Origin of the sequence: Paenibacillus sp. AN1007, assembly GCF_040702995.1 — a bacterium.
Classification (GTDB): domain Bacteria; phylum Bacillota; class Bacilli; order Paenibacillales; family Paenibacillaceae; genus Paenibacillus.
Window position 1 is genome coordinate 1,630,247 of record NZ_CP159992.1, and the last position, 57,671, is coordinate 1,687,917.

Annotated in this window: 62 protein-coding genes (2 of these 62 running past the window's edge); 53 read left to right on the top strand and 9 right to left on the bottom strand. The window is 46.8% G+C overall.

From position 1 onward, the window contains the following. The 5 genes from metG to ABXS70_RS07380 form a co-directional block, all read left to right on the top strand. A protein-coding gene (gene metG / locus ABXS70_RS07360; RefSeq protein ID WP_366295035.1) for a methionine--tRNA ligase crosses the window boundary here: on the top strand, positions 1-557 show its 3' portion. The gene continues 1,495 nt to the left of window position 1, outside the view; 557 of the gene's 2,052 nt are visible here — the last part of the coding sequence; the start codon falls outside the window, past its left edge; its stop codon occupies positions 555-557. A 335-nt stretch (positions 558-892) separates the two neighbouring features. Further along, positions 893-1,885, top strand: coding sequence for a metal ABC transporter substrate-binding protein (locus ABXS70_RS07365; RefSeq protein ID WP_342556386.1), 993 nt, complete (start codon positions 893-895; stop codon positions 1,883-1,885). A gap of 111 nt (positions 1,886-1,996) precedes the next feature. After that, positions 1,997-2,755, top strand: coding sequence for a metal ABC transporter ATP-binding protein (locus tag ABXS70_RS07370; RefSeq protein ID WP_342551813.1), 759 nt, complete (start codon positions 1,997-1,999; stop codon positions 2,753-2,755). A gap of 50 nt (positions 2,756-2,805) precedes the next feature. Next, positions 2,806-3,609, top strand: a complete 804-nt coding sequence (locus tag ABXS70_RS07375; RefSeq protein ID WP_342551812.1) for a metal ABC transporter permease — start codon at positions 2,806-2,808, stop codon at positions 3,607-3,609. Between the two features lie 51 nt (positions 3,610-3,660). Further along, on the top strand, positions 3,661-4,374 hold the full coding sequence (locus tag ABXS70_RS07380) for a cytochrome c biogenesis protein CcdA (protein ID WP_342551811.1): 714 nt from the start codon (positions 3,661-3,663) through the stop codon (positions 4,372-4,374). A gap of 191 nt (positions 4,375-4,565) precedes the next feature. Here the strand turns inward: ABXS70_RS07380 and splB are convergent, their stop codons facing one another. Further along, complete coding sequence (gene splB / locus ABXS70_RS07385) at positions 4,566-5,636, bottom strand: spore photoproduct lyase (RefSeq protein ID WP_366295040.1); 1,071 nt, start codon at positions 5,634-5,636, stop codon at positions 4,566-4,568. A 191-nt stretch (positions 5,637-5,827) separates the two neighbouring features. On the opposite strand from splB, the gene mntR reads away from it, so the two are divergent. The 3 genes from mntR (at position 5,828) to ABXS70_RS07400 (ending at position 9,182) form a co-directional block, all read left to right on the top strand. Beyond that, the gene (mntR, locus tag ABXS70_RS07390) at positions 5,828-6,256 is read left to right on the top strand and encodes a transcriptional regulator MntR (RefSeq protein ID WP_090922556.1); all 429 of its coding nucleotides are present in this window, start codon (positions 5,828-5,830) and stop codon (positions 6,254-6,256) included. A 189-nt stretch (positions 6,257-6,445) separates the two neighbouring features. After that, positions 6,446-8,053 (top strand): family 10 glycosylhydrolase, encoded by a 1,608-nt coding sequence (locus ABXS70_RS07395; protein ID WP_366295044.1) that lies wholly within the window; start codon positions 6,446-6,448, stop codon positions 8,051-8,053. A 127-nt stretch (positions 8,054-8,180) separates the two neighbouring features. Beyond that, positions 8,181-9,182, top strand: a complete 1,002-nt coding sequence (locus tag ABXS70_RS07400; protein ID WP_342551808.1) for a patatin-like phospholipase family protein — start codon at positions 8,181-8,183, stop codon at positions 9,180-9,182. 93 nt (positions 9,183-9,275) lie between these two features. Here ABXS70_RS07400 and ABXS70_RS07405 read toward each other — a convergent pair whose 3' ends face one another. Together ABXS70_RS07405 and ABXS70_RS07410 are read right to left on the bottom strand one after the other, a co-directional pair. Beyond that, positions 9,276-9,614: a hypothetical protein gene (locus ABXS70_RS07405; RefSeq protein ID WP_342551807.1), complete on the bottom strand. Its 339-nt coding sequence runs from the start codon at positions 9,612-9,614 to the stop codon at positions 9,276-9,278. A 5-nt stretch (positions 9,615-9,619) separates the two neighbouring features. Beyond that, positions 9,620-10,612, bottom strand: coding sequence for a DUF1385 domain-containing protein (locus tag ABXS70_RS07410; RefSeq protein ID WP_342551806.1), 993 nt, complete (start codon positions 10,610-10,612; stop codon positions 9,620-9,622). Between the two features lie 327 nt (positions 10,613-10,939). Between ABXS70_RS07410 and ABXS70_RS07415 the strand changes: the two genes are divergently transcribed. From ABXS70_RS07415 to ABXS70_RS07435, 5 genes are all read left to right on the top strand, one after another. Beyond that, a complete protein-coding gene (locus tag ABXS70_RS07415; RefSeq protein ID WP_342556385.1) occupies positions 10,940-11,446 on the top strand; it encodes a YqhR family membrane protein in 507 nt (168 codons plus the stop codon). A 77-nt stretch (positions 11,447-11,523) separates the two neighbouring features. Then, positions 11,524-11,967 carry a type II 3-dehydroquinate dehydratase gene (aroQ, locus tag ABXS70_RS07420; protein WP_090922544.1) on the top strand — a complete coding sequence of 148 codons (444 nt, stop codon included), beginning with the start codon at positions 11,524-11,526 and terminating at the stop codon, positions 11,965-11,967. A 38-nt stretch (positions 11,968-12,005) separates the two neighbouring features. Then, the gene (locus ABXS70_RS07425) at positions 12,006-13,079 is read left to right on the top strand and encodes a Xaa-Pro peptidase family protein (RefSeq protein WP_342551805.1); all 1,074 of its coding nucleotides are present in this window, start codon (positions 12,006-12,008) and stop codon (positions 13,077-13,079) included. A gap of 41 nt (positions 13,080-13,120) precedes the next feature. Then, positions 13,121-13,678, top strand: coding sequence for an elongation factor P (gene efp / locus ABXS70_RS07430; protein WP_342551804.1), 558 nt, complete (start codon positions 13,121-13,123; stop codon positions 13,676-13,678). Between the two features lie 191 nt (positions 13,679-13,869). Continuing rightward, positions 13,870-15,123, top strand: coding sequence for an aspartate kinase (locus ABXS70_RS07435; RefSeq protein WP_342551803.1), 1,254 nt, complete (start codon positions 13,870-13,872; stop codon positions 15,121-15,123). A 72-nt stretch (positions 15,124-15,195) separates the two neighbouring features. On the opposite strand, the gene ABXS70_RS07440 is transcribed toward ABXS70_RS07435, so the two are convergent. Then, a complete protein-coding gene (locus ABXS70_RS07440) occupies positions 15,196-15,945 on the bottom strand; it encodes a 2-phosphosulfolactate phosphatase (protein ID WP_342551802.1) in 750 nt (249 codons plus the stop codon). A gap of 259 nt (positions 15,946-16,204) precedes the next feature. Here ABXS70_RS07440 and spoIIIAA point away from each other — a divergent pair, with 259 nt between their 5' ends. From spoIIIAA to ABXS70_RS07595, 31 genes are all read left to right on the top strand, one after another. Continuing rightward, on the top strand, positions 16,205-17,209 hold the full coding sequence (spoIIIAA, locus tag ABXS70_RS07445; protein ID WP_342551801.1) for a stage III sporulation protein AA: 1,005 nt from the start codon (positions 16,205-16,207) through the stop codon (positions 17,207-17,209). After that, positions 17,202-17,720 carry a stage III sporulation protein SpoIIIAB gene (gene spoIIIAB / locus ABXS70_RS07450; RefSeq protein ID WP_342551800.1) on the top strand — a complete coding sequence of 173 codons (519 nt, stop codon included), beginning with the start codon at positions 17,202-17,204 and terminating at the stop codon, positions 17,718-17,720. The genes spoIIIAA and spoIIIAB overlap by 8 nt, the downstream gene beginning before the upstream one ends. A gap of 29 nt (positions 17,721-17,749) precedes the next feature. After that, positions 17,750-17,953, top strand: coding sequence for a stage III sporulation protein AC (spoIIIAC, locus tag ABXS70_RS07455; protein WP_017687585.1), 204 nt, complete (start codon positions 17,750-17,752; stop codon positions 17,951-17,953). A gap of 31 nt (positions 17,954-17,984) precedes the next feature. Beyond that, complete coding sequence (gene spoIIIAD / locus ABXS70_RS07460) at positions 17,985-18,374, top strand: stage III sporulation protein AD (RefSeq protein WP_123062262.1); 390 nt, start codon at positions 17,985-17,987, stop codon at positions 18,372-18,374. Positions 18,375-18,394: 20 nt separating this feature from the next. Next, positions 18,395-19,585 carry a stage III sporulation protein AE gene (spoIIIAE, locus tag ABXS70_RS07465; RefSeq protein ID WP_342551799.1) on the top strand — a complete coding sequence of 397 codons (1,191 nt, stop codon included), beginning with the start codon at positions 18,395-18,397 and terminating at the stop codon, positions 19,583-19,585. 34 nt (positions 19,586-19,619) lie between these two features. After that, entirely contained in the window at positions 19,620-20,462 is an 843-nt protein-coding gene (gene spoIIIAF, locus ABXS70_RS07470; RefSeq protein WP_366295055.1) for a stage III sporulation protein AF, read from the top strand. Between the two features lie 15 nt (positions 20,463-20,477). Next, positions 20,478-21,116: a stage III sporulation protein AG gene (spoIIIAG, locus tag ABXS70_RS07475; RefSeq protein WP_342551797.1), complete on the top strand. Its 639-nt coding sequence runs from the start codon at positions 20,478-20,480 to the stop codon at positions 21,114-21,116. A gap of 37 nt (positions 21,117-21,153) precedes the next feature. Continuing rightward, positions 21,154-21,996 (top strand): SpoIIIAH-like family protein, encoded by an 843-nt coding sequence (locus ABXS70_RS07480; RefSeq protein ID WP_366295058.1) that lies wholly within the window; start codon positions 21,154-21,156, stop codon positions 21,994-21,996. A gap of 139 nt (positions 21,997-22,135) precedes the next feature. Next, positions 22,136-22,603 (top strand): acetyl-CoA carboxylase biotin carboxyl carrier protein, encoded by a 468-nt coding sequence (gene accB, locus ABXS70_RS07485; protein ID WP_342556384.1) that lies wholly within the window; start codon positions 22,136-22,138, stop codon positions 22,601-22,603. A gap of 55 nt (positions 22,604-22,658) precedes the next feature. Continuing rightward, positions 22,659-24,002, top strand: coding sequence for an acetyl-CoA carboxylase biotin carboxylase subunit (gene accC / locus ABXS70_RS07490; protein ID WP_366295061.1), 1,344 nt, complete (start codon positions 22,659-22,661; stop codon positions 24,000-24,002). Between the two features lie 215 nt (positions 24,003-24,217). Further along, positions 24,218-24,628, top strand: a complete 411-nt coding sequence (locus tag ABXS70_RS07495; RefSeq protein WP_090922519.1) for an Asp23/Gls24 family envelope stress response protein — start codon at positions 24,218-24,220, stop codon at positions 24,626-24,628. A gap of 148 nt (positions 24,629-24,776) precedes the next feature. After that, positions 24,777-25,316 carry an alkaline shock response membrane anchor protein AmaP gene (gene amaP / locus ABXS70_RS07500; protein ID WP_366295064.1) on the top strand — a complete coding sequence of 180 codons (540 nt, stop codon included), beginning with the start codon at positions 24,777-24,779 and terminating at the stop codon, positions 25,314-25,316. Positions 25,317-25,330: 14 nt separating this feature from the next. Further along, positions 25,331-25,564 carry a DUF2273 domain-containing protein gene (locus ABXS70_RS07505; protein ID WP_342551793.1) on the top strand — a complete coding sequence of 78 codons (234 nt, stop codon included), beginning with the start codon at positions 25,331-25,333 and terminating at the stop codon, positions 25,562-25,564. Positions 25,565-25,778: 214 nt separating this feature from the next. Continuing rightward, complete coding sequence (gene nusB / locus ABXS70_RS07510) at positions 25,779-26,231, top strand: transcription antitermination factor NusB (RefSeq protein ID WP_342551792.1); 453 nt, start codon at positions 25,779-25,781, stop codon at positions 26,229-26,231. A gap of 97 nt (positions 26,232-26,328) precedes the next feature. Next, positions 26,329-27,186, top strand: a complete 858-nt coding sequence (gene folD, locus ABXS70_RS07515; protein ID WP_366295068.1) for a bifunctional methylenetetrahydrofolate dehydrogenase/methenyltetrahydrofolate cyclohydrolase FolD — start codon at positions 26,329-26,331, stop codon at positions 27,184-27,186. 10 nt (positions 27,187-27,196) lie between these two features. Further along, positions 27,197-28,561, top strand: a complete 1,365-nt coding sequence (xseA, locus tag ABXS70_RS07520; RefSeq protein ID WP_366295071.1) for an exodeoxyribonuclease VII large subunit — start codon at positions 27,197-27,199, stop codon at positions 28,559-28,561. Beyond that, positions 28,551-28,808, top strand: a complete 258-nt coding sequence (gene xseB, locus ABXS70_RS07525; RefSeq protein ID WP_342551789.1) for an exodeoxyribonuclease VII small subunit — start codon at positions 28,551-28,553, stop codon at positions 28,806-28,808. The genes xseA and xseB overlap by 11 nt, the downstream gene beginning before the upstream one ends. Continuing rightward, on the top strand, positions 28,801-29,706 hold the full coding sequence (locus ABXS70_RS07530; protein ID WP_342556383.1) for a polyprenyl synthetase family protein: 906 nt from the start codon (positions 28,801-28,803) through the stop codon (positions 29,704-29,706). Before xseB ends, ABXS70_RS07530 begins: the two co-directional genes overlap by 8 nt. Positions 29,707-29,983: 277 nt before the next feature. After that, a complete protein-coding gene (gene dxs / locus ABXS70_RS07535) occupies positions 29,984-31,891 on the top strand; it encodes a 1-deoxy-D-xylulose-5-phosphate synthase (protein ID WP_342551788.1) in 1,908 nt (635 codons plus the stop codon). Between the two features lie 44 nt (positions 31,892-31,935). After that, positions 31,936-32,781: a TlyA family RNA methyltransferase gene (locus ABXS70_RS07540; RefSeq protein WP_342551787.1), complete on the top strand. Its 846-nt coding sequence runs from the start codon at positions 31,936-31,938 to the stop codon at positions 32,779-32,781. 88 nt (positions 32,782-32,869) lie between these two features. Then, a complete protein-coding gene (locus ABXS70_RS07545) occupies positions 32,870-33,355 on the top strand; it encodes a hypothetical protein (RefSeq protein WP_342551786.1) in 486 nt (161 codons plus the stop codon). Between the two features lie 84 nt (positions 33,356-33,439). Beyond that, complete coding sequence (argR, locus tag ABXS70_RS07550; RefSeq protein ID WP_110895260.1) at positions 33,440-33,889, top strand: transcriptional regulator ArgR; 450 nt, start codon at positions 33,440-33,442, stop codon at positions 33,887-33,889. Between the two features lie 23 nt (positions 33,890-33,912). Beyond that, a complete protein-coding gene (gene recN, locus ABXS70_RS07555; RefSeq protein ID WP_342551785.1) occupies positions 33,913-35,631 on the top strand; it encodes a DNA repair protein RecN in 1,719 nt (572 codons plus the stop codon). Between the two features lie 120 nt (positions 35,632-35,751). After that, positions 35,752-37,080: a SpoIVB peptidase gene (gene spoIVB, locus ABXS70_RS07560; protein WP_342551784.1), complete on the top strand. Its 1,329-nt coding sequence runs from the start codon at positions 35,752-35,754 to the stop codon at positions 37,078-37,080. A 203-nt stretch (positions 37,081-37,283) separates the two neighbouring features. Continuing rightward, complete coding sequence (gene spo0A / locus ABXS70_RS07565) at positions 37,284-38,102, top strand: sporulation transcription factor Spo0A (protein ID WP_342551783.1); 819 nt, start codon at positions 37,284-37,286, stop codon at positions 38,100-38,102. 305 nt (positions 38,103-38,407) lie between these two features. Further along, positions 38,408-39,373 carry a GGDEF domain-containing protein gene (locus ABXS70_RS07570; protein ID WP_342556382.1) on the top strand — a complete coding sequence of 322 codons (966 nt, stop codon included), beginning with the start codon at positions 38,408-38,410 and terminating at the stop codon, positions 39,371-39,373. Positions 39,374-39,712: 339 nt separating this feature from the next. Next, positions 39,713-41,665: an AraC family transcriptional regulator gene (locus tag ABXS70_RS07575; protein ID WP_342551782.1), complete on the top strand. Its 1,953-nt coding sequence runs from the start codon at positions 39,713-39,715 to the stop codon at positions 41,663-41,665. 310 nt (positions 41,666-41,975) lie between these two features. Continuing rightward, entirely contained in the window at positions 41,976-43,949 is a 1,974-nt protein-coding gene (locus tag ABXS70_RS07580; protein WP_366295079.1) for an AraC family transcriptional regulator, read from the top strand. 150 nt (positions 43,950-44,099) lie between these two features. Then, positions 44,100-45,137 carry an NAD(P)/FAD-dependent oxidoreductase gene (locus tag ABXS70_RS07585; protein WP_342551780.1) on the top strand — a complete coding sequence of 346 codons (1,038 nt, stop codon included), beginning with the start codon at positions 44,100-44,102 and terminating at the stop codon, positions 45,135-45,137. Positions 45,138-45,380: 243 nt separating this feature from the next. Beyond that, positions 45,381-46,034, top strand: a complete 654-nt coding sequence (locus ABXS70_RS07590; protein WP_366295082.1) for a hypothetical protein — start codon at positions 45,381-45,383, stop codon at positions 46,032-46,034. A 538-nt stretch (positions 46,035-46,572) separates the two neighbouring features. Beyond that, positions 46,573-47,049, top strand: coding sequence for a hypothetical protein (locus ABXS70_RS07595; RefSeq protein ID WP_095290460.1), 477 nt, complete (start codon positions 46,573-46,575; stop codon positions 47,047-47,049). Between the two features lie 152 nt (positions 47,050-47,201). On the opposite strand, the gene ABXS70_RS07600 is transcribed toward ABXS70_RS07595, so the two are convergent. Continuing rightward, positions 47,202-47,801 (bottom strand): thymidine kinase, encoded by a 600-nt coding sequence (locus ABXS70_RS07600; protein ID WP_090922476.1) that lies wholly within the window; start codon positions 47,799-47,801, stop codon positions 47,202-47,204. A 176-nt stretch (positions 47,802-47,977) separates the two neighbouring features. Here ABXS70_RS07600 and ABXS70_RS07605 point away from each other — a divergent pair, with 176 nt between their 5' ends. Beyond that, positions 47,978-48,190 carry a hypothetical protein gene (locus ABXS70_RS07605; RefSeq protein WP_342551778.1) on the top strand — a complete coding sequence of 71 codons (213 nt, stop codon included), beginning with the start codon at positions 47,978-47,980 and terminating at the stop codon, positions 48,188-48,190. A gap of 21 nt (positions 48,191-48,211) precedes the next feature. Here the strand turns inward: ABXS70_RS07605 and ABXS70_RS07610 are convergent, their stop codons facing one another. Further along, positions 48,212-48,559 carry a potassium channel family protein gene (locus tag ABXS70_RS07610; protein WP_342551777.1) on the bottom strand — a complete coding sequence of 116 codons (348 nt, stop codon included), beginning with the start codon at positions 48,557-48,559 and terminating at the stop codon, positions 48,212-48,214. 48 nt (positions 48,560-48,607) lie between these two features. Beyond that, on the bottom strand, positions 48,608-48,919 hold the full coding sequence (locus ABXS70_RS07615) for a DUF2627 domain-containing protein (RefSeq protein ID WP_366295089.1): 312 nt from the start codon (positions 48,917-48,919) through the stop codon (positions 48,608-48,610). Positions 48,920-49,230: 311 nt separating this feature from the next. On the opposite strand from ABXS70_RS07615, the gene lpdA reads away from it, so the two are divergent. The 5 genes from lpdA (at position 49,231) to lipB (ending at position 55,146) form a co-directional block, all read left to right on the top strand. Further along, complete coding sequence (gene lpdA, locus ABXS70_RS07620; protein WP_366295092.1) at positions 49,231-50,655, top strand: dihydrolipoyl dehydrogenase; 1,425 nt, start codon at positions 49,231-49,233, stop codon at positions 50,653-50,655. 140 nt (positions 50,656-50,795) lie between these two features. Beyond that, entirely contained in the window at positions 50,796-51,824 is a 1,029-nt protein-coding gene (locus tag ABXS70_RS07625) for a thiamine pyrophosphate-dependent dehydrogenase E1 component subunit alpha (protein WP_342551774.1), read from the top strand. 2 nt (positions 51,825-51,826) lie between these two features. Continuing rightward, on the top strand, positions 51,827-52,813 hold the full coding sequence (locus ABXS70_RS07630) for an alpha-ketoacid dehydrogenase subunit beta (protein ID WP_342551773.1): 987 nt from the start codon (positions 51,827-51,829) through the stop codon (positions 52,811-52,813). A gap of 37 nt (positions 52,814-52,850) precedes the next feature. Continuing rightward, positions 52,851-54,323, top strand: a complete 1,473-nt coding sequence (locus ABXS70_RS07635; RefSeq protein WP_342551772.1) for a dihydrolipoamide acetyltransferase family protein — start codon at positions 52,851-52,853, stop codon at positions 54,321-54,323. A 115-nt stretch (positions 54,324-54,438) separates the two neighbouring features. Next, positions 54,439-55,146, top strand: coding sequence for a lipoyl(octanoyl) transferase LipB (gene lipB / locus ABXS70_RS07640; protein ID WP_342551771.1), 708 nt, complete (start codon positions 54,439-54,441; stop codon positions 55,144-55,146). 31 nt (positions 55,147-55,177) lie between these two features. Here the strand turns inward: lipB and prli42 are convergent, their stop codons facing one another. After that, a complete protein-coding gene (gene prli42 / locus ABXS70_RS07645) occupies positions 55,178-55,279 on the bottom strand; it encodes a stressosome-associated protein Prli42 (protein WP_342551770.1) in 102 nt (33 codons plus the stop codon). A gap of 81 nt (positions 55,280-55,360) precedes the next feature. On the opposite strand from prli42, the gene ABXS70_RS07650 reads away from it, so the two are divergent. Further along, positions 55,361-56,491 carry a tripeptidase T gene (locus ABXS70_RS07650; RefSeq protein ID WP_342551769.1) on the top strand — a complete coding sequence of 377 codons (1,131 nt, stop codon included), beginning with the start codon at positions 55,361-55,363 and terminating at the stop codon, positions 56,489-56,491. A 115-nt stretch (positions 56,492-56,606) separates the two neighbouring features. Here the strand turns inward: ABXS70_RS07650 and mciZ are convergent, their stop codons facing one another. Beyond that, positions 56,607-56,744: a Z-ring formation inhibitor MciZ gene (mciZ, locus tag ABXS70_RS07655; protein ID WP_342551768.1), complete on the bottom strand. Its 138-nt coding sequence runs from the start codon at positions 56,742-56,744 to the stop codon at positions 56,607-56,609. Positions 56,745-56,890: 146 nt separating this feature from the next. On the opposite strand from mciZ, the gene ABXS70_RS07660 reads away from it, so the two are divergent. Together ABXS70_RS07660 and ABXS70_RS07665 are read left to right on the top strand one after the other, a co-directional pair. Continuing rightward, the gene (locus tag ABXS70_RS07660) at positions 56,891-57,484 is read left to right on the top strand and encodes an NUDIX hydrolase (RefSeq protein WP_342551767.1); all 594 of its coding nucleotides are present in this window, start codon (positions 56,891-56,893) and stop codon (positions 57,482-57,484) included. Positions 57,485-57,486: 2 nt separating this feature from the next. Further along, on the top strand, positions 57,487-57,671 hold the beginning of the coding sequence (locus ABXS70_RS07665; RefSeq protein ID WP_366295099.1) for an endonuclease Q family protein. The gene runs 1,024 nt beyond the window's last position; 185 of the gene's 1,209 nt are visible here — the first part of the coding sequence; its start codon is at positions 57,487-57,489; its stop codon lies off the right edge, out of view.

Genomic DNA, 57,671 nt, shown 5'->3' on the forward strand with positions numbered 1-57,671 from the left:
AAGGGGAACTTACGGCTTGGGATGCAGCGAAGCAGTGGGGAATGATTCCTGAGGGAAATGCGCTGCATAAAGGCGATCCGATCTTCCCGCGTCTCGATGTGGAGCAGGAAATCGCTTATATCTCTGAAGCGATGACAGGTGGGCAAAAGGCGGCACAGTCTGATGCGGGCCAGACAGAAGCAGTGTCCGCAGCTCCTGCAGCAGCTGAACCTGTAAGTGCACCTGAAGGCACAGAAGAGATCGGTATTGACGATTTTGCCAAAGTTGAACTGCGCGTTGCTCAAGTCATCGCTTGTGAGCCGGTGAAAAAGGCAGATAAGCTGCTCAAGCTGCAGCTGGATCTTGGTTATGAGCAGCGTCAGGTGGTATCAGGGATCGCGAAGTTTTATACGCCAGAAGAGATGGTTGGACGTAAAGTCATCTGTGTGACAAATCTCAAGCCCGTGAAGCTGCGCGGTGAACTGTCCCAAGGTATGATTTTGGCCGCCTCTCACGGAGATCAGCTTACACTTGCATCTGTACCGGACGGCATGCCGAACGGCGCACAGGTGAAATAAACAATGTAATGCACAAGAAGACAAATGAACAAAGGTGATCAATCGTACGGAGATTGTCACAAATTCGATACAAGGGTGGTCCGAAGTGATTCGGACTGCTTTTTTATGCTCCAAAACAGGATTGCTGTCAAGAGAACAAGCATATACTGTTATGAACTCCAGTCATCAGGAAAGAATAGTAGAGTGTGAGTCTTGACAAGTCAGAACATGTTACCTATAATTCTTTCAGTAATGATTACGATTAAGTGATGTGGAGTGAATTATATATGACATTCATTAAAAAGGAAAGACAGGTCCGATTGGATCGATCCGGCCAACCTGGCAAACGAAATACAATGAAGCTGCTTTGGAGCAGTCTGCTTATACTTAGTTTGCTGGTATTATCCGCATGTGGACAGAACAGCGACAATGCAGCCAAAATTGTGGAAGGCAAAGTTAATGTGGTAACGACATTTTACCCGGTATACGCATTCACTGCGGCGATTGGCGGAGAAGATGCCAATGTTATCAATCTACTGCCTACAGGAGTAGAACCGCATGACTGGACGCCGAAGAGTCAAGACATTGTGAATACATCCAAGGCACAGCTTTTCCTGTACAATGGGGCAGGTCTGGAAGGATGGGTACCGAACTTTCTGAAGTCGCTGAACAGTGATTCAAAGGTGAAATCAGTGGCAGTCAGTGAGGGCGTCAAGCTGCTCACAGCAGAAGGGGACGATGGCCATGGGCATGGAGAAGAGCATGCGGATGAACATGCCGACGATCATGCAGACGAGAGCGGCAGTGATGCGCAGGCAGCTGACCATCATATTGATCCTCATACATGGGTTAGCCCCAAATCAGCGATGATTATGGCGGAGAATATAAAGAAGAGCCTGGTGGAAGTTGACCCTGCACACAAAGCAGGTTATGAGCAGCGTTACGAAGAGCTTCGCACCAAGCTCGAGGCACTTGATCAGCGTTTCACGAGTGAATTGGCATCCGTACCCAACAAAGAAATTGTGGTGTCACACCAAGCGTTCGGGTACCTTGCACGTGACTATGGTTTGAAGCAGCATTCCATCATGGGGCTTTCCCCAGATGCAGAACCGACAGGGCAGGACATTGTTAAACTGTCTAAACTGGTAAAAGATGAAGGCATCAAGTACATTTTCTTCGAAGAGCTTGTGTCGGATAAATTAGCCAAGACCCTTGCCAGTGAAGCAGGAGTTGAAACGATGGTGTTAAACCCGGTGGAGGGTTTGACACAGGAACAGGTGAACAATAAAGATGATTATTTCACCCTGATGCAGAAAAATTTGCAAAATCTGCTGATCGCATTAAAATAAGAAGAATGAAGGTTAACCTCCAGAAGTCTTTGCTGTTCCGTCAGCGAAGACTTTTGGAATGTTAAGCAGGATGTTTACGTATTTTTATTTATTATGAAGGGCGGCTTTGCCATGCAGCAAATCATGCCATTATGTCATGATCCGATTATCGAGATCGAGAATTTGTCTTTTTCCTACGGGGACCAGCGGGTGATTGAAAATCTCAATTTTATGGTTCAGCAGCGGGATTTTGTAGGTATTATCGGTTCAAACGGAGCGGGAAAAACTACACTGCTTCGTATGCTGGTAGGACTGCTGCCTCCTGCACAGGGAGACATCAAGCTGTTTGGACAGTCGATTCGCAAATTCAAGGATTGGAACCGGATCGGGTACGTACCGCAAAAAAACGCATTTAACCCGCTGTTTCCAGCGACCGTTCGTGAAGTTGTCATGTCCGGATTATATAACAACAAAAATATGTTTCGCCGGATTTCACGTCAAGGGCAGCAGCAGTGCATCGATGCGATGCAGGTGATGCGGATTGAGGATATTGCGAACAAACGCATTGGACAACTGTCCGGTGGCCAGCAGCAGCGTGTTTTTTTGGCTCGTGCCCTGATTAATCACCCGGATCTATTGATTCTTGATGAACCCACCGTTGGAATTGACGCGGAGTCACAAGCCAGTTTTTTTGAACTGATCACCCACATGCATGAACATCATCGCATGACATTCCTGATGGTGTCTCATGATATGGATCGTATGGAGAGTTATTTGGGCGCTGAAGCTGCCCTCACGAATGGCAAGATTCATTTCCATGTGCGTCATTCACATGAGATAGAGGATTGTGCAGAGACTAACCTGCAGCATACTACCGCGCAGGTACGCTAGTTATGTTTGTGGGCCATTAGATTAACCAGGCCGAAGGAGTCGTGTTTGTTTTGGAAATATTATGGAGTGATTTTTTTCAGCGTGCACTTGCAGGTGGGCTGCTCATCGGCATTACCGCTCCGCTGATCGGACTTTTTCTTGTGCTGCGGAGATTGTCGATGATCGGAGATACCTTGTCCCATGTAACAATCGCAGGAGTAGCGCTTGGTTTTCTGATTGAAGTGTACCCGATCGGTGTAGGTTTGATTTTTGCGGTACTCGCGTCTTTTGCCATTGAAAAGCTTCGTAAGGCATATAAAAGCTATGCGGAATTGTCCATTGCTATTATTATGTCCGGTGGTGTAGCGCTAGCTTCCCTGTTTTTTACGTTGGGGAAAGGATATAACGCGGATGTTATGAGTTATTTGTTCGGCAGCATCTACACGCTGGACGCAGCGGATCTGAAACTGGTCGGAATCGTGACATTAATTGTTGTGATTGTAGTTGCCTTTTTACATAAGGAGTTTTTCCTGCTCAGTTTTGAGGAAGATGCAGCTGCGGTGACCGGACTGCCTGTCAAAATGCTGAACATGTTAATCACGGTGATGACAGCACTGGTAATCAGTACGGCAATCAAGATCGTGGGTGCTCTGCTCGTATCCGCATTACTAACCATTCCTGTAGCTGTCAGCCTGCTTATGGCTCGAAGCTTCAAATCGGCCATTATCCTGTCCGTCGTGATTGGAGAGATTGCCGTCGTGCTTGGATTGGTTACAGCAGGAATTTGGAATTTGGCGCCGGGAGCGACGATTGTACTGCTGCTGATCACGATGCTGATTCTAACGATGATTGCCAAAAAAGGGTTCCGAGCCTGATGTTCTAACGATTAACGAGCAAGTGAGCACAAGGAAGGGAGACATTGCTTCATGCCTGATGTTAATGTATGGCTGGCTTTCGCTGCCGGCCTCGCTTCTTTTATATCACCATGCTGTCTTCCGCTGTATCCTTCATACCTTTCATATATCACGGGAATGACCGTGCAGCAGTTGAAGGATGATCGTAATCAGCGCGAAGTACGCTTCAAGACGTTAACGCATACACTGGCGTTTATTCTCGGCTTCTCTGCTGTATTCTATTCGCTTGGTCTCGGTGCCGGGTTATTCGGACAGTTTTTCAATGATAATCGTGATTTGATACGTCAGTTATCGGCGATTTTGATTATGCTTATGGGCTTGTTTTTGCTTGGTATTTTCAAACCGCAGTTTTTGATGAGAGAGCGAAAGCTGGACATGAAATGGAAACCAGCCGGGTATCTAGGTTCTTTTATATTTGGAATTGGCTTCTCGGCAGGCTGGTCGCCTTGTATCGGACCTATTCTGACTGCCATTATTGCAATGGCGGCCAGCGAGCCCGCAGCATGGCTGACATTGATCACGGGTTACACGGTAGGATTTGCTTTGCCTTTCTTCGTGCTGGCCTTCTTCATTGGTTCCACACGCTGGATTTTGCGATATTCTAATATCATGATGAAGATTGGTGGAGCCTTAATGCTGCTAATGGGCATCCTGCTGTTCACCGATCAGATGACCAAAATCACCATTTGGCTGCAGCAAATTACACCGCAGTGGATGATCATCTAACGTATATCATGCCTTTATAACTATCAGTTTTCCACGATGAATGACCAATCAAATGAAAAGCAGGCTGCATAAACCAGAATAATTCTGGAATATGCGACCTGCTTTTTAATCTGGACGTGCAGCGAGTCAAGTATGGAGACAATCATAACTTTGGGTTACTTTTTAAACAATGGCTGAAGCGCTTATGGATTTTAAGTGAAATAATCAATATTGGCTAATGGGAAATGCTCAAAAATACGTTCTGTAATAAATTCGCGCAGGGCGTCCTGCTGATCGTCTTTGTATACATATTTGTATTGACCCCAACGGCCCCATTTCATCTTTCGTTTTTCAATATCCATCTCCAGCTTTGTTTTGGGATATCGCTTCTCAATGGTGGCTTTCGCCGTTTTGGTGAAACGGTGCTGGATCATTTCAAATGTCAGGTCTTTAACTGCTTCTTCAGGGAGTGTATCCGCGAGTTTTTGCAGCAGTTCTGCATAGCCTTCCTGCCAGCCATCGTACCAGATAATCGGGGCGATAATGAAACCAAGCGGGTAGCCAGCATGGGCGATTTTGCCTGCAGCCTCGATTCGCTCCTCAAAGCGGGAAGTCGCAGGTTCGAAGTTTTTGATAACATAATCCGCGTTTACACTAAATCTGATGCGGGTATGACCGTTATGCTTCAGCTTCAGCAGTGGGTCAACATGATGATATTTGGTCACGAAGCGAAGACGTCCATACTCTTCATCAGCCATGAATCGGATGAGGTCGCTGAGATTTTCAGTGATATGCTCCAGACCGACAGGATCAGACGTACAAGCTGCTTCAAAACGGGTGATTTCAGGTTTGCGTTCTTCAATGTATCCTTTCGCAGCCTCGATGATCTCTTCCGTATTTACGTATACCCTAACATAAGGCTTGGCGCCCAGTGTTGTTTGAAGATAGCAATAATGGCAGTGGCCCATACATCCGGTCGAGATTGGAATGGCGTATTCGGCGGAAGGTTTGGACTGGTCAAATTTAAGTGTTTTGCGCACGCCGACAACCAAGGTTCGCTTGGCCATTCGATATTTCTCCTGCTCCGTCTCCCCGGGCAGGTTCGTAATCCGATTGTGAGAAGTGGTCATCTGATAAGGAATGTTTTGAGAAGTCACCCATTCCATAATTCGTTTGCCTTTTTCATACTCCAATGCACCGGGTTCAAAATAGACCAAATCGGGAATAAAGGGTTTAGTACCCTTTGCCTTTCGAACAGGGGGCTGGGCCACGCTTGTGCTCACAGAATCACTCCTTTCAATACGAAACTAAAGCTTAGTTTGCCTCGGCGGAAGCAAAGTCACGCCTGCCAATTACTTGCGGAATGACTCCGCCTGTGAGTGGGTAGGACTTGCCAATGCGTATTGATAACATGTATCATTAGAAGATAGGGACCAGGTGCGCAGCACCGGTCAGAGAGAAGAGAGGGAAGCAGATGCCAACGCCCAGTATGGAAGACTATTTGGAGCGTATATACAAATTGATTGATGAAAAGGGCTATGCTCGTGTGTCTGATATAGCTGAAGGACTGGAAGTACATCCTTCATCCGTGACGAAGATGATCCAAAAGCTGGACAAGGACGAGTACCTGATTTATGAAAAGTACCGCGGGCTGGTACTTACACCTAAAGGCAAAAAGATGGGTAAGCGGTTGATGGAGCGCCATCATCTGCTCGAACAGTTTCTGACTACCATCGGTGTGCAGGAAGAAAATATTTACAATGATGTGGAAGGGATCGAACATCATTTAAGCTGGGATTCCATCACTTGCATTGAATCCTTGGTGGAATATTTCCGTCAGGATGAAAGTCGTCTGCAGGATCTCAAAAACATTCAGGAAATCATGAGTAACACGGACTCTTGAGCGTTGAATTTATAAGGTTTCATAAGGTTAACAATAGAGAGATGCTTCTTGCCGATGGATGGCGAGAGGCATTTTTGTTTTGAATTCACTCAACATTTTGGCCATTTTCGCAACTAAACGGGCTCAATGCGCGTCTATTAAACTAGTAGAATTTACCGCTAATTTTAAAGATGCTGGAGGGCTGTATTGATGAAGTTTCGTAAAGGATTATTGTTTCTGCTCATTTTTGTACTTGCTTTTCAAGCAGCGGGTTTGACTGCACAGGCAGCCGCTAAGAAAGAAATTGCTATTTTTCTGGATGGTCAGCGTCTGGAATCCGATGTATCACCTTACATCCTGCCGAAGGTGAACGTAACGATGGTACCGCTGCGAGTTATCAGTGAAGGGCTGGGGGCTTCTGTGTTATGGTCTCAGGCAGACCGAACGGTGACGATTCAGAAATCAGACTCGGTTATTACAATGACGAGTGGACGCCAGCAAGCGTCGGTGGATAACAACTTGGTTAATCTGGACGCATCTGTACAATTAAAGCAGGGCCGTGTAATGGTCCCGATTCGTTTCGTAAGTGAAAACTTAGGGCTTCAAGTAAACTGGAACCAGGCCGCCCAGACCATTGATCTGTATACTGGGAATGAAACAACGCCAACACCAGAACCAGCACCAGCGACTCCTGCAGAACCAGGAGGGTCTGCAAAGCCTGCAGCGGATGAGATGCGCGGAGCATGGATATCAACCGTTAACGGTGACTGGCCATCTTCTGGAGCGAAAGGCAATGTCGAAAGACAGAAGCAGGAGTATACGAGCCAACTGGATCAATTAAAAGACATGGGCATCAATGCAGTTTTTGTGCAGGTCAGAGCAAATGCAGATGCAATCTATCCTTCAGGTCTCGTTCCGTGGAACAGTGTTCTGACAGGAACGCAGGGCAGAGACCCGGGATACGATCCGCTTGCTTTTATGATTGAGGAAGCACATAAGCGTGGGCTTGAATTTCATGCCTGGTTTAATCCGTTCCGCGGAACAAACTCGGCAGCAGCATCCAATCTGGCTGCAAACCATGTTTCCAAGCTTCATCCTGACTGGATGGTCAATGCATCGGGCAAATTATACATTAATCCGGGTATCCCGGAAGCCAGACAGCATATTATCGATACCATTATGGAAGTTGTGAATAATTACAAAGTGGATGGTGTACATTTGGACGACTACTTCTATCCATCCAACGTCACTTTCAATGATGATGCAGCATTTAAAACATACAACACGTTAAACACAACAGACCGTGCGGCATGGCGTCGTGATAATATCAATCAGTTTGTGCAGCAGCTTGGACAGAGCATTCACCAAGTAAAAGCAAATGTAGAGTATGGTATCAGTCCATTTGGTGTCTGGAGGAACAAAGCCAATGATCTGACCGGTTCGGATACCAAAGCAGGTGTCACAGCATACGACAGTATGAATGCTGACGTTAGGACTTGGATCAAACAGGGATGGATCGACTATGTTGCCCCTCAAGTATACTGGAGCATGACTTTGAACGCTGCGAGATACGACAAAGTTGTGGATTGGTGGGTCAATGAGGTAGCGAATACCAATGTAAAACTATACATCGGCCATGCTCCTTATAAACTGGGAACGCCGGAGATTGGATGGCAGACTTCTCAGGAAATTATTGACCAGCTAACCTATAACGAGAAATACCCATCAATCGGTGGAGACATCTATTTCAGTTCACAATATCTTACGAAAAATCCGCTGGGTATCGTTGAACGACTAAAAGCATATTACGGGCAGTAGGAGACAAAGCCGCCTTTTTCATTTTGCATGAACCTGCTGTTCCGCATTTATAGTTATATGACCAACCCCTGTTCTCATAAAGTGGCAGTAGAACGCAAGGCTGCCTGGAGAACGGGGGTTTTTTGTTGTGTTAATTAACGGAGTGTTTGAGGGTGGAGGCGTTAAAGGGATTTCACTTGCCGGTGCTGTTCAGGGAGCACAGAATTGCGGTGTTCAATTCAATCGGGTTGCAGGCACATCTTCTGGTTCAATTGTGGCAGCACTTCTTGCTGCGGGGTACCTTGCAGAAGAGATGAAAGAGATCATTGAAAGGACGCCTTTTGTTTCGCTACTGCAGCGGTCACCTATATTTAACACACGCTGGATTGGTCCAGCGGCAAGACTTTTCTTGAAAAAGGGGCTTTATTCGGGAGAAGCTCTGGAGTCGTGGATCAGCAGCATGCTGGCACAAAAAGGGATTCGAACGTTTGCCGATTTACCGCCAGGCAAGCTGCTTATTACAGCGTCTGATATATCGAACGGAAATATTCTTGTACTGCCTGACGATATCCGGAGATTTGGTATCGAACCTACGAAACTGGAGGTTGCCAAGGCCGTACGTATGAGCTGCAGCATACCGTATTTTTTTGACCCGGTTATCATCCGTAAATCACCAGTCATGTCCAAAGGATTACCGTTTCAGGATCAGTTTGTCTACGTCGTGGACGGAGGGCTGCTGAGTAATTTCCCACTCTGGTTGTTTGATGGAGAGCGCTCGGAGTCAGGCAGAGAGAGTATACCCGTGGTCGGGTTCAAGATGGTCGGTAAAACAGAAGTGGAGCCTACGCGAATCAAAGGGCCGCTAACCATGCTGCAGGCACTTGTCGAGACGATGCTGACTGCTCATGATGAACGTTACATTGAGCAGATCAACCGGTTTCGTACGGTCAAAATTCCTACGCTTGGCATTAAACCGACACAATTTAATCTTTCCGTTCAGGACAGTACAAACTTATATCGATCGGGCGTCGTTTCAGGTATGGATTTTTTCAGTACGTGGAATACGAAGACGTATAATGAGCAGCTGGAGAAACAGCGAAAAGAACATCGCAAGAAACAGGCGGAAGCACCGCCGCTGGTTCACATGTAAGACTTAAAAAAGCAATCCTCCTTCGTTAAGGAGAATTGCTTTTTGGGTTTTACTTTTAGCATAAAATAGATACATCAACAACGAAAGGGCAAATTAATGATACTTGGGAATGTCCTCTTCGCTGTTTTTCCCTTTTTGGCCTTGAATGACCTGGAACGGATAATCTTTGCGTTTTTTGGATGAACTGCTTTTTCTGGCGGTGACATTATTCTGCGCATTCACTTTAGCCATCGTTTTCGCCGAAGGTTTGATCCTTGGTGTGTTGGCTTTTCGTGACCAGCGGGCAGGCGGGTATTTGTACAGCAGGAACACAACTCCGAACACAATCAGGGGGATGAGGATACTGGATAATGAGGCTCTACCCAATAAACCGATAACCCCAAGAGCAGCCAGTACAATGAATGCCCAAAATACAATTGCCTGCTTATTCATATCATTCACCCTTTCACAGGATCAAGTGTTACTGCAGGAACTTCGGTTGTGGCCGAAACGTTGGCAAGCTTGGCGTCCAGTTCACGCATGCGGTTAAATGATGCAATGGATACTTCAACCTGGGCATTGGTCGGTTCTTTGGTTGTGAGCAGCTGCAGCCAGAGACCCGGATATCCCAGATAACGCAGCACAGGAATATCGCGAAGCGAGTTCGTAATCTTAAGCAGCTCAAAAGAGATGCCCAGCACGACTGGCAGCAGGAGCAGACGCTGACCCATCCGTTCCCACAGGTTATCATAAGTGAAGACGGAATACAGGAAGATACCGATAATAACGGTCAGCATGATAAAGCTGCTTCCACAACGGTAGTGCAGTCTGCTGTATTTCTGTACATTTTCAGGCGTCAATTCTTCTCCAGCCTCGTATGCACTAATGACCTTATGCTCTGCTCCATGATATTGAAACAAACGTTTAATCATGGGTGTCTGCGAGATTAACCACAGATAAGCGAGTAACAGAATCAGTTTGATGCCGCCTTCCAATAAATTATGCAGAAATTGATTGTCGAATACATTTTTAAATAAGAAGTCTTCGATCACGACTGGAAGCAGTGTCAGCACAATTTTTCCAAAAAGGAAGGACAGAATCGCTACAGCCGTTACGCCAATGATCATGCTAAGGCTCCAGCCGGACCCTTGTTTCTCTTGTTGTTTAGCTTTTTCTTCCGGTTCCAATTCATCATCAGCATAAGCATCAGCAGAATAATTGAGATGTTTGCTGCCTTTGACACTCGAATCTATAATGCTGACAATTCCGCGCAGTAAAGGAATCCGCCGCAATTTCATGACCCAGGTCTTGTCTTGCTTGGGAACTTCCAGATACGTAATTTCGCCGTCTTTTCTACGAACAGCAGTAACGTTGACGTGTTTTCCGCCAAACATTACGCCTTCGATGACAGCTTGCCCCCCGTAGCTGACAGGCTTGGATTGTTGAGGCAAATTATTCACCTTCCTATTCTGTTCTAAGCCTTTACAGTGAAAGGCAGTTTAATATCCTTATTGTATCGAATTTTGAGAGCAATTTCTAGTTTATGAGCCAATCCGCCGGAGAAGCTGTTAAGATTGTCCTGTTTTGAACATACTACGCCCTAGAACTATGAAAAAAATGTTTAATATTGTGTTTGCAATCTTGCGAAAAAGGAGACATCAACGATGGCAGATCATAATCAAGAAGAAACATTAACTAATCATCACCATGGAGAACATGAAGAAAAAATAGATCAGCGAGAGCAGCGACAGCGTCCGCAAAAACGCGATAATAACCTGATGCAGCGTCGTTCCGTACCTAAACAGGGGGATGCACACTATTATACGAATCCTTTTTCATTTGCATTGGAGCTGGGATTCTTTGCTGGTTTGATCTGGGGAGGCATTCACTGGCTGTTCCATGTGCTGCATTTTACCGTGGTCCCGATTGGTTTTCTGGCGGAGCCGTTTTTCAAACATGCATATATTTATACTGCCGCAGGTCACTTGACAGGGTGGCTGTGTTTTATCGTATTTTCTATCTTTGCTTCGCTTTTATATACCTTTACGATTCGAAAGTTAAAAGGTCCGTTTCCTGGCATGGTCTATGGCCTGGTCTGGTGGTTAATCCTTTTTATTCTGCTTGGTCCTAAACTCGGAATGATGAAGCCGATAAATCGTTTAACTTGGGATTCGATCTTTACGGAAATCTGTTTCTTTTTGCTCTGGGGGTTGTTTATTGGTTACACCGTTGCGATGGAGTACACGGACGAACGGAAACGGGAGCCGGAGCACGCTGGAGCCTAGACGCAAAAAAGCTTCTCAATCTGGTAACGGCTGTGTTAAAATAGCAGATGGTTATTTGCAGAGAGGGTGGAGCAGCGATGAAACGAATTATTGTGATCAATGGCCCGAACCTGAACATGCTTGGTGTTCGTGAACCAGGCATTTATGGAACGCTTAGTCTGAAGGATATTGAAGACAAAATTCGCAGACAGGCTGAAGAACTGGGAGTCTCCATCGCTTTTTATCAATCCAACCATGAAGGGGACATTATTGACCGCATTCATGCCGCAATGGGTGAGGCAGATGGTATCATGCTGAATGCCGGGGCGTTTACCCATTACAGTTATGCGATAAGGGATGCAATCAATGCCGTGAAAGTTCCTACCGTGGAAGTTCATCTATCCAACATTCATGCACGCGAAGCGTTCAGACATCATTCAGTGCTTGCAGCAGAAACGATCGGGCAGATTGCCGGATTTGGCGAAGTGAGCTATGAACTGGGATTGCTGGCTCTTGTGCGTCATCTGGACAAACAAACCTGAGCCGGGAACCCGGGAATGTGAAGAAAGAAGGGTTACCGATGGAAAACAAACGAGTACACAAGTTACGTGAGGCAATGGCTGCGCGTGGACTAAAAGCAATGCTGATTACAAATCCGATTAACCGTCGTTATATGACGGGCTTTACCGGTTCTGCGGGATATGTGCTTATCACGGAGCAGGAAGCTTATCTGCTGACTGATTTCCGTTATATGACGCAGGCGCCTCAGCAGGCAAAAGGATTTAACGTTGTGGAACATGGCGCCAAACCGATGGATTCCGTACGCGAACTGCTCGTATCCGCGAGTATCAGCGAAGTGGGTTTTGAACAAGACTCAGTCACTTTTGGGACGCATGCTGCTTATGCAGAAGCGCTGCAATCCGTTAAACTAAAAGCTGTATCCGGCCTTGTCGAAGAGCTTCGTATGTTTAAGGATGCTGAAGAAATTGCTGTAATGCAGCGGGCTGCGGATTTGGCAGATGCCACATTCAGCCACGTTTTGCAATTTGCGAAACCGGGCATGACTGAACGTGAAGTCGATTTGGAAATGGAATTTTTCATGCGTAAGCATGGGGCAGCCAGTTCTTCGTTTGACACGATTGTCGCATCAGGTGAACGTTCTGCGATGCCTCACGGCGTTGCAAGCAGCAAAGTGATCGGCCAGGACGAATTGATTACATTTGACTTTGGCGCGCTGCTCGATGGATACTGTTCAGATCTGACACGTACGATTGCAACGGGGAATCCAGTACCTGAACTGCGTAAGATCTACGATATCGTACTGGAAGCACAATTACATACGCTGGAGAACCTGAAACCAGGTATGACCGGACGGGAAGCGGATGCACTTGCTCGGGATATCATTGCAGGTTATGGATATGGAGAACAGTTTGGACACAGCACAGGCCACGGTCTGGGGATGGAAGTCCATGAATCTCCTCGTTTGTCCAAGCTTAGCGATGATGTATTGAAACCGGGAATGGTAGTTACCGTTGAGCCGGGAATTTACATCGATGGTCTTGGCGGCGTACGAATTGAAGATGACGTTGTGATTACCGAAACAGGTATCCATATTCTTACGAAATCGGACAAAAAGTTCACCGTTATTGGCTAACATACCCAAACACTTTTTACTTATATCAGGAGGGATTTTTTGTGATTTCAGTTAACGATTTTAAAACAGGCTTGACCGTACAAGTAGACAATGATATCTATACCGTACTTGACTTCCAACACGTAAAACCAGGTAAAGGCGCAGCTTTTGTACGTTCCAAGTTAAAAAACCTTCGTAATGGTAACACGGTTGAAAAAACGTTCCGTGCAGGTGAAACGATCGGTCGTGCGATCATTGAAAACCGCGGCGTATCGTATCTGTATGCAAGTGGTTCCGAGCACACGTTTATGGACAACGAAACATACGATCAATTCACGTTGACAAGCGATCAATTGGAATGGGAACTGAACTTCCTCAAAGAAAACATGAACGTGAAAATCATTAGTTACCAAGGTGAAATCCTGGGTATCGACCTGCCTACAAGCGTTGAGCTGAAAGTTATTGAAACAGAGCCAGGCGTTAAAGGTAACACAGCACAAGGCGCTACGAAAAACGCGAAAGTGGAAACAGGTCTGAATGTACAAGTTCCTTTGTTCATCAATGAAGGCGACGTGCTTCTGATTGATACACGCGAAGGGAAATACTCTTCCCGTGCGTAACTTTCACTTGCTGTAAGCTTGAATTCACGAATCAAAACCCTTTGCCATGCATATGGCAGAGGGTTTTTTTGAAAAAAGATTAGCCTATCAGGCGCTTTCGTAATATACTGGGTTAAAGTCATTTCTCGTAGAGAATAATGACGAAAGATATCAATTGATGCATACTGCACAAGGTAGGGAGTGGATTTGCGTTGTCATTGTACGTCATGAAATTTGGGGGCAGCTCGGTCGGAGATACAGAACGCATGAAGCGTGTAGCCGGACGTGTTGTAGAAAAAGCGGATGAAGGACACCAATGTGTCGTCGTGGTTTCGGCCATGGGGGATACTACAGATGATTTGATTGATCAGGCGAAGCTGCTGAATAGTGATTTGCCTGCTCGTGAAATGGATATGCTGCTGACGACAGGGGAACAAATTTCAATCTCCTTATTATCCATGGCCATTCAGGCACTTGGACGCAAGGCCGTATCTTTTACAGGATGGCAGGCAGGGTTCCGAACAGAACCGGTTCACGGTAAAGCTCGGATTCAGGATATCCGTCCTGAGCGTGTCAAAGCTGCACTCGCTGAAGGAAATATCGTTATTGTTGCCGGTTTCCAAGGCATGACGGAAGACGGCGAGATCACCACACTGGGCCGCGGGGGATCGGATACTACAGCTGTTGCACTTGCAGCGGCCATTCAAGCAGATGCTTGTGAGATCTATACGGATGTGGATGGTATCTATTCTACAGACCCGAGGATCGTCAAAGTGGCACGCAAACTGAAAGAAATTTCCTACGACGAAATGCTGGAGCTTGCAAATTTGGGAGCCGCGGTACTGCACCCGCGTGCGGTTGAGTACGCGAAGCATTCCGGTGTACCTTTAATTGTAAGATCAAGCTTTAATCATAATGAAGGAACGGTTGTGAAGGAGGAAGCGGCAATGGAACAAGGCGTGGTGGTAAGTGGAATTGCTTATGATAAGAATGTAGCTCGTATCAGCATTTTGGGAGTACCGGATGTTCCAGGTGTTCTCGCTGAAGTATTTGGCGAACTGGCATCTGCTCAGCTGGATGTGGACATTATCGTGCAGAGCGGAGTCCAGGATGGTAAAGCAGACTTTTCATTCTCGGTCGCACTGTCTGATCGTGAGAAGGCGCTGCATGTCATTGAAGGGCTGCACAGCCGGCTGCCTTACCGTGAAGTAACTTCCGAAGAGAATCTGGTGAAAATTTCAATTGTTGGCGCAGGTATGGTGAGTCATCCAGGCGTGGCAGCCAAAATGTTCAAAGTGATCTCCGGTGAAGGCGTGAGCATCAAAATGGTCAGCACGTCTGAGATCAAAGTATCCTGTGTTATTGACGGGGAAAAACTTCATGATGTGATTAAAGCGCTGCATACAGCGTATGATCTTGATACTGCAGAGCAAGCAGTTATCGGCGGACCGCAAGTTCGCAGATAATCTATAGAACAGATATAATATGAAAAGGTGCACCGCTGCCAATCCGGCAGCAGTACACCTTTTTTTGTTGAATTACAGACGACTGCATATGCGGCCCCCACGTGATTTACGGTAAGGCATTAACTGATTTCCTTCTCTCATCTCCGGTACACAATCCAGCAGATTTAATTGGGAACAGTAAGCGACATCGTGCATCTCTCCCAGCTGATCCAGTTTTCGTGCACTGGATGATGTTCGAACCAAGTCGCTAATCCTATCCTGACATTGGGATACGGCTTGATGAAGTATGATACCAAGATCATTCAGCTGCAGTGGAGAACGGGTCTGACGATATAATTCTTCAATAATGCATCCAGCACATAAACCATCCTCTAATGCAAAATCATCCTGCTCTCCTGCGCATAATAAGAGAATGTCCCGCTGCAATTCGATAAGAGCAGCGGCAACAGCTTTTACATTTAAGAAGGAACCTGCGAGAACATGCCTTGCTTTGGTCGCTTTGATCAAAGCTCTCGTGCCGTCTGTTGTGGTCAGGATAATCATTTTATGTGCGATGTCGCTGCTCATATATTCATAGGGGGAATTCCCCGCATCGAATCCGGTTATTTTTTTGTCAAAACGTTCACCACCCCGAATGCTGTTGCGAACCATCATCTGTTTCGCTTGCGGAACCGTCTCTGCAGCGATAACGCCTGCGGCCTGATGGGCAAGGGCGGTTACAATCGTACTTGTTGTCCGCAAAACATCAATAACTACCACACTTCGCCCCTCAATATCTATGGTACGCACTTCATTTACACTGCCTACAACGTCGACGCGCACAACCCACAACTCCTCTCAACTTCCAGGTCATGCTGCACCTGCTTCATAACCCGAACGGTAAAACATTCTGCAAGCACTATATGCATGCATGCCTAGACAGGTGCCTAGAACAAGGCTCTATGATTTCGGCTCTCATTCATAATCGTGAAGAAATGATAGATTTCAGCGTCATAAAATGAATGTACAGGCATAAACTTGAGATATGAACAAGCATCAGAAGTGAAATCCATATGAAATATAAAGTTGGAGGAGCCTACTCATGAAAGTGAAATGGAGGGATCTTTTTCCGGAACCCATCCGAACGATTCTTGGCAGAATGCCGCCCGCTCTATTGGAACAAGTGGAAGAAGTCCGCATTCGAGAAGGCAGGCCTTTGGAAATTAATGCGGGAAACAACTATCACTTCCTTACACCAGAAGGCGAACCGACGGGAAAACCCGAGGAGGCCTATGTTCCTCAAAAAGAAGTAACCCACAGACTGCTGGATCTGATAAGTAATCATTCTCTGTACACCTTGGAGGAAGAACTGCGAAAAGGATTCATCACGATCCCGGGAGGGCATCGAATCGGGCTTGCTGGCCGGACGGTGCTTAGCGGAGGGCGTGTAGAATATTTACGGGATATCAACGGGTTTAATGTCCGTGTTGCCCGGGAAGTGCAGGGCATTGCTGACCCCATCCTTCCATATCTGCTCGATATGAAAAGTGGACTGGTGATGCATACGCTGATTCTTTCGCCGCCGCAGCAGGGCAAAACCACATTACTGCGAGATTTGGCTAGACAGATCAGCAGCGGCACGAAGCTGACGGCAGGCAGTGAACTGAGACAGGGGATATACCCTCGTCTGAAAGTTGGCATTGTGGATGAACGTTCCGAAATTGCTGGTAGTTACAAAGGGGTTCCCGGTTTCGATGTAGGTCCACGTACAGATGTCATGGATGGGTGTCCAAAGGCGGAAGGAATGATGATGATGCTTCGCTCCATGTCACCCGATGTCTTGATTGTGGACGAAATTGGACGGGCAGAGGACGCCGAAGCGGTTATGGAAGCTCTGCATGCAGGAGTTTCCGTCATTGCAACTGCCCACGGGCGGGATCTCTCCGAGCTGTCTGCGAGACCTGCCTTGAGAACATTGATTGCAGAGCAGATGTTTCAGCGATATGTACAGCTGCAGCGGACGAGCAGAGGCACAAGCTTCCGACTGGCGGACGGCAAAATGCGTGGACTGCAGCAGGCCGGCGCAGGAGGTGAAGCCTATGGTTAATACCTTTGGCGCAGTGCTTATTCTATTGGCCAGCACACTCGCCGGATTTTACAAGGCCAGGCAGTATGCTTTGCGGCCAAGGCAGCTGCGTGAGCTGATCGCTGCGCTGCAGCGGCTGATGACAGAGATTAATTATGGCTTAACGCCGCTCCCTGACGCGATGACCAAGATGGGGGCTCAGACGAAAGAACCGATAAGAACCCTTTTTTTGCACGCAGCTGCACAGATGGAACCCCCTCATGGGCTCACAGCCCGGGAAAGTCTTCAGGCCGGTGTAGAACAAACATGGGGAAGATCTGCGATGAAGTCAGACGAACGGGAAGTCATGCTGCAGTTAAGTTTCAGCCTTGGCACCAGTGATCGTCAGGATCAGACCAAACATATTTCGTTAGCCATTCAGCAACTCATGCATGAGGAATCCCGCGCACAGGCCGATCAAGTAAAGTACGAACGAATGAGCCGCAGCCTGGGGATGCTTGTCGGAGCGTTAATCGTCATTCTGATCTTCTGAAATAGCCGGGATAGCGAGGTGCCAAGGTCATGAATTTAGAAGTGAACGCAATCTTTCAAATTGCGGGCATTGGGATCATTATAGCAATGATTCATACCGTACTGAAACAAATGGGAAAGGAAGATATGGCTCACTGGGTGACCGTAATCGGATTTGTCGTTGTACTGTTCATGGTTGTCCGAATGCTGGACAGCCTGCTGCAGGAGATTAAATCCATATTTCTTTTTCAATGAAAACGGTCATAAAGCCGGATGGTGGTGACCCGTGGAGATTATTCAAGTTGTCGGTCTGGCACTCATTGCAACCGTATTGATTCTGGTCATTAAAGAACAAAAGCCGATGTTTGCCTTTCTGATTGCAGCAGCGACGGGTGTTGTCATCTTTATGCTGCTGATTGGCAAGATCGGTGCAGTCATTGAGGTGCTGAAACGTCTTGCTGAAAACTCAGGTATGGAGAGCATTTATCTGAAAACTGTATTGAAGATTATAGGCATTGCCTACATTGCTGAATTCGGAGCGCAGATTGTCAGGGACGCGGGACAGGAAAGCATTGCATCCAAGATTGAACTGGCTGGCAAAGTGTTGATACTTGTTCTCGCGATTCCGATCATCAGCATTATTATCGAAACCGTCATGAAATTAATGCCGGTGTAGAAAGGGCGTGCGGACAACGGATGAAATGGCTGCATAACAAGCCGCACTGGCGCCTCATGATTGTGCTGATGGTCTGTCTGATGTTTGGTGCGATCGGACAGGTTGCGGCCAGCACACCCTCTAACGAGTGGATGCAGCAGCAGGCCGATCAGCTTCCGAAGGATCAGGTGGAGAAGTATTGGGACCAGTTGATGAAGCAGTATGGCGGATTTTTTCCCGAAGGGAAAACACCATCATTTATGGATATGCTGATTCCAGGTAATGAAGGGTTCAGTCTGAAATCGGTATTTACGGCAGTAGGTACGTTTATGCTGCATGAGGTTTTGTATAACGGCAAACTTCTGGTCACCATCGTCATGTTAACGGTACTAAGCATGATCTTGGAGACGTTACAGACAGCGTTTGAGAAAAACAATATCAGCAAAATTGCCTATGCGATCTGTTATTTGGTCATTATTATCATTGCAATCAACAGCTTCAGCGTAGCCATTGGTTATGCAAAAGAAGCTATATCCAGCATGATCAACTTTATGATGGCGATGGTCCCGCTTTTATTCACACTGCTGGCTTCGATGGGGAATGTCGTCACCGTTTCGGTGACTCACCCACTGATCATATTCATGATCCATCTTGTAAGTACACTGATTCATCTGCTGGTGTTCCCGCTGCTCTTTTTCTCAGCTGTCCTCCACCTGGTAAGTTCGCTCTCTGACAAATACAAGTTAACACAGATGGCTGATCTGCTGCGAAACATCAGTGTTGCCCTGCTCGGCATTCTGCTGACGATGTTCCTGGGTGTCATTTCAGTACAGGGAGCCTCGGGATCCGTTGCGGATGGTGTGAGTCTAAAGGCAGCGAAATACATTGCAGGAAACTTTGTACCTGTTGTCGGCAGGACATTTGCAGATGCCACAGACACGGTAATTACAGCATCTCTGCTGGTCAAAAACGCAATTGGATTGACCGGTGTCATTATTATTTTGTTTCTGTGTGCGTTTCCGGCCATCAAAATTCTGGTACTCGCCTTGATTTACAACGTAACCGGGGCAATTATGCAGCCGCTGGGAGACACACCGATCGTAGAGTGCCTGCAGGCGATTGGTAAAAGCATGATTTATGTATTTGCCGCGCTGGCCGCGGTGGGACTAATGTTTTTCCTCGCTATTACGATTTTGCTGACCGCAGGTAACTTGACTGTCATGATGCGCTGACCGGCTGCATGTGCAGAGAAAGGGGATGGAGAGGATGGGGTGGCTGAGCAGCTGGCTGCAGGATCTGATCATGATCGTTTTGCTGGCAACGTTTGTGGATATGCTGCTTCCGAATCGTTCCATGGAAAGGTACGTCAAGCTTGTGCTGAGCCTTCTCATCCTGCTGACCCTGTTATCACCTATAACCAAACTGCTGCGGAGTGATCCGGTAGGCGAGTTGAAACGAGCGATGACAGCAATGGATGCTCCGAAAGATGATCATACCTCTTTGGAGCAGATTCTGGCTCAGGGGAAGCGGATGCAGGCAAGTGAACAGCAGCAGTCACTAAAGTGGACGGCCAAGGAACTCGCTAACGTCATGAAAGAGCAGATCGAAGAAAATACTGGCGCCAAAGTTCAGTCTGTCGAGGTACGGCTGGCGATGAAAAAACAGGAATCCGATACAGAATCAGCTTCCTCAGTTGAACTTCCTGTTATTCAACATGTTGTGGTTGAGCTGGCTGGGGAGTTGGAAAATTCGGAGGTGGATTCGGGAACGGCAGAGCCTGTGAATAGTTCTCCGATTTCAGAAACGAAAGATCGGGCAAAGCAGAATGAAATGCAGCCCGGCAATCCACCGATCCGGATTGATCCGATTGAAGTCACGAAGGTGCAGGTTGAAACGGATGTGGAGGATTTAAAAAGCCCTCAAACATCTTCTGGTCCTAATCCCGCCCCACCTGTTACCCGCAGCTCTGGTGAAGGTTCCGACGCACAGCAAACAAGTACTGCAAGCTCTGAGCATGCTGTACAGATTATTTCACTGCTCAAAGAGAATTGGAAGATTGACGCCACTCAAGTCCAAGTGACCGAGACCAAAACTGCAGCGGTGCTCTGAGAAGGAGGGAATCCGATGAAACAATGGTTCAAAAAGCTGGAAACCTGGATGGGTGGTGGTGAGGGAGGGGCTAAGCGAAGCCAAACGTTGCGATGGCTGATCGTTCTGGGACTGATCGGTGTAGGCATTATGCTGTTTAATTCCTTTGTTAACGTCAAAAAAATTGATTCCGAGAACATCGGCAGAGAACCGCCTGAGCAGGTGACTTCAATGTCAGCCGTTCAGAATGATTTGCTGGAGGAGAATCCTTTTCAAGCGATTGAAATGGCATTTGAAGACAAGGTCAAAGGGGTACTGGAGAACATTGTCGGCGTAGGTACGGTTGATGTGATGGTTACGGTGGATTCCACGGAAGAATTGGTCGTGCAGCGGAACGTAAAAGATTCACAGCAGCTGACCGAAGAGACGGATGCTAACGGCGGCAAAAGGCATATGACGCAGTACACGCGTGACGGTGAAATTATTACGTATGAAATATCAGGGGATCAGACGCCGATTGTTACGAAAAAGTTGAAACCACAGATTCGTGGTGTGCTGGTCGTAGCGAAAGGTGCAGAGAACAAGGTTGTGAAAGACCTGATTACAGATGCTGTTGAAAAAGGTTTAAATGTCGCGGCGTACCGGATTTCGGTTGTTCCGCGCAAGCAGGATTAAACAATCCGTGTAACCCCATTTAGAGGAGGATATTCTAATGAATAACAAACGTCAAACGATATGGCTTGTCTCCATGCTGAGCCTGATGGTTATTTTATCCGCATACTATCTTTTTACGGAAGATTCAGGCCCTGTTAATCCCCCTGTCGCTGACAGTCAGCAGGTGGACGGTATGAAACAGGGTGAAGCCAAGGAAACAGCTGGCCTCCTGGACCCGACGGATGGCCTGGTGATCAATGAAGTCGTGGATAGCGGCAAGGTTACGGATGATGCAAGTGCAGCAGACCCCGCTGGAAATGCCGCGGGCACAGAGGGACAGGAAGCGGGTAATACGGAGAAAACACCGGCTGCTGAGCAGGGTGTTAAAGAAGGCGAAAGCGATAAAAAGACAGATGGAGCCGCTGAACAGGGCACAACAGCTGTACCTGAAACAGGAAATAAAACAGATGGCAAAACGGAGGGCGGCACAGCCAAATCAGACGAGGAAGTGCTCAAGGAGATGGAGCAGCAAAACACGGCTGTATCAGCCAGCAGTCAGTTCCAGAACTATCAGTGGCAGCGTGAGGAAAACAACAATCGCAAGTATGAGGAACTGATGACCGTGGCAGGTGACCTGAGCAAAACTCCGGAAGAAAATGCAAAAGCGACAGAGGAGCTGCGTGCACTGGAAGACAAGGAAGCTAAAATTACAGGCATCGAAGAAACGCTCTCCCAACAGTATGCCAATGCAATCGTTCAGGAGGAAGCTGACAAGTATAAAGTGGTGGTCCTGAGTGATAAACTGGATGTTAAACAGGCGGTTTCCATTGTGGATCTCGTTATGAAAGAATTGTCCGTGTCGCAAAACAAAATTAGTGTGCAGTATGTCACAGAACAATAATCTGAAATGTGATATGGAAGCCCCGGGAGCTTGTTCGACTCTCGGGCTCTTTCCATTTTTAACGATTATGATATAATACTAAAAGCCATATGACCGTCCTAGTGAGACTGGCATGATGCCGAAGGAGTGAATAATGGAAATGTTTAAATTGAGTGAAATTAAAGAACTGATTAAATTGGTTGATGAAAGTTCCGTTCAGGAATTGGAAATTGAAAATGAAGGATCGCGTTTGTCGATTCGCAAACCGGGTAAAACGGAGTATGTGCAGGCTGCTGCTGTACAACCGCAAGTCATTGCTGCACCTCAGGTACAGCCTACTGCTGCTGTTGTGAGCGAGGCTGCTCCGCAAGCCGATACAACAAGTCATTTACATAAAATTGTATCTCCGATGGTGGGTACATTTTACAGAGCTTCCTCACCGGAAGCGGGTCCTTTCGTGAGTGTGGGTGATAAAGTTGTTGAGAAAACAACGGTATGCATCATCGAAGCCATGAAGCTGATGAACGAGCTTGATGCCGACATCAAAGGAGAAATCGTTGAAGTACTGGTTGAAAATGGACAGCTTGTCGAATATGGACAACCACTGTTCCTGGTGAAACCGGAATAACGGTTATAACGGCTTTATATCAGCCGCATGAGCTTCGAAGGAGGACAATAACGAAATGAAATTTCATAAAATATTGATTGCCAATCGCGGCGAGATTGCAGTACGCATCATTCGTGCTTGCCGTGAGCTTGGCATATCGACAGTGGCTGTGTACTCGGAAGCGGACAAGGATTCGCTTCATGTCCGTCTTGCAGACGAAGCATACTGTATCGGACCAACACTGTCCAAAGACAGTTATCTTAACTTTACGAACCTGATGAGTGCAGCTACGCTGACGGAATGTGATGCCATTCACCCGGGATACGGCTTTTTGGCCGAAAATGCTGATTTTGCGGAAATCTGTGATTCCTGCAACATTACATTCATTGGTCCTTCACCGGAAGCGATCACTAAAATGGGTGACAAGGCCGTAGCCAAACAAACCATGAAAGATGCAGGCGTGCCTGTCATTCCTGGATCGGACGGCCTTGTAGAAACAACGGAAGAAGCGATTATGATTGGCCGTGATATCGGTTATCCTGTCATTATCAAAGCTACAGCTGGTGGCGGTGGTAAAGGGATTCGGATCGCTGAGGACGAGGAGCAGTTGGTAAAACAGATTACGGCTGCGCAGCAGGAGGCCCAGAAAGCATTCGGTAATGCTGGCGTTTATCTGGAAAAATTCCTGACAGGCATGAAACACGTTGAAATTCAAATTATGGCAGACAAGCATGGCAATGCCGTGCACCTTGGCGAGCGTGACTGCTCGGTTCAACGTCGTCGTCAGAAGCTCGTTGAGGAAGCACCTTGTCCCGTTCTGAACGAGGAAGTGCGTTCCCTCATGGGAGAAGCTGCCGTTCGTGCTGCACTTGCGGTAAATTACTCTGGAGCGGGTACTCTAGAATTTCTGCTCAGTCCCAATGGCGAGTTCTACTTTATGGAGATGAATACGCGTATTCAGGTCGAGCATCCGGTCACCGAAATGGTAACAGGTGTAGACCTGATTCAAGAAATGATCTCTGTTGCTGAAGGGAATCCGCTCTCTTTCCGTCAGGAAGACGTAGTCATTAACGGATGGTCAATTGAATGCCGGATTAACGCTGAAGATCCTGCCCGGAACTTCATGCCTGCACCTGGCAAGATCGGTTTTTACCTTGCACCAGGCGGTCCTGGGGTACGTGTGGACAGTGCGGCATATCCTGGTTACACGATCTCACCTTTTTACGATTCCATGATCGCGAAACTGATCGTTTGGGGTGCGACACGGGATGAGGCCATTGCCAAAATGAAGCGTGCCCTCGCAGAGTTTGCTATTGAAGGCATCTCGACAACCATTCCTTTTCATCAGAAGCTTCTGGAGCATCCTACGTTTATTCGCGGAGATTTCGATATTAAATTTCTTGAGGAAAACGAGATTTAACAGTCATATTGGGCTTGTTTGTCATAATGCAGCCCAAATGATATAGTATGTAATAATAAGAGCGCATGTCTCCTGCACAGGATAAGCCGCACATCAGTGGATGGCTGCAGGAGTTCCGGTAAAGCCGGACCGGAAGGGTTCTAAGCCTGATGTTAAGAACCAGCGCCCTGACGGATGGCCGCAAACTTATCTCGCGAAAGGTGTGTTAAACATTTATGAGTACACTACCGACAGAATTTGAACGTACGGATATCGGTGAAATCCAGATCGCACCTGAAGTTATCGAAGTGATTGCTGGACTTGCAACTGTAGAGGTTAAGGGAGTAGCAGGGATGAGCGGTGGATTTGCAGGTGGGTTCGCAGAGCTGCTGGGCCGCAAGAACCTTTCTAAAGGGGTTAAGGTTGAAGTAGGTCAACGCGAAGCTGCTGTGGATGTTTCCGTCATTATCGAATATGGATACCGTCTGCCGCAGGTTGCCACTGAAATTCAGCAAAACGTGAAACGCTCCATCGAGAACATGACAGGACTTAACGTGAACGAAGTGAATGTGCACATCCATGACGTGCAGTTCAAAAGTGCTGAAAAAGTGGAAGAGATCGACCTGAACACGCAGCGCGTAAAATAAAAAAGACAGATTTCCCCCGGCACTTCTGTCGGGGGTTATCCCGTCTTGGACATGTCTCAGGTGGTCCTCCTGCACTGGACAAGGATAGATATGTTATGCTATTCAGCAGGTTAAGCAATGTGAGTGAGCAAGGGAGGCTGTGCAGTTCGTGGCTAAAATACTGGATCGGCTTCTGTTGTTTATATACAGCATAAGCGTAGGCGCAATATCGGCAGCGGTTATCTTACTGATTAGCGGCGTGCTGCCATACGAATTGAATTACCAGCAGGAACAAAACGTTATTGTGGCTTCCATTGTCGCAGCAGCGGTTTTGTTTGTCCTGAGTTTACGTTTTTTCTACATCTCGATTCGGCGTGAGCGCGGTTCGCTGCCGTCTGTGGATCAGCGTACCGAGTTTGGAGATGTACAGATATCAATGGAGACGATTGAAAATCTCTGTATGAAAGCCACTTCCCGCTTTCGCGGAGTACGTGATGTCAAAGCACGCATTCGCGTGGTTGAGTCAGGACTGGAGATCAAGATTCGTGCTGTTGTGGATGGGGAGACTCCTATTCCGGCGCTGACGACGGATCTTCAGAAGGCGATACATGATCATGTGCAGGAGATTACGGGAATTCCGGTTTCTTTTGTAACTGTGTATATCGCTAATGTGACCCAGGCGCCTAACTACAAGAGCCGCGTGGAATGAGGTGAGTTTCACTGATGTTGTGGAAAGAGATTTGGGATAACTATAAGGGACGGATTCTCGGCATTGCCTTTGGTATCCTATTAGGGTTTCTTTATGTATGGATCGGTTTTTGGGATATGTTGTTCTTTGCACTCTTGGTGTTCATCGGTTATACGTTTGGCAGACGAAGCGATGCGAAGCTGGGCTCGTTTATTCCCTGGGGGGAGTTGCGGCAGTGGCTTGGGGATCGCTGGCGTCCGTTCAAATAAACCTATCAGAACCCTGCAATATGTTTCTTCCGAAAATAGAACTGTAGTTTGAGCTGCCCGATTTTCGGAGGAAACGTTTTGCAGGTTTTTTTGTGAAAAGAGATCGCAATATCAGAGAGGTCCCATGGGTATCCTGAATAGGTAACGAAGTGGTTCCTCGAATTTAAAATAAGCATGATGACGCTCGAGAAATGAGCGCTGCAGGAGGCAGGACATGAAAAGACGTTTGGCAAGGGAAATTGCAGTACAAAGTCTGTATCAGATGGAAATGAACGAAGTAGGTGCAGCTGAAGCGGTTAATATGCTGATCAATGAAGCGGCTGAGGAAAATGAGACCGATGTGGTTATCCGCGACGCCGATGTGATGCGCAGCTACGTTACCGAATTGGTGCATGGAGCATGGAGCCACAAAGAAGCGATTGACGGATTGCTTGTAGATTATTTAAAAGGCTGGCAGCTGAGTCGTTTATCACGTGTAGATCGTCAAATTTTACGTTTGTCTACGTATGAAATGGTATTCCGTGATGACGTTCCGGCTAAAGTTTCTGTCAATGAAGCGATTGAACTGTCGAAGTATTTCGGTACAGATGAATCAGGCAAGTTCGTCAACGGTGTTCTTGGCCGCATGATTCAGGAAGTAGACAGCATCAAGCAAAAATTGTCCTAAGGAACAAGTTTGAATGACACGATAGGCAGCTTATCATGTGAGGTTACATCCAGATCGTTTTATCTAATATATGTTCATATAAGGGAGAGAGAGTCCAATGACAGCATCTATTATTAACGGTAAAGAAGTATCCCAAGAGCTCCGCGCAAGCATGACCGCAGAAGTAAAACAGCTTGGCGAACAGGGCGTAACACCTGGTCTGGCTGTTGTGCTCGTCGGCGAGGACCCGGCTTCTCAAGTTTATGTGCGTAATAAGGAAAAAGCATGTCATGACCTCGGTTTCTATTCCGAAGTGCATCGTTTGGATGCGGATACGTCTCAGGCTGATCTGCTTACTTTGGTGGACAAGCTGAACAATCAAAAATCCATTCATGGTATTCTGGTGCAGCTTCCGCTCCCAAGTCACATTGAAGAGAAAGCGGTCATTGATGCGATTGCTGTTGAGAAAGATGTGGATGGATTTCATCCTGTTAATGTAGGAAACCTTGTAATTGGAGATGACAGCCTGCTGCCTTGTACTCCTGCGGGTGTCATTGAATTGATCAAACGCACGGGGCTGGAGATGTCCGGTAAACATGCGGTAGTTATCGGTCGCAGTAACATTGTGGGCAAACCGGTATCCCTGCTGCTTCAGCGTGAAAATGCAACGGTGACCATGTGCCATTCTCGTACAGCTAATATGAAAGAAATTACGCGTCAGGCAGATATTCTAGTTGTGGCAATCGGGCGTGCCAACTTTGTGGATGCTTCATACGTAAAACCGGGTGCGGTTGTCATTGATGTCGGGATGAATCGTCTGGATAACGGTAAACTCGCAGGTGATGTGGATTTTGAAAGTGTAAAAGAGGTCTCCGGACCAATTACACCTGTTCCCGGCGGCGTAGGCCCGATGACGATTACCATGCTGATGCAGAACACTCTGATCGCGGCTAAGCGCGCTCACGGATTGGCCTAGGGTTTTGTCTGTGGCAGATCAGAAAATATACTCTATTAAAGACCTGAATCGATATATCCGAATGAAGCTGGAATCGGATCAGGTTCTGTCGGACGTCTGGCTGCGCGGAGAGATTTCCAATTTCACGCATCACTCCAGCGGACACATGTATTTTACGTTAAAGGATAAAGACAGCCGAATCAAATCCATCATGTTTGCATCCCATAATCAGCGTTTGCCCTTTGTACCGAAAGAGGGTGCGAGGGTTATCGCGCGTGGGAATGTGTCGGTGTATGAGCGGGACGGGCAGTATCAATTTTATGCGACACATATGCAGCCAGATGGGATAGGCAGTCTGTATCTCGCTTATGAACAGCTGAAAAAGAAACTGGAGGACGAAGGGGTGTTTTCCCCAGCGCGTAAGAGACCTATTCCGCGATATCCACATACGATCGGTGTTGTCACTTCTCCTACCGGAGCTGCCGTTCGTGACATTATGATTACGCTGCAGCGGAGGTATCCGTCGGCCAGAGTTGTGTTATATCCGGTACTTGTTCAGGGGAAAGGGGCAGCTCCCTCCATTGTGAAAGCGATAGGGAACCTGAACGCTATGGGTGAAGCAGATGTAATGATTGTAGGCCGGGGCGGCGGGTCATTGGAAGAGCTTTGGGCCTTTAATGAAGAGATCGTAGCCCGTGCAATTGCGGCTTCGACCATTCCGGTGATCTCTGCGGTCGGACATGAAACAGATTTTACCATTGCAGACTTTGCTGCGGATTTACGTGCTGCCACGCCGACGGCGGCTGCGGAACTTGCTGTACCGAATCGTGCTGAATTATTGGAACAGATCGGGCAAAGACAGCGTCAGCTGCAGAACAGCCTGCGGCAGCGTGCAGTCTATCATCGTGAACGGCTGGCTCGTCTGCAGCGCTCTCCAGTCCTTGTGCATCCACGCAGAACGCTGATGCAGCATACAGAGCGCCTGGATATGCTCCAGCAGCGCCTGCAGCGAAGTGTGGATACGCGGATGAAATGGACGGGGGAAAAGCAGGAAAGGCTCCGTGCCGCCCTGCAGCGCTTTAACCCTCGTGACCAGGTGAATACCGCTCACCGGGACAATGCAGCAGCTCGCAGACAGCTTGAACTCGCAATCCGTTCGATTACACGCAGCAAGCAGCAGCAGTGGAAGTCACTTGTGCGGCACCTTGATGCGCTTAGTCCGCTAAAGGTGATGTCTCGTGGTTATAGTCTTGTGTATGACGAGCAGGAGCAGCGTTTGATCAAATCGTTAAAAGATGTGCAGCCAGGAGATTCAGTCAAGATCAAATTAGCGGACGGACAGCTCGACTGTCAGGTCTGGGGAATGAAGGAGGATAACAACATCCATGGCGAATGAACCGGAACTGAATTTTGAAGAGGCAATGGCGGCATTGGAAGACATCGTAGGACAGCTTGAGCATGGAGATGTACCTCTGGAGCAGGCGATTGATTTGTTTCAGCGCGGCATGAAGCTCTCCCAGTTATGCGGCCTGAAGCTGGAACAAGTGGAACGCAAGATCGAGATGATCGTAGAAGAAGATGGAGAGCTTCGCAAGAAGCCTTTTGGCACGGCAGAGGAAGAGAGCGGTGAGATTCATGAGTAACCGTCCTTCGTTCGAAGCCTATCTTCAGGAGATTACAGGTGAAATTACTGAAGCGTTGAAGCACATTCTGCCAGAGCACTGGGATGTGCCTCGTTCACTGACGGAAGCGATGCAGTATTCTTTAATGGCCGGAGGCAAGCGCCTTCGTCCGCTTCTGGTCGTTGCTGCGGCGGAAGCCTTCGGTGCGGAGCGTAAAGCTGCGATGCCGGCAGCCTGCGCCGTGGAGATGGTTCATACATACTCCTTGATCCACGACGACCTGCCTGCTATGGATAATGATGATTATCGCAGGGGAAAATTAACGAATCACAAAGTTTATGGTGAAGCGACAGCCATCCTTGCGGGTGATGCGCTGCTGACCCATGCTTTTTACAGCATCGTGCAAGCGGGACGTCAAAACGGAATACGCGCTGAAGCGCTGTTAGCTATTGTTGAAGATTTGGCTGAGCTTGCGGGAGCAAGAGGCATGGTAGGTGGTCAGGTTGCCGATATGGAAGGCGAGCAGGGCATGACCGATTTATCTCAGCTCCAATACATTCATCTGCATAAAACAGGTGATTTGATTGTCTTCTCCCTGCTTGCAGGGGCACGTATCGGCGGAGCGTCAGAAGGACAGCTGGAGGCGCTTCGGGTATTTGGGCGTGATCTGGGACTGGCGTTCCAGATTCAGGATGATATCTTGGACCTGACGGGCGACGAGCAGAAGATGGGCAAAAAAACGCAAAGTGATGTGAATCAGCAGAAGGTAACTTACCCTTACTTTATCGGCATGGAAGCTTCGGCTGCCGAGGTGAAGACACTCACGCAATCCGCTAAAGATGCGCTTGAACGAGCACAACTGCCAGATGCTTCCCGGTTATTGGAGATTGCAGATTACCTGATGAGTCGTGATCATTAACATCTACCGGGTGATTCAAAGTGAAACTGACAGTGTAATGAATGTAATGGCCTTCTGATGCCCATTAACAAAGACTTATGCAATAATTCAGGAATACATAATACAGAGTCGTTGGAATATATACTTGAAGCGAATCATTCGTAATCAGGTTCGGCAGGCTGTAAATTATGATTCTTGTTGATTTATGGTATAATGGTTCAATGTTATTCCATCAATTACGCATACTAAATGATAAATGTTCAATAAACAAACATTCTAGGAAAGCGGGGAGATTCTCGTGCTGCTTCCACAAATTAAACAACCCAGTGATCTAAAGGTGATGTCCCAGGATGATCTTGTCCTTTTGTCGGCAGAAATCCGGCAGTTTCTCATTGAGAAGCTGTCCGTTACGGGCGGACATCTTGCACCAAACTTAGGAGTGGTTGAGCTCACGGTGGCCCTGCACTACTGCTACAATAGTCCAACAGATAAAATGATTTTTGATGTAGGGCATCAGGCATATGTGCATAAAGTTTTGACAGGGCGCATGGATCGTTTTGATACGCTGCGTCAACAGAACGGATTATGCGGATTTGTCAAACGGAACGAAAGTGAACATGACGTATGGGAAGCCGGACACAGCAGCACTTCATTGTCAGCTGCCATGGGAATGGCTCTGGCTCGTGACCTTAAAGGGGAAGAGAACCAAGTCATTGCCATTATTGGTGATGGAGCACTTACAGGTGGTATGGCATTTGAGGCACTTAACCATATCGGTCATGAGCAGCGCAAACTGATGGTTATTTTGAATGACAATGAAATGTCCATCGCTCCCAATGTGGGAGCCATGCACAAATATTTGAGTAAAATTCGTTCAGATCGTCATTATCTGAAAGCAAAAGATGATGTAGAAGGGATTCTCAAAAAAATTCCGGCTATTGGCGACCGTCTGGCGAAGTCGGCGAGCTGGATTAAGGACAGCGTCAAATATATGATGGTTCCAGGAGTGCTTTTTGAAGAACTGGGCTTCACGTACTTGGGTCCTATTGATGGGCATGATATACCACAGCTGATTGAAGCGTTCAAACAGGCTGACAATGTAGATGGACCTGTAATGGTTCACGTGCTTACAACGAAGGGCAAAGGTTACCAACCTGCTGAAGCCGATTCCCATAAGTGGCATGGCATTTCACCCTATAAAATTGAATCAGGTCAGGTGCTGAAAGCCGTCGGAAAACCGATGTACACGGAAGTGTTTGGTCAGACACTCATTGAACTCGCCAAAGAGGACCAGCGCATCGTTGCTGTAACACCTGCGATGCCTACGGGCTCGGGGCTTATTCCCTTCAGCAAGGAGTTTCCGGACCGTATGATTGATGTAGGTATTGCTGAACAGCATGCAGCCACCATGTGTGCCGCGCTGGCAATGGAGGGGCTGAAACCTGTCTACGCTGTATACTCCACGTTTATGCAGCGTGCATATGACCAAATCGTTCATGACATCTGTCGTCATAATGCAAATGTGATATTTGCAATCGATCGTGCAGGGTTCGTTGGCCCCGACGGAGAGACTCATCAAGGGGTATACGATGTCGCGTTTATGCGTCACATTCCGAATATTGTACTGATGATGCCAAAAGATGAGAATGAACTGCGTCATATGATGAAAACGGCGCTTGATTATAACGAAGGGCCTATTGCCTACCGTTACCCGCGTAACAATGTGGTTGGTGTGCCTTTGGATGATGTACTGGTCCCTATTCCGATCGGCTCTTGGGAACAACTGCGACCAGCAGAGGGTTATGCCATTATTGCCTCAGGGTCAATGGTGCAGTTGGCTGAGGAAGCTGCAGATACGGTGAAACGAGAAGGAATGAATGCTGGTGTAATCAATGCGCGTTTCCTCAAACCGCTGGATGAACAAATGCTGCGTGACCTGGCAGTTCGGGGCACGAAGCTGATTGTGCTGGAGGAGACATCCCAAGCAGGCAGTATGGGAAGTGCGGTATTGGAATTTTATGCTGAACAGGGAATGCATGATGTTCAAGTGCATCTGATGGGCATTCCGGATCGCTTTATCGAGCATGGCAGCATCAAGGAACAGCGTGAGGAAGTTGGACTTACGGTGGAGAATGTATGTGCTGAACTGCGCAAAATGGCCGTTCAATCTTCATACGGAATGTCCAAAACACGTTTCCCTTCCTAATAGAGGAATCAACGTAATGAATTATCAGCGGATAGGAGAAAGACATGTCACTCCCGAAAGAACGAATTGATGTGCTGCTGGTGGAACAGGGCTACTACGAGAGCCGTGAGAAGGCAAAGGCCGCAATCATGGCTGGACTGGTGTATGCCAACAATGAGCCTATTGAAAAAGCAGGCATGAAAATTCCCAGGGACGCCGAACTGAAAGTGAAAGGTTCGGTTCATCCTTATGTAGGCCGAGGCGGACTAAAGCTCGAAAAAGCGATTCGTCACTTCGGACTCGATATGAATAAACTTGTCATGCTGGATATAGGATCATCCACTGGCGGTTTTACAGACTGTGCTCTACAGCATGGTGCATCCCACGTGTACGCCATTGACGTCGGATATAACCAGTTGGACTGGTCATTGCGTAATGATGAGCGGGTCACCGTTATGGAACGCACAAATTTCCGATACGTCACACCTGAGGATCTGAGCGGTCCTGTGCCTAACTTTGCGAGTATTGACGTCTCCTTTATTTCGCTGCGAATTATTCTACCGCCGCTGTTAGCTCTGCTGCAGCAGCCTGCAGATATTGTGGCTTTAATCAAACCGCAATTCGAAGCTGGTCGGGATAAAGTGGGTAAATCAGGCGTCGTCCGTGATCCAAAGGTGCACAAGGATGTGCTGCAGATGATGCTTCACTTCGGGTGTCAGCTTGGTTTGAACCTGAAAGGTTTGACATTCTCACCGATTACAGGTGGAGAGGGTAACATTGAATTTCTTGCACACTGGCGTCTGGAAGCACCAGAGGCCGCACAACCAGAGCAGGACAAGTCTTCACTTGATGCACTTGCAGAGCAGGTGGCGAAGGAAGCTTCACATACGTTTACCGGAAACTCATCATAGGATGGGTTTCTTTTCGCTTGAAAGATGATGTTTTGGGATAAAGGAAAACGGTTGTTCGATCTCGAATATGTCATCGAGGTGAGCAGTGATGAATGGTCAATATGACACCATTGTAATTGGTGTATTTGCTGTCTGTTTGATCGTATGGTTGTTTATCGGACTGCGAAACTGGTTGAATCGCCCCATCCCCGTAAGTCTGGCAGAACTGCAGCTCAATGAGAATATACAAGATTCGCCTGCCTTGATTTTACTTGAAGCGAATGGATATGACGTGATCGGTGGTAAAATGAAAGTACCTCTTGCCTTTGAGGCGAATGAGTCCGTATTATACAGCAGGTTATTTATTGATTATGTTGCGGAGCGTGAGGAAGCCAGATATTTAGTCAAAACATCGCGTCGCAGACAGCCGCTCGAACTGAGTGGACCTGCCGTGAGAGATCGTCTGCTCCCTTACCTTTTATTGTATCCAGGATGTGAAGGGCTGCTGTATGTAGACATTGAACATTCCGATATTATTGTAATCAGACTCATGGATTATCAGGAAGAAGTGTATGATGGAGAGGATCTGGACTAATATATAGTAAGCATGAGACAGGTGTGGGACAGCATTGCGGTGAAAATCCCGCTTAATTGCAATAACATTTTATTGGAGGCATGTATGAAAGGACAACGACATATTAAGATTCGTGAAATTATAAGCCAAAACGAAATTGAAACTCAGGATGATCTGGTGGAAGCGCTGCGTCAATCGGGTTTTCAGGTGACACAGGCCACGGTATCTCGTGATATTAAAGAGCTCCTGTTAATCAAGATTCCGATGGATGATGGGCGATATAAATATTCGCTGCCGACAGACCAGCGCTACAATCCGATTCAAAAACTCAAGCGTGCCTTGGTGGACAATTTTCTGCACATTGATCATACAAACAATCTCGTGGTTATGAAATGTTTGCCGGGAACAGCAAACTCCATTGCAGCACTGCTTGATAATATTGAATGGACCGAAGTGATGGGTACGATCTGTGGGGATGATACCATCCTTATTATCTGCCGCACAGAAGATAACAGCGTTACTGTCATCGAGCGGATCATGGGATACATTGCTTAAATCAGCCGGAGGTGTTTTTGCAGATGTTAGTTACATTATCGATTCGCAATCTGGCCGTGGTGGAGGAAGTGGATGTTGTCTTTCATCCGGGATTTCATGTTTTATCCGGGGAAACCGGTGCAGGTAAATCCATTATTATAGATGCTCTTGGTTTGATTGCGGGTGGCCGGAGTTCAGCCGATCTGATCAGATATGGATGCGACAAGGCAGAGATGGAAGCGCTGTTTGAGATGGAACCCAGTCATCCGGTATGGAGCACACTGGAACAGCTCGGTATTCATTGTGAGCCCGAGGAGCATCTTGTCATCCGGCGCGAATTGAACATACAGGGAAAAAGTACGTCCCGTATTAACGGGCAGCTTGTTAATTTGACGATGCTGCGTGAAGTTGGGGAGAAGCTGATCAATATTCATGGTCAGCATGAGCACCAGAGTCTGCTGCGTGCAGAAAGCCATCTCGGGCTGCTGGATACGTACGGCTCTGAATTTATCGGCCCGGTTAAAGCGAGATATCAAGAGCGTTACAGCAAATTTATCGCTGCCGAGAAAGAATTGCGAGCGCTCCAAGAGTCAAGCCAGCGGGCTTACCAGCTGCTGGATATGTATCGCTTTCAGCTTGAGGAAATCGCTGCGGCCAGTCTTGCCCGCGGTGAAGATGAATTACTCGGCGAAGAACGGGTCAAACTATCCCATAGTGAGAAAATGATGGACAGCGTTGCTGGTGCTTATGAACTGCTGAATGGACAGCGAGGATTGGAAGCGGTTAGCATAGCTCTATCCCGAATTGAAGATATTTCTGGTTATGACAGCAAAGGATTACAGCCGATTGTAGAGCAGCTGCAGTCTGCCTTTTATCAATTGGAGGATGCAGCGTTTCAGCTTCGAGACTACCGGGAACGGATCGAATTTAATCCGGGCCGGCTGGAGGAAGTGGAACAGCGATTGAACTTGATCTCTGGACTGAAACGCAAATACGGAGACAGTGTTGAACACATTTTAAATTACTACGAACAGATCAGTCACGAAACGGACCAGCTCGAAAACAAGGATGAACGTTTGGAAAAGCTTCGTTCGGAACGTGATAAACTGCTGCTGCTCGTGATGGAGTCAGCTGAGGAACTGAGCAGAGTGCGCAAGCAGTGCGCCGAAGAGCTGGCTGCTCAGGTGGAGAGTGAACTTAAGGATCTGCAGATGGAACGGACTTCACTCCGTGTTCAGATTGTACCTGCTGAAGATCCGAAGGGCATTGAATGGAATGGACGCCGCATTCGATTCAGCCGTCAGGGGGCTGACAATGCAGAATTTCTGATTTCACCGAACCCTGGAGAACCTCTTCGTCCACTGGGCAAAATCGCTTCCGGTGGTGAATTGTCTAGAATTATGCTGGCAATGAAGAGCATTTTTGCTCGTCATGACCGAATTCCGGTATTGATTTTTGACGAGGTGGATACAGGGGTCAGCGGCCGGGCAGCCCAATCCATTGCGGAGAAGCTTCATCGTTTGTCTTCAACATGCCAGGTTTTCTCCATAACACATCTTCCTCAAGTGGCCTGCATGGCAGATCATCAGTACCTGATTGAAAAGCATGTTTATGACGGGCGTACGATGACTCAAGTTGAATCGCTGTCTGAGCAAGGGCGAGTGAAAGAATTGGCACGTATGCTCGGTGGTGTGGAAATTACAGAAAAAACACTGCATCATGCGCAGGAAATGCTGAATCTGGCGGAAGCCAAAAAAGGGTGAAACGAACGACTGGCGTAATGTTTGACAGTAATAAAAGCCTGGGGGCAGGGTTATCTTATAGGTACGCAATTGGCGACCACCTTTCGTCAAGCGAAAGAAGCAAAGGGAGTGTGACAGCCATTGAATTCCCCCCTCAGGAAAAAAATGCTAGGTCTTTTATTTGCCTTCTTTCTATGTGTACTCAGTCAGGTCATTCAGCCGATGCAAAGTTATGCTTCCCTGCCTGATGAAGTTCAGGTGTTTGCGGGCAGGCAGGCAGACGTAAGGCTGGCAGTACCTGCAGCTTCAAGTGCAGTTGTTGATAGACCCGATATCGTTGGATTGGATCATCAATCCGCGTTGAAGGTTACTCGGCAGCAGCCTCTGCATCTTCATCCTCAGCAGACAGGACATGCCAAACTGACCTTGAAATTATGGGGTAAGATCCCTGTTAAAACGGTCAATGTGAACGTAATTCCTGATCTGCGTGTTGTTCCCGGGGGTCAAACGATTGGCGTCAAAGTTAAATCTGCAGGTATCCTCGTTGTCGGACATCATCTCGTGCGCTCCAATCCGGATGAGCGAAAATCACCAGGCGAAGCCGCGGGTATCAAACTAGGTGACTTGATTACTCATATGGATGGCAAACGTCTGGATGGTGTAGCTGGCGTGGCTGAAGCCGTTGAACTTGCTGGTAAACGTAATCAAAGTATTCATGTTGTGTTGAAGCGCGGCAGCGAAACGATCAAGACCAAGCTGACTCCAGCGTATGATGCGGAAGACAAAGCCTGGAGACTTGGTCTTTACATTCGTGATTCAGCAGCGGGTGTAGGCACTCTCACCTTCTATGCACCTGATCAAGGGGTATATGGGGCGTTAGGACATGTTATTACGGATATGAATACACAAACGTCTATCGTTGTGGGCAGCGGACAGATCGTGCAGTCTAACGTGACCTCCATTTCAAAAAGTGAAACGGGTGATCCCGGTGAAAAAAGAGCTCATTTTCTTAAAGAAAGCAAAATTCTAGGTAATATCGAACGTAATACAGCATTCGGCATCTTCGGTAAAATGTCTCAAAATCCCGAACACAGTCTGTATTCACAGGGCATCCCCGTCGCTTTTTCACACGAGGTGAAGGAAGGTCCCGCTGAAATTCTGACTGTGGTGGATGGGCAGCAGGTAGAACGTTTCTCCATTGATATTGTACATGTTGCCGATCAATCGGAGCCAGCAACGAAAGGACTCGTACTACGTATTACTGATCCCAAGCTGATCGATAAAACGGGCGGCATTGTCCAAGGCATGAGCGGCAGCCCTATCGTCCAAGATGGCAAGTTAATTGGAGCGGTAACACATGTGTTTGTAAATGATCCGAAATCCGGTTATGGATGCTTTATTGAGTGGATGCTTCAGGATGCCGGTGTTATGATGAGAAAAAACCAAGCGAAAAACCTTAAGGCTGGATAAACAGCTTTAAGGTTTTTTTGTCGAAAGTAAACATATTATATCGGTTGTTGAAATAAAATATTTATTATAAAGGATCAAGAAAAAAAAATAAAGAAAAATAATTTTCGACAGAAGGAATTTCACTTGGCGTGTCGAAAATTTAACGTGTAAGGAAATGTACGAAATTGTAAAAGACGAGGTTCAAATAAAAGGAGGATACCGTTTTGCAAAAAATTGAGGTACTGCTGGCCGATGATAACCGTGAATTTACGAATTTGCTTGCCGAATATATATCCGAGCAGGAAGATATGGAAGTAACCGGTATTGCATACAATGGTGAAGAAGTACTGCAGCTGCTGGAACAAACTCGGGATGTACCGGATGTGCTCATTCTGGACATTATCATGCCTCATCTGGATGGACTCGGTGTGCTGGAGCGCCTGCGCAGCCTGAATCTGTCTCCGCAGCCGAAAGTGATTATGCTCACCGCTTTCGGTCAGGAAAACATCACACAGCGTGCCGTGCAGCTCGGAGCTTCCTACTACATTTTGAAGCCGTTTGACATGGAAGTTCTGGCGAACCGCGTACGTCAGCTTGTGGGCACGCAAACGACAATGTCAACAAGCAGCGGCTCGTCCTCTTCCTCGATGTTTATGAACAAATCCAATGTCGTACCGATGGGTAAACACAAAAATCTGGATGCCAGCATCACGTCAATCATACATGAAATCGGAGTTCCTGCGCATATTAAAGGATATCAGTATTTGCGTGAAGCGATTACGATGGTCTACAACAATATCGAAATTTTGGGAGCGATCACCAAAACGCTGTATCCGGCCATTGCCGAAAAATTCAAAACGACGCCGTCCCGCGTCGAACGTGCCATCCGTCACGCGATTGAAGTGGCATGGACACGCGGCAACATCGACAGCATCAGCCACCTGTTTGGCTACACGATCAACATCAGCAAGTCCAAGCCGACAAATAGCGAATTCATCGCGATGGTCGCTGACAAGCTCAGAATTGAGCATAAGGTGAGCTGAAAGGATCAGGAATAAAGTATAAAAAGCGCACTTCTCCATTCATTCGTCTATAGACGATCAAGGAGGGGTGCGTTTTGATTTTAATTAGCAAAAATGCAATATATGTACACCGACCATAATCGGATAACGTCAAAGTCGTTTTTAGATATCGTGACTATTTACATGGAATTGTGCAAGTTCGAGTGTGGTATTGGTATTCTTTTATAAAAATTTACCTAACGTTAACGCTTTTTTAGGTAGAAAGTGGTACGATGTGTCCACAGATAGATCAAAAGTGACAGGGTTGATGATGAGGCGAGGAGTTGATGGTTGTGTTTACTCAAATAGGTGAAATTGCTGAACCGATTCCAGTCGTACTGCCTGAAACCAAGTGTGATGCCTTATATCAGCTGTTTACATCAAATCCGAATCTGGAAGGTGCAGCGGTTACAGGAAAAAAAGGCATATCATTAATGATGCGAACCCGGTTCTTTCAACAGATCGGTACACAATACGGTTACAACCTGTATATGGGGCGCCCTGTAAAGCTGCTTATGAACGTGAATGCTCTGGTCGTGGATTACTCGGAACAGATTACAGATGTAAGTGTCGCAGCGATGAAGCGCGAGGAGGCTGACCTGTATGATCTGGTTCTGGTAACATCTGGGGAACGATTCCACGGAGCGGTAAGTATCCGGCGGCTGCTTCTGGCAGTTGCAGATGTTCGAGCTGAAATGGCCAGCTTTATGAATCCGCTAACTGGACTTCCCGGTAATCGAATTATTGATGATCGATTAGTTCAGGTACTTCAGCAGGACCAGTTCAGTGTTCTCTACATTGACCTGGATCAGTTCAAATCATATAACGATAGTTACGGATTCAAAATGGGAGACGACCTTATACAGGCCACAGCCGGTTTACTGCGTGAGCATTTTGGTGTATCGGAAGGTTTTCTAGGCCATATTGGTGGCGATGATTTTATCGTGATTTTGAACCATCACCAGTACAAACAGGTCTGTGAAGAGGTGATTTCCCGGTTTGAGAAGTTGAAGCAGAGCTTCTACAACGAACAGGACTGGAGCAACCAGTATGTGATAGGCGAAGGTCGATCTGGATTGAACAGACCTATTCCTTTGGTATCTGTATCAATTGCTGTAGTGACCAATCTCTATCAACGGTATGGTAACATCAATCAAATTGTACATGAAGCTGCAGGTGTGAAAAAAAGCTGTAAATCCATCAACGGCAGCATTATCTGTTCGAATGACATGAAAGTTCAAAAAGTTACCTAGTTATTATGAAACTTACGCTATAAACCGCTAAGCTAAAATTGGCGGAGAGGATATAAGTATACATACAAGACAGGATCATCTCTGTGTAGGTATATAAGATGATGTTTATCTGTTTCTTACTGTTGGAGCTTAAGTGTTTTTTAGTGTTCAAGGAACTAATATCCAATGAGACATCTCGAAATCACTCCCCCGTCACCTTATCCAATTACAAATCGATTTTGAGTACTCAATTACAACAACAGTTTCTATTGCACAAATTAACATATTAATTGATAATGATTATCAAAAAAAGAAGGGAAGCAAAGATATAATCTATATAAAAGGAGTAGGGTTAGTATCATGTGGAATGAATATTATATACTCTGGAATTATGCCGCAGTGAATATAGCAGATATTCGTTATGTGGAATTTAGAGCGTATGAAGAGATGAAATATAAATTTCCATCACATACCTTTATTCTCACTTTTCAGGGTAATGCTGGAGTGATAATTGATAATGTGAATTATGAAGTGAATCGGATTTATGTTCTCCATGGGGGAAAGGGGAGTGAATTGGTTATTCAAGCAGGAGAAGCCGGCTTACGATTGTATTACTTGATGTATAGGGCCGAACTGCCTAGAGCGGGAAGAGATTATCTGCAAAAGATAATGGATCGTACCAATCCGTTTCAGATGAATTTTGGCCTTTCACCAGACAAGCCAACCATGTTATATGAGCAGTTGAAACAGATGCATATTTTGTGGAATTCAAAAAAAATGGATCAACATTTTCAGGCCAAAAGTTTGTTCTTTTCCTTTGTGGAGCAGATATTATCACAGATTTCTTCTGGATCAAAACACAATCGGAGTGCTAAGGAACAGGCCAACAAAATCATGAAAATTATAGAATCTTCTTACACACAGCCACTCACGCTTCATGCTTTGGCAGAAATGGTAAACACCAGTCCAAGAAGTTTGTCACGCAAGTTTAAGCAGTCGGTTGGTACCAGTCCCATCGATTACCTTATCCAGTTTCGTTTATTCAAAGCCAAAGAGATGCTGCTGGAAACCGACGCCACACTGGATGAAATTGCGGCAGGGATTGGTTATCCGGATGGTTATTATTTAGGACGTATGTTCAAGAAACATACAGGGCTTTCTCCTATGCAATTCAAGAAAAAATCCTCCATTCCTCTGCATTGGCCAGATTTGACATCAACCTTGTCTGGAAATGATATTTCCAAAGGTACAGGTAGGAAGTATGTTTATGGTGATGATGATAATCATTATCAATATAAACATGGAGGATTCATTCATATGAACAGACAAACAAGAACCGGAATGTTGCTTAGTATGCTTCTAATTCTTACTTTATTGGTCAGTGCCTGCTCAGCAAGTGGCGCCAATAGTATCGGGGGAGAACCATCAGGAAGCAATGGTTCCCAGACCAAAGTAACAGCGGAGAACCAAAGCAAGACATCTAAAGTACGCACGGTTTCAACGATGAAGGGGAGTATCACCATCCCAGATGAACCTAAACGGATTGTGGTTGATCTGTATTTGGGAAGCCTTATTGCTTTGGGAATCAAGCCAGTGGGTACACCCGAATTAAATCTCAAGAATCCTTATTTTATTGATTCGCTTGAAGGTGTTCAAAATATTGGGGAATATGAAACGATTTCTCTTGAAAAAGTGTTAGAACTTGAACCCGATTTGATTGTGACAGGCAATCCTGAATTATATGACTCGTTTAGCAAAATAGCACCTACCCTTGTTATTCCTTATGGAGAATTCAAAAACACTCACGAAGAAATCACCTATTTCGGTGAAGTGCTGAATAAAAAAGAAGAATCCAAAGCCTGGTTAGCTAATTATGATGCTAGAATTGCAGATGCCAAGAAGCGTGTCAGTGAAGCAATCGATGCATCTGCCGAAGTGTCGGTGATGCAGTTCAATGAAAAAGCTCCATTAGCCTTTGGTGATAATTTTGGTCGCGGAGGTCAGGCCGTTTATAGCGCACTTGGTTTGAATCCCCCTCCTGATAAAAAAGAGATTTTAATGAAGGAGCAGCTGGTAGAAGTTTCAGCAGAAGCGATCCCGGAATTTGCTGGAGACTACATTATTCTAACGGCAGATGACCTAACGCTGGAAGATTTAAAAAACAAAGCAGTCTGGAGTTCTCTGGATGCAGTTAAGAACGATCGTGTATTTATATGGAGCCAGGATCGTTCATGGTATTTTGACCCGATTGCAACATTAGATCAAACAGAGGAGCTGGCTGCTTGGTTTACAGAGATTTCGGGAAAAGAATAAACGATATAAAATGCGGATAAGATTAAATATCCGATTGCTTATTTTTACAATAGAGTGTATACCCTGGGTAATCTCCCCGTTCATTTTGAGTGCGGCTGTTTCAGCATCGTTATCGAATACGATTCAATCAAATTTTGTCTTTCCCTCTAGGTAGAATCAATTCCACTCTAAATTTCAGTTGATAATGAAAATTATTATCACTTATAATTGGTATACTGTAGTGAACCGTTATTACTCACATTTTTTATCAATTTGGGAGAATGATGAGCTTGTAAACTCTATAGAGTGAGATAGGATTGGAGAGTATTTGATGCAATTAGACGAACAGATGAAATGCTGGAATCAAGCCGCAGTTAAGGTTCTGGATATCCGTCGAATCGTTATGGAGAGAGGAGCACAACTGAGTTCCTATTTACTTCCGGCAAATGGATTTATATATACGATTCGGGGATCCGCTCAACTTCAATTAGATGGACAAGCATACCAGGCGGAGCCATTTTACATGCTTCATGGAGCGAAAGGATCTTCACTGGATATCCAAGCGAATGCAGATTTTGAATATATTCTGCTTTATTACAGAGCATTCCTTGCCTTTCCTCGTTTTCGAAAAAAAATGTTATTGGCACAGCCCCAGGCTGCACCGTTCTCCTTGCAGTATGGATTTACACCGAGTAATCCACTGGGGCTGTTACGATATCTTAGTGAGATGGAGAAAGCATGGGCGCAGTCAAGCCATTTAAATCTGCTTCATACTAAAAGTTTGTTTTATCAGTTCATTCATGAGTTGATGGTTCAACTGTCTGCACAGGAGGTTCAAACAGAACTTGCGGACCCTGTAAAACAAACCATTCGTTACATCCAGAATCATTACAGAGAGCAGGTTACACTTGATTTGCTAGCAGAGCAATTTAATTACAGCTCTCGTCATTTATCCATGCGATTTAAAAGAAAGACGGGTTATAGTCCCATCGATTACTTAATTCAGACACGAATCGGAAGGGCTAGGGAATTACTCGTGCGCTCTGATGCAAAGCTCGCTTCTATCGCAGCAGAGGTTGGTTATTCGGACGTGTACTACTTCAGCCGTATTTTCAAGAAATATGTAGGCATGTCTCCAAGTCTATATCAAAAGAAGATGAGGGAAGAAGGACGAGCTGAAGATCGTCCATTGCATTTATCCGAATCGTCCATTGGCTGGAACTTGAAGTCGAGCTATATTGATTATGATAATCATTATCAATATAAAGACGGAGGGTTTACATCGATGAAAAGAAAAAAAACAAGTTCCAGCATGATCATGATTGCATTGTTAAGTTTAACGATGCTTCTTGCGGCCTGTTCTTCGGGGACGGCAGCTAATCAATCTGCCGGTGCAGGAACGAGTACGAATTCCAATAACAGTAATCAGGCAGTAACTTCAGAGACGGGAAGTCAAGTAAACAAAGATAATGAAACACGTACTATCTCAACAATAAAAGGTGATGTGATTGTTCCAGCTAATCCGGAACGGGTTGTTGTGCTGTATCTCCAGGGGGATGTGGTTGCACTCGGGGTTAAGCCAATCGCTACATCAGATGTATATGATGGGGCTGCTTACAAGGGTGAGCTTGAAGGTGTGGATTCACTCGGAACCTGGTTCGAACCAAACCCTGAAGCGATCATTGACCTTAATCCAGACCTGATTATTGTTCCGTCGGAAGAAACATATGACACTTTGAAAAATATCGCACCTACGGTGTATATTCCATATGAGAAAATGACAACAGAAGAACGGCTTCACAGCATAGCCAGCATCTTTGGCAAAGAAAAGGAAGCTGAAATCTTGATTAACAACCTGAACAGCAAGGTGGAAGATGGGAAGAAAAAACTTGCAGACGCAGGTATATTGGATAAAACCATTTCTATTATCGAAGGTGGTTTGAAGAGCATGGTCGTTGTGGAAAGTAAGCAGTTTGGCCGTGGTTCTCAGGTAGTATATGAGTATCTGGAAATGAAAGCTCCTGAGGTGCTACAAGATAAAATTGATGTAATTTCAGAAGCGGCAGGTTCTACGATTTCTATGGAAGTACTTCCTGAATATATAGGTGACTATGTGTTTCGCTCAGTTTATAAAGGGGCAGACAATCTGACGAACAACCCTATATGGCGCAGCATCCCGGCAGTAAAAGAAGGTCGGCTGATCGAGATTGATTTTGATTTTTTCTATTATTCAGATGTATATTCAATCAATAAACAACTCGATTTTGTTGTAGATAAACTGTTAGCTGCTCCAAAAGTCCACTAATTCATGAAAGAATGTCATTAAAAGAGTATTTATGAACGTTTATAAATATGCATTGTAATTTCAACAGATTTCCATTAAACTTAAACGATAATGAGAATCAATATCACAAAAATCAACATTTTGATTCGAATGGATGGAGGTCCTGTAGAGATGAAACCAGAATTGGAGCTTTATGATGTAACGATAATCGGAGGCGGCCCTGCGGGCATGTACTCTGCTTTTTATAGCGGTATGCGGGATATGAAAACCAAATTGATTGAGGCACGCGACAGACTAGGAGGACGAATGCTGTTTTATCCAGAGAAAATGATCTGGGATGTCGGTGGCGTGACTCCAATCCTCTGTGAAGATCTGATTAAGCAGCTTGAACAGCAGGCTCGCACGTTCGATCCCACGCTGGTGTTCGGGCAGCAAATCGAAGGGTTCGAGCGTCAAGCTGACGGAACGATTCTGTTAACAGCTGCTGGCGGTGAACAGCACTGGACTCGAACGGTTATTATGGCTATCGGATACGGTATTTATAAGATGGCCAAGCTGGAGCTTGATGGAGCAGATCGTTATGAAGTGTCGAATTTGCACTACACGGTGCAGGAGCTGGAGCCTTTCCGGGGCAAACGAGTTCTGATTTCTGGTGGAGGAGATTCAGCTGTAGACTGGGCAAACGAACTGGAGAGTCTGGCCCAGCAGGTAACGGTAGTGCATCGACGGGATCACTTCGGCGGGCTGGAGCGGAACGTGCTGCGTATGAAGGAATCTTCGGTCGACGTACGAACTCCTTATGCAATTGAGAAGCTGCACAGTTTGAGCGGTGATATGATCGAACAGGTAACCATCACACACATGGAGACTGGAGAGACCAAGATGCTTGAAGTCGACGCAGTTATCGTTAATCATGGCATGAAGAGTGATTTTGGTCCGATCCGTGATTGGGGACTAGATCTGGGTGAATGGCATGTCAGCACAACGGATAGGCTGCAGACCAATATTCCAGGTGTTTTTGCTGCAGGTGATTTTGTGGATTATGGAAGTAAGCTGTATCTGATCGCAGGTACGTTTACAGATGCTGCACTTGCTGTTAATAGTGCCAAGCTGTATATGGACCCGGAGGCCGAGAAAGTGGCATATGTATCTTCTCATAACAGCCGCTTCAAAGAGAAAAACAAAGCGCTTGGCGTTGTGGAGGAGTAATGATTATAGAGCAGGATAACTTCGGAATTTTTCCGAGGTTATTTTTTTGCATTTTACGGGTATGAAGATGGTAGAACTGCACAAGATAGAACAGGCTCTGAATTGAAGGGCAGCTGTAAACCGATTATAATCAAGATCTATAACAAGCATCCGTGATCTAAAACAGCTTTCACTGCTGAGCGGTATGGCAGTCAGACGACTCTCGAACCGGATTACAATAGGACAAGAGTGGAGTGCGGTATTATGAAAAAAAGTTCACCACCCCGGCCGCAAAAGGTTATGTTGGTGCAGCACTGGTTTAAAAAAGTAAATAAAAAACGTATTAAATGGTCCGCGGTGTATTTTGCCACTGCTGGAGCACTGCACCGTCTATTGGTGGAAGGGCGTCGCCAGCGGGCAGCAGTGAAAAGACAGCAGCAGGACATGCCTCTCAGCACATTAAAGTCAATGAAGCTTGAACCAGGGGACATTTTATATACACCAAGTTCGGAATCCACGTATTATGCCGGGCATATGGGCATTGTCGGTCTGGATGGCAAAGTGTATCATGTGCACCCTTACGGACCGGTTTTTGCCGATACGCTCGACTGGTATCTTACGCGTTTTTATGAGGGAGACCGCTTTATCGTATTTCGCACCAAACTCCGTCAGGTCGGAACTCGGGCAGCGGAGTGGGTTCAGGAGAATTACGAACAGGTGAGGTTTTATCGTTTGCAAACGAATCTTCTTAGTATAGAACAAAACTATTGTTCCAAATTTATTTATCAAGCGTATAAGTTTACATCCGGATTAGACCTTTGGGAGCGAAAGTTTGCCAAAATGAAGCAGGGATTCATTTACCCGTTTCGCATCGAACGTTCATCTAACTTGGACGTACTGGGTACATTTTATAAATAAGTTCCGTAGAAAAACCGACGCAGCAGCTGTTTCTCTTGTGAAGAGAAGGCGGGCACTGTCGGTTTTTTTTAATATGTACTGAGATTATAACAGGAAAAACACTCAAAACGTCGAATAAAAATATGAGATGCACACGCACAACTTGGAATCGTATACATAACAGGTGGCACAATGGTTCAAGCCAAGGATTAAAAAACGACGACAAGGCAGGCGAACAGGAAACAGTGAAGCTAACATGAAATGACAGGGCTTCTTACGACGATTTTGGCAGCAGTAAAGCGTAGTGAAGCTATCGGACTACACTCCTAATGAGGAGAGGAGGTACTACTGACCCATTTACAATAAGATGTATGAAGCATATTGCACGAGGCGACTTCAGAGGGAAATGTTACAGATGTATGCAGTTCTTGTAAGTCTTCGACAGCCAATAGAGGCATGTTCCCCATTTAATAAGAAGAAATGCGCTCAGAAACAACATTATTTTGATTTATGCGCGTTTTTGTAGTACATTAGCAAATGTATTCGAAGGAGGATTCTAATGTACTCAGGAAGACAAGACGATACTTTATACATCATGACCTACACCTTAAATAGCGGTATCAAGGGTACGGTTCCACTGTCTAATAAGCAGATTGTTGAGTGGCTCGATTGTTATAGAAATGAGAAGCGCTTTGTAACTGAAATCGGCAAAGAGTTTTTTGGATTAAACGCAGGCCTGGTTGCCGACTTTAAGGTTCAAAATCATCTGTCTGATTATCAGCAGACGATTATGCCTACACAGCAGCAGGATAACCTGGAACGTTTGTCCAGTGCTTATAAATCCACCGAGCTATTGATGAAGATTGATTGTAAATGCGGCACAGCTTACGTCACGGAATCTCCTTATAAACGTACCAAATGGTACTGCACGAAATGTAAAGAGATCGTATTCCTGGATGCAAAAAAAGGAATGGTAGAAACGTCACGTGGCGACGCATATTACATGACCAACAAATATTTTGTTTCCCGTGACTAGCGGGAAGTGATTGGAGAGCATCGCATACAGCGGTGCTTTTTTGTGCCTGTTTTATCAAAACCACTCGGCAGCACGCATGACATGTTTATGCATGTGATGTATAAATTGTTGTAATAAAAAAGCCCAATTGGGCTTTTATGCTAAGTGCTGCATCAGGACGGGCATTCCACTTTGTGCGGAGGAATAAAGCAGCAGCGGCAGCGGGGCTCATAAGCCTCCGAATCGCCAATCATGACGACTGGACCTAGAGTAACGGGTTCCCCGTTGACAATCCGCTGTGTAAAAGCAGCATCCGGGCTGCCGCAGACTGCGCAGAACGCGGATAGTTTCTCAATATCATCGGCCATAGCGAGCAGCCCTCCAATATATCCGAATTCTTTGCCGCGATAATCCATGTTCAGTCCATCAACAATCACATGTTTGCCGCAGTAGGCCAGTTCGGAGACAAGTTCCATAATCGCACTGCTGAAAAATTGAACTTCATCAAAGGCAACAACATCGGCATCTATGGTCTGATTCAGAATGGTCTCTACGGATTCCGGCGTTAACTGCCGGGGAATGGAATGGGCAGGAAGTCTATAACCAATCCGGCTCACGATCTCATCCTGAGCGAAACGATCATCCTCGGCTGGTTTGTAGGCAACGACCTTTTTACGGCCAAATTGAATAAGCTTCTGACAACGGCGAATAAGTTCACCGGATTTTTCGCTGAACATGGGTCCAGTAATTACAGTAATACGTCCAGTTTGCACGGTGCTGCTACTCCTCTCGCATACGGAATTCAAAAAAAGCGACCTTTACAGATTACCACATCTTCTTTGGAAAGAGCCAGAACTAATATGAACCGGTTTGTGTTACTATATGGATTGTTACGATGTTGGTTCCGAAATCCGAAATCAACGTAGTTATTGGAAAAGAGGTGTAACGAATGAACGAAGCATTAACCTCACTGAAGCAGCGTTATGAAGAACTGAATAAACAGGGCAGACTGGATGAGGCCGCTCAGACTTTATTTACGGAGCTGATGTCGGAGGCTGAACGGCTGCAGGCGAGCAACCTGACGCTGCGCAGAACGATTCTAAAGTCCTCCTCCAAGGAGTCCCGTATGTCTACCAAACTGCGAGACGCTTTATATGAGTGAAAATGGAAAATGATGCGGAAATTACTCCGCGTCTTCTTCTGTTTTTAATCTGCGGGGGAACAGAATACCTGCGGTTATTCTTGCAATCATGGCAAAGGTAAGGCCAATGCCCGCGAACATGTAGATCACAGTAAAAGCTTTGCCGAATCCGGTCGAGGGTACAAAATCGGGATGTCCTACGGTCGTTAGAGTAACGGCACAGAAATACAGGGCATCAATCCAGTGAAGTCCTTCCACGCGTGTGTAAAATAGGGTGCCTGAGAGCAGGGTTGCAGCAGTTAATACGAATAAAGCCACAAATTTCGGGTCCTTGAACGCATGAAAAATGCCTTTGAGCAGACGTTTTAAGGTCAGTAAAAAGGAAACCATCGTAATCCATCCTGTCTTTGTTAAATGTGAAAATAAAAAAGCCCGGAATTATGAACTGCTTCCGGGTGTTTCAACCTGTTCGGGCTGTTTTTTCGAGCGAAAACGGGGGCCTACATAATTGCGTTTACGGTCACGAAACAGAATCCAGCCGCCCAGAAAACTCATGCCTGCAGCAAAAAGAAGAAGTCCTCCCAGGAACGATAGCCACTGGAAGCCGGGAGCAATCAGGTCGTTTCCATGCTCAGCGTAATACAGAAATAGGGCATCTTTCATCATAAGAAACCCCTTCATGGCCATTAAGCCAGGGATGACGAGTACAATAATCGCGAGAAACCGCGCAAAGACTATCTTTGTATTCATAGCATTATACCCTTTCTGTCAAATAGACATAAGTTAAAGGTTACGCTTACAGAGAATTCCTGCTTATATCATAGCTTGGAATGCACGGACTGTCCATGCGGGAATGGTCAAATTTTGAGTTGACTGCCCAAGGAGAGTACAATGTGATATAGGGAGCATGCAATGAATCAAGATATCAACATCATTTTATTGTTATTTATTTAAGCTGAACTATTTTTCTACACGTCAGAGCTGCTGGAGTGGACTGTGTAAAATCACTTTAGGTCAAATGATATCTTTCAAAAAATTGAGTATATAGAGGAGAAATAGAGATGCCAATACCATGTGATGTTGCCATACTGGGCGGAGGAACGGGAGGATATGTTGCTGCCATTCGTGCCGCGCAGCTGGGGAAAAAGGTCGTTATTATCGAGAAGGACAAGCTGGGCGGAACCTGCCTTCACCGGGGCTGTATTCCAAGCAAGGCACTGCTGAAGAGTGCTGAAATGTACGCCGAAATCCTGGATAGCGAGAGCTACGGTATTGAGACCACTGGAGCAGCGCTGGTATTTCCAAAGGTGCAGGCACGCAAGGATGCCATTGTGGACCAGCTGCATAAGGGTGTCCAGTATTTGATGCAAAAAAATAAAATCGAGGTTGTACACGCCAAGGGACGTGTAATCGGGCCCTCTATCTTCTCCCCGCAAAGCGGTGCGGTGGCTGTGGAGTTTGAGGATGGCGAGATGGATACCGTCGTTCCAACGAACCTGATTATTGCTACTGGCTCACGTCCGCGCATGCTGCCAGGTCTTGAGCCGGATGGAAGATATATTATGAGCAGTGACGAAGCGCTGCGCATGGATGAGCTGCCTGGCTCGATCCTCATTGTAGGCGGCGGCGTGATCGGACTGGAATGGGCCTCGATGCTGAATGATTTTGGCGTGGTTGTGACGGTAATTGAGGCGGCAGACAATGTGCTGCCCGCAGAGGATGAGGACGTGGCCAAGGAAATGCAGCGTTTGCTGGGCAAACGGGGAGTGCGTTTCCTGACGGGTGCCAAACTGATCACGGACAGCTATCGCACCGAGGATCAGAGCGTTCACGTCGATGTGCAGCTTGCAGGAGACAACCTGGAAACGCTGACTGCTGACAAGATGCTTGTGTCTATCGGACGTCAAGCTAACGTCGAAAATATCGGGCTTGAGAATACAGATATCAAAGTAGAGCGGGGCTATATTACGGTTAACAAATACTTGCAGACTGGAGAAGGACATATCTATGCGATTGGTGACTGCATCGGCGGGCTGCAGCTTGCACATGCCGCAAGTCACGAAGGCATACTTGCGGTGAATCATCTCGCTGGCGAGAGTGTGCATCCGGTAGAAACACATCGTATTCCGCGGTGCGTATATACACGTCCGGAAGCGGCAAGCATTGGTTTCACCGAGAAGGAAGCCAGAGAACGCGGATACGAAATCAAAACCGGCAAATTTCCGTTCCAAGCGATAGGTAAATCTCTAATTCACGGAAGCCGGGACGGGTTCGTGAAGGTGATTGCTGACAACAAAACGAATGATATATTGGGGGTACATATGATTGGCACCCATGTTACGGAACTGATTGCGGAAGCTTCATTGGCCCAGATGCTGGATGCCACGCCATGGGAGGTTGGACAAACCATTCATCCGCACCCTTCGTTGTCGGAAATTATGGGTGAAGCCATGCTGGCCGTGGACGGAAAAGCGATTGGAATGTAAGCCCGGACAAGATGGTGAGAAAGGTCCTTTCCTTTTTTGGGCAAAAAGGATTATAATAAGGTTAAGCCAAGTCTTAGTACCAGGTTATAAGATCGGGTAGTAATACTTGCAAAGGCTCTGATTAAAAGGAGGTACCTCATATGAGTTCACAAGGTACTGCAGATGCGGTTCATCGACATCAACAGCTGGGACTTAGCGATGGAGAAGTTTTAGATATGTATAAATACATGCTGCTTGCACGCAAGTTTGACGAGCGCTGCCTGCTTCTGCAGCGAGCTGGCAAAATCAACTTTCACGTATCCGGTGTAGGTCAGGAGGCTGCTCAAGTTGGTGCGGCTTTTGGTCTGGATCGAGAACACGATTATTATTTACCTTATTACCGCGATTACGGTTTCGTTATGGCCGTAGGCATGACCCCGCGTGAGCTGATGCTGTCTGCATTTGCGAAGGCGGAAGACCCGAACAGCGGCGGACGGCAGATGCCAGGACACTTTGGACACAAAAAGCTGCGCATCGTTACAGGCTCCAGTCCGGTTACCACACAGGTTCCTCATGCGGTAGGCTTTGCCCTTGCTGCCAAAATGCAGAAGAAAAAGTTTGTTTCTTTTGTTACATTCGGTGAAGGTTCGAGCAACCAGGGTGATTTCCATGAAGGAGCTAACTTTGCAGGTGTACACAAGCTGCCTGTCATTATCATGTGTGAGAACAACCAATATGCCATTTCCGTTCCTGTTCATAAGCAGCTGAGCGGCAAGATTTCTGATCGTGCACTGGGATATGGTTTTCCGGGACTGCGCGTAGATGGTAATGATGCACTTGAGGTATATGCGGCAGTGAAGGAAGCGCGTCAGCGTGCGATCGCAGGTGAAGGGCCAACATTGATCGAAGCGATGATGTACCGTTTGTCACCTCACTCCACTTCGGACAATGATCTGGCCTATCGGACCAAAGAAGAAGTTGAGGAGAACTGGAAGAAAGACGGCGTGCTTCGGATGAAAAATTATTTGATTGAATGCGGCATCTGGGATGAAGCCCGGGATGCGGATCTGGCTTCCCAGCTTGCGCTGGAAATGAAGGAAGCAACTGAATACGCAGACAATGCGCCATATCCGAAACCTGAGGATACGCTGACGCATGTCTATGCGGACAGCGAAGAAGGGGGACGGTAATCATGGCTATGATGGAATATATTGATGCTATCCGTCTCGCAATGAAAGAAGAGATGGAGCGCGATGAGAATGTATTTGTTCTAGGCGAGGACGTCGGTGTAAAAGGCGGCGTGTTCACCACAACCAAAGGGCTGCAGGATCAGTTTGGCGAGATGCGCGTCATGGATACGCCATTGTCTGAATCTGCAATTGCTGGTGTGGCCATCGGTGCAGCGATGTACGGCATGAAGCCGATTGCGGAAATGCAGTATTCGGATTTTATGCTGCCCGCCACGAATCAGATTATTAGTGAAGCAGCTAAAATTCGCTACCGCTCTAACAATGACTGGAGCTGTCCGATCGTAATCCGTGCGCCAATCGGCGGCGGCATTTTTGGCGGACTGTATCACTCCCAATGTCCGGAATCCATTTTCTTTGGTACACCAGGACTCAAAATTATTGCTCCTTACTCGGCGTATGACGCCAAAGGACTGCTCAAAGCGGCTGTGCGCGATCCTGACCCTGTCCTCTTTTTTGAAAATAAAAAGTGTTACAAGCTGATTAAGGAAGATGTGCCTGAGGATGACTATATCGTTCCCATCGGTAAGGCGAACGTGCTTCGTGAAGGAGCCGATATTACGGTGATCGGGTACAGTCAACCGCTGCATTTTGTCATGCAGGCCGCTGAGGAGTTGGAACGTGAAGAGGGCATCACAGCACATGTACTGGATCTGCGTACACTGCAGCCGCTCGATCGTGAAGCGATTATTGCTTCCGCCCGGTTAACAGGTAAGGTGCTGATTGTACACGAAGATAACAAAACGGGTGGTGTGGGCGCAGAGGTTGCCGCAATCATCAGCGAGGAATGTTTGTTTGATCTGGACGCGCCTATTCAGCGTCTGTGCGGCCCTGATGTACCAGCGATGCCAATCAGCCCGACGATGGAGAAATTTTACATGCTGAGCAAGGATAAAGCCAAAACAGCCATGCGCGAACTTGCCGAGTATTAATAGATGAAGAAAGATTAAAGTTTGGAGTGATAAATCAATGGCTGAACGTATGAAATGGATCGAGGTCATTATGCCGCAGCTCGCGGAATCCCTGGTCTCGGCTACCATAGGCAAATGGTTGAAAAAACCGGGTGACCGTGTGGAACAGTACGAGCCAATCTGTGAAGTCATCACGGATAAAGTGAACGCCGAAATTCCATCTACGGTAGATGGGATTATGGGTGACCTTTTGGTCGAAGAGGGTACCACAATTGCTGTAGGTGAAGCAATCTGCCGCATGCAGGTCGCTGCTTCGGATGAGGATACAGCTGAACAAATAACATCTGCTGCTGGTCAGGGGGAGCAAGTAGAGCAAACCCAGGTACGGCATAACGCAGGTCAATCTCCTGCTGCAGTTTCAAACAACGCTGCATATGATCCGAATCAGCCGATGCGCCATCGGTATTCCCCGGCAGTGCAGTCTTTGGCAGCAGAACATGGACTGAATCTGCAGCATATTCAGGGCACGGGTGCGGGCGGGCGAATTACGCGTAAAGACGTCCTCGCCTTTGCTGGACAGGGTGTTCAGGCGGCGAATGCATCAGCAGAGTCTGTACAGACCTCTCCGGTAAATCGTCAGGCAGCCCAGTCTGCATCATCTTCTCCGTTCAGTGGAATCAGTCGCGATTCAGGTGTTGCTTCGGGTTCTAATGGCACAGCGGGACAGACGGTTCCTGCATCCGATGTGGGAGTTCCCGTGCGTCATTCCGGAATCCACCTGACGGAAAGCCCGAAAATTCCGCAGATCGAAGTGGAAGGCGGCGGCCAGGGAAGATCAGAGTATTTTATCGATGTTACTCCTGTGCGTAATGCAATTGCACGAAATATGCGTCAAAGTGTATCCGAAATCCCTCACGCATGGACGATGATTGAAGTGGACGTCACCAATCTCGTTATGCTGCGCAACAAGTTGAAGGATGAGTTCAAACGGAAAGAAGGCATTAACCTGACCTATCTTTCATTTATGATGAAGGGTGTCGTCAATGCGATCAAAGATTACCCGATCATGAACTCCGTATGGGCGGTCGACAAAATTATCGTGAAGCGGGATATCAATCTGTCCATGGCTGTAGGTACGGAGGATTCCGTGCTTACACCGGTAATCAAGCACGCGGATCAGCGTAATATCGCAGGTCTCGCTCGTGAGATTGATGACCTGGCCCGCAAAACCCGTGAAGGCACGCTGAAGCTGGATCATATGCAGGGCGGTACGTTTACGGTAAACAACACGGGTTCATTTGGTTCCATCCTGTCTCAGCCGATTATCAACTACCCACAGGCGGCGATCCTTACATTTGAATCCATTGTGAAAAAACCGGTTGTCATTAACGATATGATCGCAGTGCGTTCTATGGCTAACCTGTGCTTGTCTCTCGATCACCGGATTCTGGATGGTGTGATCTGCGGACGGTTTTTACAGCGGGTTAAAGAGAATCTGGAAGGGTACAACATGGAAACGAAAGTGTATTAAGTTTATGATAGAATGACGGGAAAGTGTATGTGCCTTGGGCCGTGCACTTTTCTGGCTGTCTAGAGACTGACGTAACTTCATATATTAAACCATGGGCAGAAGGATGTGGGGAAACATGGGCAAACCGCTGAATGTGGCATACATACCGATGCTGGATTATGAGGCGGCATGGAATCTTCAGAAATCAATTGTGCAGCAGCTGGACGAAGGTGAAGGTCCCGAACGGATGCTCCTGCTGCAGCATCCCCCAACCTATACGATTGGATCACAGAATCATCCGGAGCATCTGCTTTGGAGTGAAGAAGAGCTGAAAGCACAGGGAATTTCTTTGTTTCAAATTGACCGAGGCGGTGATATTACTTATCATGGGCCGGGTCAACTGGTGGGTTATCCTTTATTGGTGCTTGGCCGGGATGAAGAACTCGATCTTCATGGATATCTGCGCAAGCTGGAACAGGTAATCATGGATTATCTTGCCGATCAGGGCGTGGAATCCGGCCGTAAAGAGGGATACACAGGTGTGTGGATTGGTGATCTGAAGATTGCTGCCATTGGCATCAAATTTAACCGGTGCAGGCATCGACGTGGTTTTGTGACGAGTCACGGGTTTGCGTTTAACATTACTTCTGGCATTCAGCTTGCGGGATTTCGAGGTATTGTTCCGTGCGGAATTGAACAGTATGGTGTGACATCTCTGGAAGATATCACGGGGAAGTCATACGCAGTTGAGCAGGTTGCCCGGGATATTGTGCCTTATTTTCAGCGTATATTCTCGTACGATCTGATATGGGTTGCTGAAAAAGAAGCCCTCCAGCGTCTGTAGACAGAGCGTCCGTAAGGCTTCAGGTTAGTGACTATCCAAACAGCAGCGGTTCCAGCGCGATGAAAATAGTGGAGCCAATCATAGCGGCCAGCATGAGATAGATCACAATTTTGAACCATTTCTTATTTTGCATGAAGAGAGAACTCCTTTCAGACCTTTTGAACAAGCCATAGTACCTGTATTGTACCGTATCTACGATAGGGAGGAAAGTCTAATGATTAATGAACAGCGTGTAATTCAGCAGTTTATGGAACTGGTACAGATTGATAGTGAGACGAAAAATGAACAGAATATATCCAAGGTATTAAAAGAACAATTCGAGGGTCTTGGTCTTCGCGTCTACGAGGACGATACGATGAACGAGACCGGGCATGGCGCGGGCAATCTGGTCGTTACGATGGATGCCGCAGGCGTGGAAGGGGCCGAGCCGATGTTCTTCACATGTCACATGGACACGGTAACCCCTGGACAGGGGATCAAACCGGAGCTGGGCGAGGATGGATGGATTCGCAGTGATGGTACAACGATTCTTGGAGCGGATGACAAGGCGGGGATTGCGGCATTGTTTGAAGCCATCCGTGTCATTCAGGAGAACAGCATTCCGCATGGCAAAATCCAGTTTGTGATTACAGTCGGTGAAGAATCCGGCCTTGTTGGTGCTCGCGCTATGAATCCGAAGGATATCGATGCTGCCTTTGGATATGCGCTGGATTCCAACGGAGCAGTGGGAACAATCTGCGTGGCTGCCCCGGCAAGAGCTGAGATTCAGATGAAAATTTATGGCAAGTCAGCCCATGCCGGTGTGAATCCGGAAGATGGAATCAGTGCAATCCAGGTTGCGGCCAAAGCGATTGCAGCGATGAAGCTTGGACGTATTGATCATGAAACGACAGCGAATATTGGAAAGTTCCAAGGCGGCTCTGCGCTGAACGTTGTATGTGACTTCGTCCAGATTGATGCAGAGGCTCGCAGTATTGTGCAGGAGAAGATTGAGGAGCAGATTGCTCAAATGCGTGAAGCGCTGGAGACAACATGCCGCAAATACGGTGCAACAGCAGAGTTCCGCAGTGAAATTAAGTATCCTGCATTTGGCTTCCATGACGACCATGAGGTTGTGCAGCTTGCACAGCGGGCGATCCGCGGCCTTGGTCTGGAAACAAACACGTTTGCTTCCGGCGGCGGCAGTGATGCCAACATTTTTAACGGTTTCGGCATTCCTACGGTGAATCTGGCTGTGGGGTATGAAAATATTCACACAACCAAAGAACGCATTCGCGCGGCCGACATAGTGAAACTGTCTCAAGTGGTGATCGCAATTGTACAGGAAACGGCAAAAGACAAATAAGCGATCGGAATAATTGACCGTATATTAGATGTTGTAACCGCAGCTTTGGCTGAAAAAGAACAGGAAGTCCGAATTCGGTGCAGACCGGGTTCGGACTTTTTGAACAACGGTGGGACTAGCTCTTGCGCCCAGCCAGCATGTCGACCAGTTTCGTTTCGGGACCCCATTCACGCATCCACTGTCTAAGAATAAGCTGTACTTGTCTGGCTTGTCCGACCACATGTGCCGATTCAGGTGTGAGATAACTTTTCATTCGGTGAGTCCCCCTTGTTTCTCGCAGTACGCGTAAGACTTGTACAAACGATAAAATTCTTATAGGCTCACCATATGCCTGAAATCACTACATTATACATTTCAGTTCGATTAACCCATCACAAAGGAAACGGAGTTGAACTACACATGAAATCCCAAACATCTGCTTCATCCATTTACGCCCCGCAGCCGGCAAACCCCAAGCTGGATGAGGTGACTGTGTCCACCAAACCGATCTTTGAAGGAAAAGTGATCTCGCTCCAAGTTGACACCGTTAAGCTCCCGAACGGACAAACGGCGACCCGGGAGATCATCAAACATCCAGGAGCAGTAGCCGTACTGGCCTTGAAGGGAGATCGCATGCTGGTTGTGGATCAATACCGTCAGGCGATGGGACGTACGGAAGTGGAAATTCCTGCGGGCAAGCTTGACCCGGGCGAGCAGCCAGAGGTGGCAGCGGCACGTGAACTGAAAGAAGAAACGGGATATGCAGCTAAATCACTGCGCCATCTGCGGTCTTTTTACACTTCACCAGGTTTTGCTGATGAAATCATCCACCTTTACATTGCCGAAGAACTGGAAGCGGGAGATATGGCACTGGATGAAGACGAGTTTCTTGAAGTATCCGAAATTACGCTGGATGAAGCATACAAGCTGATGGACGAGAATCGGATTAGTGATGCCAAAACGATGATGGCTGTATATGCGTGGGATATTTACAGAACGACAGGACGGTTTTAATCATGCAAAATCAGGAGGGAACAGCGGCATTGTGGGAGCCCTGTTATACGGATCTGCATATCCATATCGGGCGCACCTCCCGTGGTGAGGCGGTTAAGATCAGCGGCAGTCGCGATCTGACTTTCGAGAATATTGCCCGCGAGGCATCTGCTCGTAAAGGGATTCATCTGCTGGGTGTTATCGACTG

What these genes read in the sequence shown, in the direction of transcription:
- ABXS70_RS07580 (WP_366295079.1), top strand. Translation starts at nt 41,976, where the DNA reads ATGCAATTAGACGAACAGATGAAATGCTGGAATCAAGCCGCAGTTAAG.
- ABXS70_RS07380 (WP_342551811.1), top strand. Translation starts at nt 3,661, where the DNA reads ATGCCTGATGTTAATGTATGGCTGGCTTTCGCTGCCGGCCTCGCTTCT.
- spoIIIAF (WP_366295055.1), top strand. Translation starts at nt 19,620, where the DNA reads ATGGGGTGGCTGAGCAGCTGGCTGCAGGATCTGATCATGATCGTTTTG.
- argR (WP_110895260.1), top strand. Translation starts at nt 33,440, where the DNA reads ATGAAAGGACAACGACATATTAAGATTCGTGAAATTATAAGCCAAAAC.
- ABXS70_RS07595 (WP_095290460.1), top strand. Translation starts at nt 46,573, where the DNA reads ATGTACTCAGGAAGACAAGACGATACTTTATACATCATGACCTACACC.
- ABXS70_RS07625 (WP_342551774.1), top strand. Translation starts at nt 50,796, where the DNA reads ATGAGTTCACAAGGTACTGCAGATGCGGTTCATCGACATCAACAGCTG.
- ABXS70_RS07415 (WP_342556385.1), top strand. Translation starts at nt 10,940, where the DNA reads ATGCAGCGTCGTTCCGTACCTAAACAGGGGGATGCACACTATTATACG.
- ABXS70_RS07480 (WP_366295058.1), top strand. Translation starts at nt 21,154, where the DNA reads ATGAATAACAAACGTCAAACGATATGGCTTGTCTCCATGCTGAGCCTG.
- ABXS70_RS07660 (WP_342551767.1), top strand. Translation starts at nt 56,891, where the DNA reads ATGAAATCCCAAACATCTGCTTCATCCATTTACGCCCCGCAGCCGGCA.
- ABXS70_RS07610 (WP_342551777.1), bottom strand. Translation starts at nt 48,559, where the DNA reads ATGGTTTCCTTTTTACTGACCTTAAAACGTCTGCTCAAAGGCATTTTT.
- mntR (WP_090922556.1), top strand. Translation starts at nt 5,828, where the DNA reads ATGCCAACGCCCAGTATGGAAGACTATTTGGAGCGTATATACAAATTG.
- recN (WP_342551785.1), top strand. Translation starts at nt 33,913, where the DNA reads ATGTTAGTTACATTATCGATTCGCAATCTGGCCGTGGTGGAGGAAGTG.
- mciZ (WP_342551768.1), bottom strand. Translation starts at nt 56,744, where the DNA reads ATGAAAAGTTATCTCACACCTGAATCGGCACATGTGGTCGGACAAGCC.
- aroQ (WP_090922544.1), top strand. Translation starts at nt 11,524, where the DNA reads ATGAAACGAATTATTGTGATCAATGGCCCGAACCTGAACATGCTTGGT.
- ABXS70_RS07425 (WP_342551805.1), top strand. Translation starts at nt 12,006, where the DNA reads ATGGAAAACAAACGAGTACACAAGTTACGTGAGGCAATGGCTGCGCGT.
- ABXS70_RS07635 (WP_342551772.1), top strand. Translation starts at nt 52,851, where the DNA reads ATGGCTGAACGTATGAAATGGATCGAGGTCATTATGCCGCAGCTCGCG.
- ABXS70_RS07365 (WP_342556386.1), top strand. Translation starts at nt 893, where the DNA reads ATGAAGCTGCTTTGGAGCAGTCTGCTTATACTTAGTTTGCTGGTATTA.
- ABXS70_RS07505 (WP_342551793.1), top strand. Translation starts at nt 25,331, where the DNA reads ATGTTGTGGAAAGAGATTTGGGATAACTATAAGGGACGGATTCTCGGC.
- spoIIIAG (WP_342551797.1), top strand. Translation starts at nt 20,478, where the DNA reads ATGAAACAATGGTTCAAAAAGCTGGAAACCTGGATGGGTGGTGGTGAG.
- spoIIIAC (WP_017687585.1), top strand. Translation starts at nt 17,750, where the DNA reads ATGAATTTAGAAGTGAACGCAATCTTTCAAATTGCGGGCATTGGGATC.
- ABXS70_RS07590 (WP_366295082.1), top strand. Translation starts at nt 45,381, where the DNA reads ATGAAAAAAAGTTCACCACCCCGGCCGCAAAAGGTTATGTTGGTGCAG.
- folD (WP_366295068.1), top strand. Translation starts at nt 26,329, where the DNA reads ATGACAGCATCTATTATTAACGGTAAAGAAGTATCCCAAGAGCTCCGC.
- accB (WP_342556384.1), top strand. Translation starts at nt 22,136, where the DNA reads ATGTTTAAATTGAGTGAAATTAAAGAACTGATTAAATTGGTTGATGAA.
- ABXS70_RS07630 (WP_342551773.1), top strand. Translation starts at nt 51,827, where the DNA reads ATGGCTATGATGGAATATATTGATGCTATCCGTCTCGCAATGAAAGAA.
- ABXS70_RS07540 (WP_342551787.1), top strand. Translation starts at nt 31,936, where the DNA reads ATGTCACTCCCGAAAGAACGAATTGATGTGCTGCTGGTGGAACAGGGC.
- lipB (WP_342551771.1), top strand. Translation starts at nt 54,439, where the DNA reads ATGGGCAAACCGCTGAATGTGGCATACATACCGATGCTGGATTATGAG.
- spoIIIAE (WP_342551799.1), top strand. Translation starts at nt 18,395, where the DNA reads ATGAAATGGCTGCATAACAAGCCGCACTGGCGCCTCATGATTGTGCTG.
- ABXS70_RS07495 (WP_090922519.1), top strand. Translation starts at nt 24,218, where the DNA reads ATGAGTACACTACCGACAGAATTTGAACGTACGGATATCGGTGAAATC.
- spoIIIAA (WP_342551801.1), top strand. Translation starts at nt 16,205, where the DNA reads ATGAAAGTGAAATGGAGGGATCTTTTTCCGGAACCCATCCGAACGATT.
- ABXS70_RS07585 (WP_342551780.1), top strand. Translation starts at nt 44,100, where the DNA reads ATGAAACCAGAATTGGAGCTTTATGATGTAACGATAATCGGAGGCGGC.
- ABXS70_RS07405 (WP_342551807.1), bottom strand. Translation starts at nt 9,614, where the DNA reads ATGAATAAGCAGGCAATTGTATTTTGGGCATTCATTGTACTGGCTGCT.
- ABXS70_RS07530 (WP_342556383.1), top strand. Translation starts at nt 28,801, where the DNA reads ATGAGTAACCGTCCTTCGTTCGAAGCCTATCTTCAGGAGATTACAGGT.
- ABXS70_RS07395 (WP_366295044.1), top strand. Translation starts at nt 6,446, where the DNA reads ATGAAGTTTCGTAAAGGATTATTGTTTCTGCTCATTTTTGTACTTGCT.
- ABXS70_RS07570 (WP_342556382.1), top strand. Translation starts at nt 38,408, where the DNA reads ATGGTTGTGTTTACTCAAATAGGTGAAATTGCTGAACCGATTCCAGTC.
- prli42 (WP_342551770.1), bottom strand. Translation starts at nt 55,279, where the DNA reads ATGCAAAATAAGAAATGGTTCAAAATTGTGATCTATCTCATGCTGGCC.
- ABXS70_RS07370 (WP_342551813.1), top strand. Translation starts at nt 1,997, where the DNA reads ATGCAGCAAATCATGCCATTATGTCATGATCCGATTATCGAGATCGAG.
- accC (WP_366295061.1), top strand. Translation starts at nt 22,659, where the DNA reads ATGAAATTTCATAAAATATTGATTGCCAATCGCGGCGAGATTGCAGTA.
- ABXS70_RS07615 (WP_366295089.1), bottom strand. Translation starts at nt 48,919, where the DNA reads ATGAATACAAAGATAGTCTTTGCGCGGTTTCTCGCGATTATTGTACTC.
- lpdA (WP_366295092.1), top strand. Translation starts at nt 49,231, where the DNA reads ATGCCAATACCATGTGATGTTGCCATACTGGGCGGAGGAACGGGAGGA.
- spoIIIAB (WP_342551800.1), top strand. Translation starts at nt 17,202, where the DNA reads ATGGTTAATACCTTTGGCGCAGTGCTTATTCTATTGGCCAGCACACTC.
- ABXS70_RS07650 (WP_342551769.1), top strand. Translation starts at nt 55,361, where the DNA reads ATGATTAATGAACAGCGTGTAATTCAGCAGTTTATGGAACTGGTACAG.
- xseB (WP_342551789.1), top strand. Translation starts at nt 28,551, where the DNA reads ATGGCGAATGAACCGGAACTGAATTTTGAAGAGGCAATGGCGGCATTG.
- ABXS70_RS07575 (WP_342551782.1), top strand. Translation starts at nt 39,713, where the DNA reads ATGTGGAATGAATATTATATACTCTGGAATTATGCCGCAGTGAATATA.
- ABXS70_RS07545 (WP_342551786.1), top strand. Translation starts at nt 32,870, where the DNA reads ATGAATGGTCAATATGACACCATTGTAATTGGTGTATTTGCTGTCTGT.
- ABXS70_RS07605 (WP_342551778.1), top strand. Translation starts at nt 47,978, where the DNA reads ATGAACGAAGCATTAACCTCACTGAAGCAGCGTTATGAAGAACTGAAT.
- nusB (WP_342551792.1), top strand. Translation starts at nt 25,779, where the DNA reads ATGAAAAGACGTTTGGCAAGGGAAATTGCAGTACAAAGTCTGTATCAG.